Genomic DNA, 44,262 nt, shown 5'->3' on the forward strand with positions numbered 1-44,262 from the left:
TGACGATTTAACGGCTCGACTTCCTTTGTTGTCTCGGCCATCGCCGCGGCGATGTCGAAATTGCCCCAGATGGAACGTGCGGATTTTTGATAATTGCGCTTTTGTTTGATTTCCACGGTGAATGGTCGCGTCTGCCGCCTCATAGTTCCTTCCTGAATAGGAGAATGAAGTCGCCGCTCGAATTTTTTGGCGCTTCCTGCTTAGCGCGGAGCATTATCGTATAGCCGCTCAACGGACAAGTGATGCCGGTCTTCGATGGCTGACCATCTGGGGAGATTTGAGCGGCTTCGCACGTCCTGCGCATGCCTGTAAGGCCGCCAAGTTTTCTGGGTTAGCAGGCGCGCACTGTGGCAGCTTGGCTTGTACGGCGAGGCCATGGTTGAGTGAGGCGAAACAAATCCAGCCCCGCGGTCAATCCAGAGGCTTCCCACAATGGCGAAGAGAACATCTTCACTCGTTCCTTTTGAGCACAAGACCTTCCGTTCGCTATGGTCGGCTGCACTCATTTCGAACCTTGGCACCCTAGTGGAAGGTGCGGCGGCAGCTTGGCTGATGACGAGCATCGCAGCAGTAATTTTTGATCGCCCATTCGTGCTGTGTACCAGCCCTGTGTCTTGCGCAAGTGGTCACGAACGGCTGCCGGAGCCTCGAAGACGCCCTAAAAACACATGCTGCGATTTTTGAACACGCTTGACGTGTTAAATTAATTCATCCACGATGCGTGTGTTGAACACGCGAGGTGAGTTATGAACATGAAAGAGCTTAGGGTTCGACTGGGCATGACTCAAAAAGATTTGGCAGAGCAGATGGCAACAACGCAACAGACTGTGGCCCGTTGGGAAACAGGCAAAACGCAGTTGAACGTCGAGCAGATCAAGGACCTTTGCCTCACGTTGAAATGCACGGTCGAGGAGCTGCTGGGCTGGAAGATTGATGTCGAGGAGTGGCGCACGAGCCCGTTTGCAATTGCCGATGCCGAAACGCGATACGGCACGCTCAGAATCAAGACGACTGTTGGCAGCCGCCAATATCCTATCGATGAAAAGGCGCGTGAATCGATTTTACGTCAGTTGAAGGAACTTCATAATCTGCGCAGAAATAACACAAGCAGGCCATGGCTGTATTGTTGGAGCCTTGACAACAAAATACTCTTGATAAATCCGCAATATGTCCGCACCATTGAGCTTATCGGTGACGATGTAGAGGAGATGCCAGAGTATTATCATCCAGAAATCTATCGGGCTTTGGATGACTGGGATAAGGGTGAGGTTTCAGGAAAGCTGAAGAAAGAATGCGATGCCATCATCGCAGAGATGGGTGATCAGGAAGCCGTGCGCATGGCCTCCTATGTTCGCGTCACATATGACGACGGAGAAGATGAGTGGAACTTCTTGGATGAAGAAACCGCTACGACTTTCTTCGGATTGGAAGCTGCGACCTTTGACGTTCCCCAGTGTAGTTTCGCCGAAGTGGAGGAAGAAGGTTACTACCGAGCGCGATACGCCAACCTTGATCGCGTCGCGGTGATGGAGGTTCCAAGCGACCGTTATCACAGATTGACCGCGCCCGAGGAAGCTTAGAACCATCCACGAAGGGCGCATGTTACATCTCGACCTTGCGTGGTGCGTTTTCAGTACGAGATGACGTTAAGCGTAGGTAGTGGCAGGTAAGAGTGCTCGACCAGAAGCTCAACTGCCTCCTCAATATCGCTGCCGATGTGCCGCAGGACACGTCCACGGGAGCGTGGATAGGCGTGAAGTTCCTGCACTCCACGGTCCGCTCTCCCATCGCCGGTGTGTGCCCGACGCCATCTTGTGGACGAGCTTGGCCGCCTGCACCCGGTTGTATTCCGGCTTGCGGTCCGCCTGGGCGGTCCGCCGCGATGGCTATCTCCATGTCAATCGGCGCCGAACTTTGACTGCCCGCTGCTTTTGATGAATTTGGCGAGGTCCCGCGCATAATCACTCTTGGTCTTCTCCTTGAGGCCCTGTGTCGCGAACTTGTGGTCCAGCAGGGCAAACAGGTCCAAGTCCCCTTCCGCCTGTGGCGCTGGCTTGCCCTCACCGCCCTCGGCTTCCGAATTGGGGACCGCTTCTGCGCGCTGCACCGTGGCGATTGTCCGCCCAAGACGCATCACAAGATCGAACGCCAAACCGTGCGCGTGCACGACGATTTGCCGCTCAGGCCTCATTTGGACAGGACTTGAGCTAGCCCGGTGGTTTGAGCCGGGTTACCTTGAGCCGGTGGGCTGCGAACAAGCAGTTCGAGACATTGGCCTCGATCACTTCGCAACACGCCGCTGCGCCTGGCCTCGGTGTGCTCCCCCCGAAATCGTTGTGTCATATCACCGAGGGCATCACGGCCAACAGCTTCCACATGGGCAACAGCCTCGCCATTGAGCCGAATATGGTCGCGAGCAGATCACCAACGAAGCGGTCGGAACCTCAGAGCCGAAGTTCGACGCCGAGGTGGTTCGCGTGATGCGCTAAGCAGCACCACGGCGCTTGCCGGTATGTTTGCTGCCGGCAGCCGACGAACTCCTATCCTCCTGGACAAGGGCGCCGTGCGTCATTGCTTTGATTTACCGGCCGCTCAAGGCTTCCACAGTTTTCGATTTCGAGGCGACCTTTGGAACATGCCAACGGAAATTTAACATAACGACATAAACATTTCTTTATGCGGCGTTGACAATGGAGCGAACTGCTGTAATTGTCTCCCGCGTCGTGGTTCTCCGTACGGCGCTGCCGCAGCGGAGCTAAGAGGGAAGCCGGTGCGATGCCGGCGCTGCCCCCGCAACTGTTAGCGGCGAGCCAACCCCACTCATGTCACTGAGGCGAATAGCCTTGGGAAGACGGGTAGAGGCTATGACCCCGCGAGCCAGGAGACCTGCCACGGCGAATTACGTCCACGGGCGGGGTGTCTCGGTGGCCGCTGCAGCCTGGCGTTCGTGCCGGCCTGCTAGCGCCTTCCTTGTCACCGACGCCCCAACCATCGGGGTCTGGCATGACTATCTCTCAGCAAATTCCTGTAGCAACGCTCGGCGTGCCCCGCTTCGGTCGTCGGCGAGAACTGAAATTCGCGCTTGAAAGCTACTGGTCCGGAAAATCGTCCGCTGCCGACCTTCTCACGACCGCGAAGGCGCTCCGTGCCGCTAGCTGGGAGGAGCAGCACGATCGCGGCGTGTCGAAAATCCCGTCGAACGACTTCTCGCTCTACGACCATGTGCTCGACACCGCAGCCATGGTCGGCGCCGTTCCATCCCGTTACGGCTGGAATAGCGGCGAGGTTCCACTTGACATCTACTTCGCAATGGCGCGGGGCAACCAGGGTCAGACGGAGGATTGTCGACACGCTGGTCACCAGCAGGCGGCTCATCGGTCTGATGTAACCGCGATGGAAATGACCAAGTGGTTTGACACCAACTATCACTACATTGTGCCGGAACTCAACGATGATCAGACGTTCGCCCTCTCGTCGACGAAACCGGTCGATTACTTCATCGAGGCTAAAGCTCTCGGCGTTCACACACGCCCAGTCATCCTTGGACCGATCACCTTCCTCAAGCTGGCGAAATCGCCTGCCGAAGGATTCGATCCCATCGCGCTCCTGCCGCGGCTGCTGCCCGTCTACGAGCAACTCCTGCAGAGGCTGAAGCTGTCTGGAGCCGACTGGGTGCAGATCGATGAGCCAGCGCTTGTCCTCGATCTGAACCCGAACGAACGAGCTGCGTTCGAATTCGCCTATGGCCAGCTGTCGAAAGCCGCGCCCGAGCTGAAGATCATGCTGGCTACCTATTTCGGGCCCCTGGGAGACAATCTCGAAACCGCGGTTTGTCTGCCCCTGGCCGGGCTGCATATTGATCTCGTGCGCGCTCCCGAGCAGCTGGAAACGGTGGGTCGGCTCGCACCGAAGGATCTGGTGCTCTCGCTTGGCTTGATCGATGGCCGCAACGTCTGGCGTGCGAACCTGCCCGCCATTCTCGACCGCATCAAACCGATCGTCGCCGGCTGGCCCTTGGACCGCGTCGAGATCGCGCCTTCTTGCTCGATGCTGCACGTGCCGATCGACCTGCGCATGGAGACCGAACTCGACGCGGACATCAGGTCGTGGCTCGCCTTCGCGGCCCAGAAGACCGACGAGTTGGTGTTGCTGGCCCGGGCCCTGACTCAAGGCAGGGATGCGGTGGCAGGCGCGTTGAAAGCGTCTGCCGAGGCTGCCGCCACTCGCCTGACATCCACGAAGATCCATGACCCGCTGATTGAGGGGCGGATCGCCAGCATTGACGACAGCATGAAGCGACGAGAGAGCGCTTTTGCCGAGCGCTCCAGAGTCCAGGCCGGCACGCTCGGACTGCCGCCGTTCCCGACGACGACCATCGGGTCCTTCCCGCAGACGCCGCAGGTACGCAGGGCGCGGGCCGCTCATGCGAAGGGCCAGCTGAGCTATGTCGACTACGAGACCTACCTGAAGAAGGAGATCGAGGCTGCAATTCGGTGGCAGGAAGAGATCGGGCTGGACGTGCTGGTGCACGGTGAGTTCGAACGAAACGACATGGTACAGCATTTCGGCGAGCAGCTGTCCGGCTTCGCCTTCACCCAGCATGCCTGGGTGCAGAGCTATGGGTCGCGTTACGTGCGTCCCCCCATCATCTTCGGCGACGTATCGAGGCCCAATCCGATGACGCTGCGCTGGTGGCAGTTCGCCCAGTCGCTTACGGAAAACCCTGTGAAGGGAATGCTCACAGGCCCAGTGACCATTCTCAACTGGTCATTTGTTCGCGACGACGTACCTCGCTCCGAAGCATGCCGCCAGATCGCGCTCGCCATCCGCGACGAAGTGACGGATCTCGAATGGTCCGGCGCAAGGATGATCCAGATCGATGAGGCCGCGTTTCGCGAAGGATTGCCACTGCGCCAGTCTGATTGGAACGACTATCTCGACTGGGCTGTCGAATGCTTCCGGATCGCTTCAACGGGTGTAAAGGACGCGACTCAAATCCATACCCACATGTGCTATTCGGAGTTCAACGAGATCATCGACGCGATCGCTGAAATGGATGCGGATGTCATTTCGATTGAGACGTCGCGCTCGAAAATGGAACTGCTGGACGCCTTCACGAGCTCCAAATATCCGAACGAAATCGGGCCCGGAGTCTACGACATTCACTCACCACGTGTCCCGGAAGTCGGGGAGATTTCGGACCTCGTCATGCTTGCCCGCGACCGACTGTCGGATGCCCAACTGTGGGTAAACCCGGACTGTGGCCTCAAAACACGCAAATGGGAGGAGGTCCGCCCTGCCCTCATGAACATGGTCGCTGCAGCACGTGCGCTCCGGGAGAAAGTGTAGGCCTGAGGGTTTCCTGGTTGCTCACCATGTGGTGAGTTACCGGCTGCCGCATGTCGGCTGTGAATGTGCCAAAACGCGATCACATCCTTTGAAAACGTCACTCGAGCGAGAATGTGCACTTCCTTCGGCACGTGTACTAATCGCGCAGGAGTAAAGAGTACCGTTTTCTCCCTGTGACGTGTCGAGTTCGAAGGGGATGTGATTGGCGTCGAGACCGCTCCGGCCATGGGTTATCAACATGCCAAGTGCGCTGTTCTCGATCAGTTCGTAAAGGACTTCTCGGCTCGGTTTTTCGAAATGCCCGGGTACATACATGATAGGTTCCTTCACTGGCCGCCGGGTTCGCTATTCACCGGTTGACATCCGATGGCAAGCGTTCCAACGCGGCGGCGATCTGGCCCTTCGCTGCTGAGGGCAGAGGCAGGATGGGACGCGGGGGGTCGGCACGGCAAATGTCGAGCAATTCGGCAAGTGCATAGACGACGCGAAGGCTCGAGAACTCCTTGAAGAGGCTCCAGAGCGGCGCAAGCGTGGCATCGATCCGTCGCGCTTCGGCCGCATCGCCCTGTTGCGCCGCCGTGACGATCTTCACGCAGACCTCGGGCAGGATGCCGGCGAGGACGCTGTACCATGTGTCGGCGCCGGCGATCATGGCCTCTGCGGCGTTCCAGTCGCCGCTGTAGCCGATTGAGAACCCTTCCGGCACAGTGCGCCTCTGGTCGGCCAGATGGCTCTTGATCGCATCGCCCTTGTCTGTCGGATTCTTGATAGCGACAATCCCACCCACCTTTGCCAGGCGGCTGACGAGTGCTGGGGTGAAATGGAAATGCGTCGTTCCTGGATTGTCGTAGACGACAATCGGCAGGCCGCTCTCGCACGCCACCGTCGAGAAATGTTCGAACACCTCGTCCTCAGTGAGCGGGGTGTAGGAGGCGGCCGCAAGCAGCCCCGCGGCAACTCCAAGGGCCTTGGCGTCCTGCGCGAACCTCACTGCTTCATCGGTGCGCAACGCGCCCACACCCACCACGACCGGCGTTCGCCCGGCGATTTCGTCCAAGGTCTCGGCGAGCGTCCGTCGCCGTTCCTCGCGCGACAGATACATGTAGGTGCCGGTGCTGCCGAGAAGACCGATGGAGTCGACCTGAGCGGCGCCAAGCCTGGCAATCAGCTTGCGCAGAGCAACGGTATCGACGCGGCCGTCACGATCGGCGGGCGTGATGGGAAACGCGGAAAGACCGCTCAGGAATGCCATGGCAAGGCTCCAGGTTTGTGCGTGAGCGCAGGACTGGCCGGACGACAGGTCATCACAAGGCGTCCAGAGCCCGCCGCAGGTCGGCGATTAGGTCATCGGCGTCTTCAAGACCCACCGAGAGACGCATGAGGTCCTCGCCGACTCCATCGGCCAGATGCGCATCCTTGCGGATCGGCTGACGAGCACGGGTCAGGCTTGCCGGATGATAGATGAGACTGTCGGCATCGCCGAGGCTGACAGCCCGGGTGATCAGGTTGAGCCGGTCCATCATCCGCCGCGCGCCCTCGAACCCAGCGTGGAGGCCAAAGGCTAACATGCCCGACCCTTGGGACATCTGCTTTCGCGCCGTCACCTGATCAGGGTGCGAGTCGAGGAAGGGATACCTCACCCATGCCACCGCCGGGTGCGCCTCGAGCGCCTGAGCCACCGCAAGGGCAGTGGCGCTATGCCGTTCCATGCGCAGCGTGAGCGTCTTCAGACCGCGCAGGATCAGGAAGGCTGACATGGGCGAGAGCGCTGCGCCGGTGATGTAGCGCAGGCCCGTTTCGTGCAGCGTGCGGAGCGTTTGCGCGTCGCCGAGAATCGCCCCGCCAAGGGCATCGCCGTGCCCATTGATGTATTTGGTCAGCGAGTGGAGCACGAGGTCTGCCCCATGTTCGAGCGGCCGCTGGAGCGCGGGGGAGGCGAAGGTGCTGTCGACTGCAACCTTTACACCGCGCGCGTGGGCGCGCTCGGCAATGGCAGCGATGTCGAGGATGCGGCTCAGCGGATTCACCGGCGTCTCGAAGAAAACAAGCCGGGTCCGCTCGGTGATCGCGGCATCGAGATTGTGAGGATCGGACAGGTCGACCGCGACGACCTTGATGCCGAAGCGGGGGACCGCCTGTTCGACCATGGCAAGCGTGTTCGCATAAAGTGTCCTGTGGACGATGAGTTCATCCCCTTGGGACAGGAGCGACAGGATCAGCGTCCCGAAAGCCGCCATCCCCGAGGCAACGACCAAACCTGCCTCGGCTCCTTCCAGATTGGCAAGCCGTTGTTCTAGGATCTCCGTCGTCGGATTGTATTCGCGCGCATAGAGCCTTCCGCCAAGCGCGGCGGCGGCCTCGTTCGCTGCCACGCTTTCGAATCCATAGGTCGAGGTCAAGAAGACTGGCGGCTGAACGGCATTGGAAAAGCCGGCGGGATCGTAGCCATGATGGATCGCCCGAGTGGCGAATCCGGGACCGGTGTCGTGGAGCGACCGCGTGAGAGCATCGGTTTCGGATTGATAGGAACGGGTCATTCGGCCTCTAGATCTTTCTTGGGTTTCCGAAAGATTGACGGCAAACTGGCCAATGTGAAATATCCAGTGAGCAATGAATGAAATGGTCCAGTCTTCAAGTGCCGGTTCTGCAGGTCGCTCGCACGCGATGGGTGCACGCCAGATCTACGAGGCTCTTCGCGAGCAAATCCTCGGCGGCGTCTATGAAACCGGTAGTCAGCTGCCGTCCTCCCGCGGCCTGGCAAATGACCTTGGGGTTTCGCGAACGACGGTGACGGTCGCCTATGACCAACTGACCGCGGAAGGTTTTATCGAAGTCCGTCAAGGCGCACGACCTCGCGTTGCATCCTCGCTGATCGGTCCTGAGACGAGCCGCACTGTCGCGAAACGAGTCGGCCCGGTTCATCTGTCCGCCTATGGCGAACGACTGCGCGTTACGCCGCCCTGGCCGGATTATCTGCCGACTGGACTGAAGGTCGATTTCCGCTATGGCGACCTGGCGCCGTCAGACTTCCCCGCATTGGTCTGGAAACGTGCGATGAACGAGGCGATGGGGCAGCGCCCGTTGCGTCTTGCCTATGACGATCCTCGCGGCTGGCGTGGGCTGCGCCAGGCGCTCCAGGGCTATCTCTGGCGCGCCCGAACTCTGAGCTGCGACCTCGAGCAGATCATCATCGTCAACGGTTCGCAGCAGGGCCTAGATCTGTGCGCTCGCCTGCTTCTCGATCCCGCCGACCGCTTCGTCATCGAGGACCCGTGCTATAGGATGGCGCGTCAGGTCTTTGCCAGTACGGGTGCCTCGCCCGTCCCGGTCACCGTCGACGAGGACGGGATGAAGACGGAGTTGCTGGCGGGGATCGGGGCACGACTGGCCTATGTCACGCCATCGCATCAGTTTCCGCTGGGCGGCGTCATGCCGATCGCGCGCCGCCATCAGCTTCTGGAATGGGCGCGGCACAACAACGCCTATGTGATCGAGGACGACTACGACAGCGAATATCGCTACGACATCAATCCGGTCCCTCCGCTGCACAGTCTTGAGGACCACGGGGCTGTCATCTACCTCGGCACGATCTCCAAAACGCTCTCGCCGATGCTGCGTATCGGCTACCTCGTCGTCCCGACGGAATTGCAGGAGGTCTTCGCTACCGCCAAACAATTCGCGGACCGACATTCGCCGGTCGCTGAACAGGAGGCTCTGGCCTCTTTGATCGAGAGTGGCGGCTACGAAAGCCATGTGCGGCGTGTGCGCAGGCTGAACGGCGAGCGTCGGGAGGCGTTGTTGGGCGCCTTGCGGCGCAGCTTCGGAGATCGCATCGCTGTCCAGGGAGCAGAGGCCGGTCTGCACGTCGTCGTTTGGTTCGACGAACTGCCGCGATCGCGGGAAACGACCTTGGTCGAAGCCGCCCGAGGCGCGGGCCTGGGGCTGCACCTGATCTCGCCCCTCTACGAGCGGCAATCGGACGAAAGCCACATCGATCGCGTGGGGCTTGTCATGGGCTATGCCGCCTTGAGCATTCGGCAAATCGAGAAGGGCGTTGAGATCCTGCGAGCGGTTGTCAAGCAGGTGCAAGACGCGTTGCCGGGACACGGTGGCTAAAACGGCGGGGACGTGGCGTGCTGGCGAGGAAACCGACCCTTGGGCTGAACCGCATTTCATTGCAAAGCCAACTGGACTGGGAAAACGCTATGCAACTGGTGCTGTTGATCAGGCCAGTTTGGCGGCAGATTTTCGTGCGAGACGAATTTCCGAGAGCGATGCATAACCGGCAAGGAAAGCTGCTTCACATCCATATCGCGCCCGCTGCCTTTTATGAAATGGAGGATCTGGCGGAGGCGTAGCTTGTTGCCGGCCGAGGCGGGCTCGAGCACCCGCAAGAGATAATCGACGATCTCTACCAGGCCTTGTCCACGGCCGAATGATGGAATTATCCAGCGCATGGTGCGGCATGCACCATGCCGATGCCAGAAGATCTGGACGCTCGACAAGCACCTTTCTTCAAACATTTCCCGAACGACCCGCAGCGCAAAGCCTCCCCATGAGAAAAGAGCATCCCATGTCTTTCACGCCATTGATTGCCCCCGAGATCAAGGCCCGCTACCCGGATTTTCATCTGATCAGCATTGTGGTGCGGAACGCTGAAATCGACGTGCCGGATGCACAGGCGTTGAACGACACGATTGCGGCGGCGGAACAGGCGGCGCTTCGCGATGACGCCCAAAGGGACGCGCATCTTGCGGCGTGGGCCGTTGCCTACGAGGCTTTCGGCACAAAGGCCAATCGAACGCCGTGCTCGGCCGCCGCGCTTCTCAAGCGGGTGCGGAAAGATGGCTCTCTCCCGCGGATATCCCCACTGGTTGATGCCTACAATGCCGTCAGCGTGTTGTATGGCGTTCCGATTGGCGGGGAGGATCTCGATCTCTACCAGGGGGTCCCGAGACTTTTAATTGCGAAGGGAGCGGAGCCATTCGACACGATCCAGCAAGGTGAAATGGTAACCGAGCATCCTGAACCGGGCGAAGTCATCTGGTGCGATGATGCCGGTGTCACGTGCCGCCGCTGGAACTGGCGGCAGGGGCGGCGCACCATGGTCACGGTCGATACCCGCGCCATGTGGCTCGTGCTGGAAGCCCTCGGCCCAATGTCAGCTAAACAGATGACGGCCACCGGAGAGCATTTGATGGGACTTATCCAAGCGTTGTGCCCGGGTGCGCGAATCGAAACCGCGCGAATCGACGAGTCCACTACATCTCGTGTTCCTTAGGGCATGGCCCACCTTTCGGAGAAACACCCCACTCAGCCCTGTCCGGATCTGGCGCTCCTTGCTCGCTCCGCTGGCCTACACAGTTGATTGCGAACGACCCAGAACGGCTCTCGAAAACGAGCGTCGAACGAAATCAGATCACTGCTTGTTCTCCCTTAGCGTTGTTTGGCGTACTTTTATCGCGATGCCTCCAGTGGGGATGGTCCAAATTGCGCAAGCTCGGTCGAGTGATCGCGGAGAAGCTTAATGTCGACTACATCGAAATTCATGGAGCGGTACGGACAACGGGTGCGAACCCGGGACGTCGTCCCGGTGTCGTCAGGCTCTCCCGTCCGACTGAGCCTCAGTTTTCTTCACGGCGCGAATACTCCTGAGGCCGCCCGGATTCTCGTTAAGAGACAGCTGCCGCTCAGGACGGCCCACGCGATACTCACGGAGATGGTCGATCACGGCAAGGCGTTCGTGACGGTTCCTTGCGTCGACGACCTATTGGCACTGCAGAATGAACTGTCGTCCGCAGGCGTGATCGCGAAGGTTCATGCGCCGCGGCCGATAAGTGTTCGCGAAGTCCGGGATCGCACGAAGCTCTCTCAGGAGGCATTCTCCGTGAGGTATGGCCTCGATCTGGCAACGCTTCGAAACTGGGAGCAAGGTCGCTCGAAACCGGATGCAGCGGCGAATACTCTCCTTTGGACCATCGCCCGGAATCCGGAAGCAGTCGAAGAATCGCTGGACATGGAGGACGGAGTGGCTGCCCCTTCGCCCTAAGGGGGCCGATCACTTCGGCGCGCGGCAATTCGGCCGCCAGCGGATGGCCGGCCGCCGCGCGGTATCGACAGCGCGCGAACCTCATGCGTCAGACGCCTTCCTTGGCATGTCGCACGCCAGATCCCAAACATGATTCCATCGCAACGAGCTGGTGACGGAAGCAGTGTCTGCACTTTGGAAACGAGCCATTTGCGTTCTCATGGACGTCGCGACTCGTCTCGTCCAGTAAAAGTCGCAATCATTGTCAATTGCGATGTTCCGCAGTTAGCTGGCCGTTTATTTTCCTAAGATCTGCGTTATAGGCCGGGGTGTTGTCGCCGTTTCGGCGGGTAAGATGGGATAGGCGACCTCGGGTGCCTTTCCGGTCAGCGAGTTGAGGAAGGCAACAAGCAGGTCGACTTCTTCGTCCGCCAGTACCACGCCAAGCTGGGTGGTTCCCATGATGGCAACGGCCTGTTTCAGATCCCAAACCTTGCCCGAATGAAAGTATGGCGCGGTGAGTGCAACGTTGCGCAGCGGCGCCACGCGGAAAACATAGGAATCGTCGGCTGCATTGGTGACCGCAAATCGGCCCTTGTCTTTTTCCGGCAGGACCTCGGCGCTGGGCTGTTCCACGAGGCCGAATGGGTAATAGGCTTGCCCACCAACGTTGATACCGCCATGGCAGGACGAGCAGCCTTTGTCCATGAAAAGCGCCAGGCCCTGTTTCTGTTCGGAAGTCATGGCGGCGTCATCGCCATTCAGGAAACTGTCGAAGGGGGCCGGCGTGACCAGTGTCGCCTCGAAGGCTTCGATTGCCTTGGCGAGGTTGTCGAAGGTGACCCGATCGGCTTCAGCCGGAAAAGCTGCATCGAACCACTCGACATATTGCGGCATGGACTTGAGCGTGGTGATGACTTGGCCCGGTGTATTGGCCATTTCGATCCCGGCTTGGACCGGTCCCTTCGCCTGAGCCTTCAGGTCTTCGGCACGACCATCCCAGAACTGGGCGATGTTGAAGACAGCGTTCAGTACAGTCGGCGCGTTGCGCTGTCCCTTCTGCCAACCATGGCCGATCGAGGTTTCGTGATTGTCGTCGCCGCCGGTGGCCAGGTTGTGGCACGAGTTGCACGACAAGACGCCTGACGCAGAGACGCGTGGATCGAAGAACAGTGCCTTGCCGAGAGCGATCTTTTCCGGGGTGATCGGGTTGTTGGCGACTGCCGGGGTGGTGGGTGGCAAAGCCTTGAAAGTGGCCATTGCCGTTTCTCTGAGGTCTGCGGGGATCGAATCCGCAGCAAAGGCGGTGGCCGTCAGCAAGGGGACAGCCATCGTACTGAATAGGATTTTCATAAATGATCTCGCTGCGTCGTGCACGCAGCCACTCTGGGATATGCGGCTCATGAACGCCCTGCGCTAGATCAGTTGCGGGAGAGGACCGGGGGTCTGACACCTGTTTTTGCGGCAGAGCTTGGACCGTCCCGGAATTGAACGCTCTTCTCGATTGGATTTTGGGAGGCGGAGGATCGCTGCTCGGCAAGCGGCGGCGCCGGAGCCGTGCTCCGGTTCTCTCTGCGCCTTCAACTATGAAGAAATCGGGGCCACCGTGTCGGATTCGGTTTGGGGCCGGTTATCTGTTCCGCAGCAGGTCCTGCTCGACTTCCGCCTGCCTTCGCCAGATCGACCTTGGCCCAAATCGATCCGCGATAGTGTCTTGTAGCACCTTTGCGGGACGATCTTATTTCGACTGTAGAGGGCCGTTTGGGGTGAGCAGAATTACACGAATTTCAGAGGCGCCCGAGTAGCTGTTTTAATTGGCTTGTAGGCCTCCATAGAGCGAATATTGGCAGACGACGGAGCACAATTTGGCTTCGTTTACATCTTGCTTCGATGGGACAACTGCTTTGCAATCATTACACGGTAATTTACCATCATGAATTTGAGAACCAAGTCCCACGCAGTGATTTTCACACCGGAGGCGTTGCAATCCTATCGCGAGAAGCTGATTTACAAATACAACAAGATGATTAACATCGCCATAGCGCCGCAAATATTGTTTGTTCGCTACACTACGCTCCAGATGCCGGCGAAATCTCGACACAATAACCTCGTCGGCGTACCCGCTCCAGCCTCACACACGACTGCGGCGCCTATACTTGCGCTTTTCCACTGCCCGACAGCAGGCAGCGAGCCATTGCATCGCCGAGGTTGCATCTTCCAATATGGCGACCTGTTTCGCAAAGCGGAAAACAGCCTTGCGCGCTGCGCTCGCAGGTTTTCGTCCGTTGTATGCATCAAAGCACGCCCTGAGGGCGGCTTCGTAGATCCGGTCTCTGCGAGCTTCTGGCCATTCGTTGAGAAAATCGATAGCATCCGCAGGACTGGCAATCTCTTGCACGATGTGCGCTGCACGCCTTACGAAAAGTGGGCTGCTGAAAGTCCCTGAGCTCATTCGTTCCTCCCGACCTGCTGAAACCGCTAGTTTTGCGTGAACAGGCGCCTCCTCTACACCCGCCCACCATTGCGGAATGTGTTGTCACAGCGATAGCGGTTCAATAGCAAAGCAGCGGCGTGATGTCCTCGGTTTGCCAGCGGGTCAATCCCTAACATCCTGCTGCAAGAGCGGCTCACCGGATGAATCTAGATCGTTTCGACCATTGCGAATCAACGCTTGATAGTTCCTCCACGCGCCACCAGGAAGCGGCCACTGCTCTGCCATCGATTTCACAGCCAAAAAGAGAATGGCGAAACAGGAATAGCCCGCTTCGTTTCGAGATTACTGGTCATTTTGGCGCAAAGCTTACGGCCGAGACGCGCCTGAAAATGCGCAAGCACCGCGGCAGGTCGCCAACAACGGAACGCATCAACGGTCATGACGGCGCGATACTGCGCCATAGATCTCGCTGGACGAGCATCGCAATAATCCTGTCGAGACCTTGGTTGCTTTCAGCGGAGACCGCCACTATGAAGCGACGCTTCGCCGACTGTGTTTCACGCCGCCTGGAGAGTTTCATGACAGAAGAAGCCGAAAAAAACATCAACACCCTCATCGAGCTCACGGCCGATGTCGTCTCAGCCTATGTCTCCAACAATCCGATCCCGGTGGGGGATCTCCCTGCCCTCATCGGCCAAGTGCACGCGGCTCTGAAAGGGACGGCGGAAGGTGTCTCTGCAAAAGAGCCGGTTGCCCTTACGCCTGCAGTCCCGATCAGGAAGTCGGTGACACCGGACTACATCATCTCCCTTGAGGACGGGAAGAAATTCAAATCGCTAAAGCGCCATCTGTCGACCCACTATGGGCTGACGCCGGATGGATATCGGGCCAAATGGGGCCTGTCGGCGGATTATCCCATGGTCGCGCCGAACTACGCCGCGGCGCGCTCGTCATTGGCCAAGACAATGGGGCTCGGCCGCAAACCGAAAGCGCCGGAAGCGCCGGAGCCGGCGCCGACGAAGCGAACCCGCAAGAAGGTCGCGGCTTGATTTCGGCAATGGAGATTTGTTCTGGAGCGTTGCAGCCATCGGCTTAATCTGCGCGTCATATCGTCACAAAAAGGCGGGGCCAACCCTTCATAAGGAATTCGCGACGCCTGCAGCAATCTGCTGCCCTCAGTTTTTGCTCGCTCCTATCGAGCGGCCGTGAGGACCTCCGGACCTACGCGCCCACTCTTGCCAGGACGCAGGAGAAAATTTCAACCAGCTTTGCTGAGGCTGCCAGCGGAGGATTTGCCGGTGCGGCGATCCTGCTCGATCTCATAGTTGATCTTCTGGCCGTCAGCGAGGGTCGAGAGGCCCGCGCGTTCGACAGCGGAAATGTGGACGAAAACATCCGGACCGCCATTGTCGGGCTGGATAAATCCAAACCCCTTGGTGCTGTTGAACCACTTTACCGTTCCAGTAGGCATATACGTGTTCCTCCTTAACAATTGCAACGTCGGGCAGGCCATTAGGCCTGCCTGACTCATAGCCGAGACTTGGGCGCAGCAAAAAGCGAAAAATTGTTAAGCCCCGATCAGCTGGCGCACTCCATTTTGGCCGTAGTCGCCAGCAAGCACTGTCCTACACTACCGCTCGAGCATGGCCGGAAGCGCCCGATCCTTCCAACGCTCCTCAGCGCCACGTCTAGGGCTGGTGCTTGGAGGCACGGGACGTAAGGCCGACCGCTGCTCGTGCCGCCAGGTCAAAGGCCGGGTAGTTGACGGAGCTACCTTCGTGCATAACGGCTTGGCAAGCGCTTGAAGGAGTTTCGAATTGGATTGTTTCAAGAGGGTCGAGGGGTTGATCGATGCCACCAGCGTGGAAGCGATCGATAACGCGCGCGTTTTGCTGGACCAGTTCAAGGGCAAGTCAGAAACAATCGCCCAAGCGATCGACGACTTCCTACTTGATTTCATGACCTTGCTGTTTGTGGTAGAAGCTACCCGCGAGCGGTTCCACAATCCGGCGAGGCGGTTGGCGCGTATCAGATTGAGCAGGATCAGGCTGTTACTCACCCGATGCTCTTGACCTAAGGGACCACGCCGCCAGGGATGCGTTTGCAGCCGCAAAGAAGGCAAAATCTGTTCGCCGGCAAACCGAGCACAGCCAGTCGGTATTTGCGCAGATGAATTCGACCGCGACCGCCGAATTCTCCTGTTTGGTACCCAGCGACGACGGCAAGCGCGGACAGCTTCCGTGCTGCTGTCCTCCAGCGACAGACGTGCCTGCATGCCCCTCTACGGCGAGCTCGACGGTTGTTTCTTACGTTTGACCAAGGTCCCGCGCAAACACTCCCCTTTCCCGCAGCAACTCATCAGGCTCAACGGCCTCGCGGCAGGCGCATTACGCCAGAAGCGCGCGACCGCATCGTTTTTTCCCGCCCGAGTCCTACGATCTTCGTTTTCCAGCGCCTCGCGGATATCGCCCAACTTGCCGATTTTTGGATCAGATCCGTCCTAGCGCGCGAGCAGGCTCCGGGTTCGAGTTGGCTGGGCTGCTCACGCCTCTGCCCTTCAGCATCGACCCGGTCTGGCTGTCGAGGACAGGGTCCCGCTGGGGCGACCAACATCTCCATTCTCACCGTCAGTGCAGCGGCCATTCGAAGTGCATCCTATACCCCTCCCCGGCAGCGCGCCCAACCGTCTTCCGAACGAAGAAGATGTTCTCAGCCGCGCGCGTCGCGTTCGGCCCTGTCCGATGTCCGACAATGTCGAATGCGCAACATGGCAGAGCCCGATTTGTCCACTGCCTCGAACGGTTTTCTGATCTGGCACGGTGCATGCTTGGTCATCCGCAAGGCGTCGCGGACCAAGGAGAATCCGTCCCATGATCACCTCACCAAGAAATACCGCCACAGGTCTCCTGGGTCGATCCAAAGATGAGGCTCGGGGAAGGCCTGGCCCCATGAAGAGCTTATTTATCTCGCTCGGCGCTGCCCGCCGATCCTCCCACGCGGGGAGACGGGGACGCAGCGCCTTCATCAAAATTAGGAACAAATCACTTTGCCTCGAACCTTGCCTTTCGACCAGCCACCACAACCGGAGCCATCGATCGTCCCCTTGGCTGCGCAAGGCGTTCATTGCCACCGCGCTGGCCGTGGTGACGACCGCTCCGGCTCTGGCCGCCACCGCCGGCGGCAAGGTGACGGATTTTCTGCTCGACAACGGCATGGAAGTGGTCGTCATCCCCGATCACCGCGCGCCGATCGTCACTCATATGGTCTGGTACAAGATCGGCAGCGCCGACGAGCCACCCGGCAAATCAGGCCTTGCCCATTTCCTCGAGCGCCTGATGTTCACGGCGACGACCAACCACGCCGCCGGCGAGTTCGACCGAGCCGTCTCAGCCGTCGGCGGCTACAATAACGCCTTCACCGCCTATGACTACACCACCTTCCTCGAGACGGTGGCGCCCTCGGCGTTGGGTGACATGATGGGCTTCGAGGCCGATCGCATGTTCAACCTCATCCTCAACGACGATGATATCAAGACCGAGCGCGACGTCATCCTGGAGGAGCGCCGTTGGCGCAGAAAGACGAACCCGGAGACTCTGCTGGACGAGGAGGTCAACGCGACGTTGCGGCAGAACCAGCCGTACCGCATTCCGGTCATCGGCTGGATGCAGGAGATGGAGAAGCTGAACGGCACCGACGCATTCACCATCTACAACAAATACTACCGACCGAACAACGCCGTGCTGGTGGTGGCCGGCGATGTCGAACCGGAAACGGTGAAGGCGCTGGCCGAGAAGACCTATGGCAAGGTTGTGCGCGGGCCGGACCTGCCCCGGCGCAACCGCCCGGTCGAGCCGGAGCAGAACACCAGGCGCACAGTGACGCTGACCGATGCGTGCGTTTCGGTGCCGAGCTTTTCCACTCAATGGGTGGTGCCGTCCTATCATACGGCAGAGCCCGGCGAGGCCGAGGCGCTCGACCTGCTGGCCGAGATTCTCGGCGGCGGTAACCGCAGCCGGCTGTATCAGGAGCTTGTCGTCAAGCAAGGCATAGCCTCGGCGGCCGGCGCCTCCTTCCAGGGCACCATGCTAGACGACACCAATTTCACCATCTCCGGCTCGCCGCGCGGCGATGCAAAGCTCGTCGAGCTCGAAGCGGCGGCCGTTGCCGAAGTCGCCCGGATTGCCAAAGATGGCGTCACCAGCGACGAGCTGGACAAGGCCAAAGACCGCTATATCCGCTCGGTGATTTTTGCGCACGACGAGCTGGACCACATCGCCAACATTTATGGCAAGACGCTCACCACCGGTGGCAATGTGAAGGACGTGCTCGAGAGGCCGGACCGCGTCCGCAAGGTCACCACCGACGAGGTCAAGGCGGTCGCCGCGCGTTATCTGGTGCTCGACCATTCGACCACAGGCTATCTTTTGCCGCAGCAACAGGCGGGGAATTGATCATGAGCTCCATCCCCATGCAAATGCGCCGGCCGGTCTTCCCTCGGCGCGCCTTCGCCCCCCTGTTCCTCTCCATCCTCTTTCTCATCTTGCGGGCGCTCGCCCGGTAAACGGGATCTGTTTAAAGCCGCGAGGAGCGGTTTTCGCGGGCCTTGCCAGGCATTTGCCGGTTCAGGCGTCATTATTGGGGTGCGCTCCTCCTCAGGCCAGCCTCTCTTCGAGTGGATAGAGTCGCCGATTCGTGGTCCGCAGATTGTAGGCGCAGGCCACCAGCATCCACTCCGCGCGGCTGGCGAAGCCGATGTCGGTTGTTCAATCGTTCGACTGGTAGAACCGCGAGGCATCTTCTAGCGTATTCAGGTATTCTCCCTTTCCAGTGGGGTACCGTGGTCTACCAGCTGTCTGGCCGAGGCCCTATAAAGAACCCGGACGTCGCGGAGTACACACCGCACCTGCTATATATACCTGCTGCGTTGAGGAGGAATCCGGTATTGCCCCTGTGCCTGCCGATGATCCGTCACCTGAGATCCCCCGACCTGTTTGGACCCATTGATCGCCTGCCGGCACTTGGCACGCGGATTAGCGAGCGGACATTCGAGGTCCTCAACCCGTCGACTGGCGAAGTGCTGGCAGAACTACCCGACATGGGTGTCGAGGAGACATGCGCTGCGATCGATAAGGCCTATGTCGCGCAGCCTGGATGGGCAGGGCTGACCGCACGTGAGCGCAGCGACGTTCTATGGCGATGGCATCAGTTGATCATCGACCACGCCGACGATCTCGCCGCGATTCTCACCGCGGAGATGGGCAAGCCGCTTGCCGAAGCCAAGTCGGAGATATCGCATGCTGCGGCGTATCTGCAATGGTACGCCGAGGAGGCCAATCGCGTCTATGGCGAGACGATCTCCGCACCATCGATGGACCGCCGAATGCTGGTAATCAAACAGCCCATCGGAGTTGTTGGCACGATAACGCCATGGAATTTCCCGGCCTCGATGGTGGCGCGCAAAATCTCGCCAGCCTTGGCGGCGGGCTGCACGATCGTCCTCAAGCCCGCTGAACAGACGCCGCTCGTGGCGGGAGCAATGTTCGCCCTCGCCCATCAGGCTGGCTTTCCCGAAGGCGTCGTCAACCTGATCTATGCGTCCGAAGGTGACGCGGTCGGCCGCGAACTTTGTACCAATCCCAAGGTCCGCAAGATCAGCTTCACCGGGTCGACTGAGATCGGGCGCCTTCTCATGCGCCAGTGCTCGGACCAGATCAAAAAAGTCAGCCTTGAGCTCGGCGGCAATGCACCTTTCATCGTCTTCGATGATGCCGATATCGATGCCGCGGTTGACGGTGCGATCCAGGCGAAGTTCCGCAATGCCGGCCAGACCTGCGTTTCGGCGAACCGCCTTTACGTCCAGTCGGGCGTTCACGACGAGTTCGTCGAGAAATTCGTGCAACGGGCTCGCCAACTTCAAGTTGGTGACGGTTTCGCTCCCGGAGTGGACATCGGACCGCTCATCGACAAGCACGCTTTGGCCAAGATCGAATCCCATATTGCCGATGCCGTCGCCAAAGGCGGCGCAATTCGATGCGGGGGCAAACGCATCGGCACGAATGGCACGTTTTTCCAACCGACAGTCCTGACCGGTGTCTCCAGCGAGATGACCGTCGCGCAAGAAGAGACATTCGGGCCGTTGGCACCGATTATTCGCTTCAAAGATGCGGATCAGGTCGTGCGTGAGGCCAACGACACGATCTACGGCCTCGCGGCCTACTTTTATGCCTCCAACCTGAAGCGTGTCTGGCGTGTGGCCGAGGCCTTGGAATATGGAATGGTCGGGGTAAATACCGGCCGGATGTCTTCAGAAGCGGCGCCGTTCGGTGGGATAAAACAGTCCGGCATCGGGCGGGAGGGATCCCGCCATGGCCTCGAGGACTACCTAGAAATGAAGTATCTCTGCATGGGCGGCATCTGAATTTTCGGCTTGCAGGGTTCACAGACCGGGTAACCTGGCGAGCGATTTCCAAATATGTGAATTGTAGGATCACTCCTCGATTGGGAACTGAGGGGCGGCTCCGTACGCGAGCAAGCACGCAATCCTGAAGGAGCACCCCGGCTGGACTTATCTCTCGACGAGACAAGCGTGTGCATTGTCGGCGAAGACGGCGTGCATGTGACGGAGGATACGCTTGCGAGGGATTTGGCGGCCCTCGCCGACTATCTTCAGGCGACGGGCTGTCTTTGCGCGGGTCTGGTTGGAAGCTTGTGCACCATCGCGATCGCGAACGCTGGTTGTGCGCAATATCCGGTTTGTGGGGCAGAATTTTGAACCTGCTACCTTCCGATTATCAGTAGCTCAGTTGTTCTTCGGCCGACTGCCGCGCCAGTACAGGCTCCGACAGAATCGAAGATACCATCAGGCAGGCATTCGCATTCGACATTTCCGGTGATCGGCGCATGATCCAGGGCGCGCCAGGTTGACCAAGCGCCTCGAACCGCATGACAGTCTTGACCGTCTGGAGGACGGAAATCCCGCGATGCCGAAGAGGTTGGTCAGCGCAGTCGAGCCCACACGGCAATTGCGGCACGAAACAGCAAGGGCTGGGAAGCGATCGGCTGAGCGGTCTCGAAGGCGCGGGCCAGGGTGTCGACGATGCGTTGGTTCAGGTCCGTCAATCTGGTCTCTACCGTTTGATAGCGGTTTCGGTCGCCAGTGACAGCGAGTAAAGATATTTGGCATCATCGGCTTTGATTGCCGCGCAGATCTGGTCGAGATCGGGATAGCTCACTGGTGCATCTTTGGGCTCATAGTGCTTCCTCCTCATCGAGATGAGGATTGCCGGATTTGGCGTAGAACACCAACACGGGTCCGAGATCAAAGCGCGTCCCGGGCGCAAGGCGCTGGACGGACCGGGGCCATGTTTCGGTTGAGACGCCATCGATGCCTCGCGCCAGCGTTCTGGCGAATCGGGGCATCAGCGGAGCGAGTGTCGGTGCCAGGATCGCAGCGGCCGCCGTCTGAAGGGCTAGCGAAGTCCGATTGCGGGCGGGATAGAAACGTCGCGCCGCCGCATAGTCTTGCGCCCGACGGTAGATCACGCAATCGCGCACGAAATCGCAGACCTGAGCGGCCGCGCGCCGGACCGAGAAGCCTTCGTCCGAATAGGCGCGTTCCATCGCCGCGCGATAGATCTCTATCCGAGCAAAGAAGGCGCGGTCGGCCGGGCTCCAGTCGCCTGCATCGGGTACACGGCCGCCAAAATCCTGCTTGATTTCCTGGTTCAACGCATCAAGCCAGTTCAGCCAACTCCCTTGGAACACCTCGTTCTCGGTGCGGCGCAGCGCGTCCAGCGTGAAATCCGTCCGCTCACTTTCGGGGCGTGTCAGGCCCAAATGGAGGCGCACGACGTCGACTGTCTTTGGGCTCAGAACCTCCTTGCCCCAGACCGCATGGCGGCAGCTGGTTGAGAACTTCTTGCCGTCGAGCAGGTAGAACTCGTTGACGTGATAGCGGATGCGTGGCGTCCAGTGGGAGAAGACCTCGGCGTAAAGAGCGGGGTAGAGTAGCGCGTGGTAGAACGAATTGTCGAAGCCGAAGAAATGGACAATCTGCCAGTCGTTGCCGGGCATCTCCGCCTTCCAATCGCGACCCAGCAAGCGGCCGAGCGCCTGGATGTTGTAAAGAAAACCGAAGGCCATTTCCGGCCAGACCCAGATCACTTGCCCCGGGAACCCTTCGGCCGGCAGGCCCCAGTCCGAGGGGTGGGTAATAGGCACTGAAAAGTTGCCGCGTCGGCGTAGGCGCGCGAAGAGATCCAAGATCCGTAGCGGGACGCCCGACGCCCTTAGATGCCGGTCGATATTGTCGTAGCATCGGTCCAAGGCAAGTTCCGGGCGGCGGACGGAGCCGACCAGCGGCGCCTCGGCAGACTGCCGTGACCGGGCTGCACCCAAGTCGTGGCAAAGGTTTGGGGCGCCGCATTCCTCGCAGATGTTGCCACCGGCGGAGCCGCCGCAATCGGGGCAGAGGCCGCTAACATCCGGTTCGTAAAGATAGTGGCCTGTCACAGCATCGAAAAGCGCAGGGCTCTGGCGCAGATCTACCGCCGTGCTGCTCAGAAGACTGCGGAAACACGCGGCTTGAAACTCGCCGTAACCGTCATCGTCCATTGTGGGTTGGAAGCTGTGGACGTCACAATCGAGAAGTGCAAGCGTGGCGCAAATCTCGTCGGCGTAGTAGCGCGCCACGTTTGCAGGCGTCGATTGATCGGCATCGGCGCGTATCGTGACGTAGCTCTGGTAATCGTCGCTTCCTGTCAGGTGGTAGGCCTCGACCCCTTTCATGCGCAGGAAACGCGTGTAGACATCAGCGCCAAAATAAGGGCCAGAAAGATGCCCCAGATGCAGATCGCCATTAGGCGTCGGTGGCGTGGAGAAGACGAAGATCGGCCCGCGTGGAGCCGTGGTCTTTGCAGCGGCATCAAGGGCGGCCTCGCCGTCTCGCCAGTAGACATCGACGAAATCTAGGTCTTCGTTTCCGTCGTTGCGCAGCACATGCGCTTCAAAAGGGTGGAACAGAACGACATCGCCCGCCTCGACCGAGATTTCCCCAAGGTCGGTCCTGACCTTGCCCGATCCTGACAGGATCACGAAAGCCTCGATTTCGTCGTGCCGATGGGGCTCGGATGTAACGCCCGGTGCCACCCTACCGAACGAAAACCCCGTGCCGGCGCTTCCCGTTCCAAGCGTGGCCATGTCGATACCGAACGCGCGCGACAGCCCGGTTCGAGAAAACTTGTGTTTGCGCATGACGAACCTAAGCTGTTGAAGCAGTGGTATCTTCGGCTGCCAACGCAACAGCCTCTTGTGCAAGTTGCGCAGAGAAGCGGCAGCCCAACCCGTTGCCGGCCTCGGCCAGAATAATCCGGCTCTGGGCCCCAGGCGGGCGACGACGGGTGCGCCAGTCGGGCTGTAGGCGTCATAGAAGACCGCCCTGCGACCACCTCCACAATCCACGTGCCGAAGCGTCGTAACGGGCTGCGGTCGATGCTCCGCGAGCCCGCAAATCAGAACGCCATACTCTCCGCGCATTTTTGAGCGGTCGATCAGTTTCGTGTGCATGCCTCCGCCTGGCTGCGTGAGCTCAATCGCGATAGAAAATGCCATTTGGGGGCTTGAGTTTGTCGAGATCGGCCACTTTGCCCTCGGGCGGGTTAAGGGCGCGCTTAAGCACGTTATATTCAGCGCGGGTCGGTCCACCGGTTGAAGCACGCTGGAATACCAAGTAGAGTGTCCGCCGCGAACGATTGCTTTTGTTCGGTCGTGAGTAGTGCGGTGCGTAATCGTCGAAGATGAAGATGTCGCCAGCCTTCCATACTACGGGTTCCCAGGAGAACATTTCGGCGACTTGAGGATCGATCACCCCACCGGCATCCATGGGAAACACCCCCTTCTTGTGGTTGCCGGGGCTGAAGAAAAGCCCGCCGTTTTCCGGGTCGGAGTCGTCGATGCCTATGGCAACCACCGCATGGACCATCCGGTCGGGGAGTTTGTGTGGAATGTGATAAATGTCCTGATGCGGGAGATAGCCGCCGCTGTCGGGGTAGTGGAAAATCAGCAACTCCTTGAGCCTGCGCGAATCTTCGCCAAGCAAATCCTCGACCGCTGACTTTATGCGCTGATCTTCTAAGAGCAAACGACGCAATGGGTCATGGAAGTCGAGAAAATTCTCGATCTTGGAGATGATCTTTCGATTGTCCGTCGTCTTCTCGAACCACATGAGCCATTTATCATCGCTGACATCCCAGCGTGACATATCTTCGACAAAAGTAGAGATATCTTCCTGAGCCGCTGGAGCGAAGAACCTTTCGAGCCTGACGTATCCGTCTTTCTGCCACTTTTCTCTTTGTGCATCAGTCAACATGCGAAAAGCCTCCTGTTGGAAAGACTGGTTGGTCGGACATCCCAATTAGGGCAGTCGGGCGCTGGTCAAGTTGCGGGTCCACGGAGACGGACTCACGTCATGTGGGACGGCGATGCTAAGTGCGTTCCGCTCCGGCGGATATTGTCCGCAGAAGCTCGGCGCGAGACTGCCTATGTCAGGCTCAGCCGGGTCCAGGGGTTCCGTAAACTGAGCCGGATCAGTCGCTTCACCCGGTCCAGCCACGACACGCATCGCTAAAGGCCGGCACCATCCGCTGACCGCCGACCCAGCCATGGCCGCCAAGACCACGGCGCTCTTTCGAGTGAGCGACCTGGTACGGTCTTGACAACCGTAGGGGAAATGCACGCCCCCAGAATAATGCGATGCGCCGCTTGGTCCAAGGGCTTGTTCGGTCACGATGATTTCGGAGAAGCCTCCGGCCTTCGCCGCAGCGGAGGCGGACATCATTCCTAGGATGCCACCGCCGATGATCAAAAGTCTACGAGTCATATCCCGCTGCCCATTTCTTCGGCTGCGGGGTCGGGCCAGCTCTCGATCGAGGTATGGCTGATGAAGCCAGGATGCTCGGGGTTCGCGCATGGCGCGCGCCCAAGAAGGCTATCGAGGATGCGGCGCGCGCGCCAGGCCAGCAGGCTTAGGTTCGGATCGGCCAGGCCGCGCTGCCCGAGGCTCGCGTTTTGTACGAAGATGCGTCTGTCACGCGGTCCGTCCCAGCTCACCGAAAAATCCTCGCGAATAGCTAATTCATTGTCGATCTGCTCCAGCCGGTGCGCGATGGGTTCCAAGAAGTCTGGCACCGCGTTCTCGTAACCGGTGGCCAGGATGACGATGTCAGCCGTGACTTCTTCGACCTCGACCATGCCGTGCTGCAGGGTCAGCCTGTGACCCGCGCCGGCGTTGATGCAGTGCGAGACGGTGCAGCCCGGCCGCAGTGTGATGTCGGATCGGTTTGGCTCGAAAAATGCGTGGCGGTACAGCGCCTGATAGATCGCGCGCAACGTGCTTTCCGAAATGCCGTCCGAGGCAAGCACGAAACGCCGCAGGAGCAGCTTACGCTGCGACTCGCTCATCGCCGCGAAACGATCCGAAAAGCAGGGCATGAACAACTCGTTTGTGAACGGGCTGTTGTCCAGAGGCAGATAGTTTTCGCGCTGCGAGACCCAAGTGATCGAGGCAGGCCGCCGTTCTTTCGGGAGGCCGACAAGATGCAACATCACCTCGGCTCCCGACTGGCCTCCGCCGACCACGCAGACATGCTTTCTCCGCACGTCAGGGTGGATGTGCAGTAAAACAGATGAGTGGAACAGGTTGCGTCCAATCCAGCCCTGAAACTGGGGCGGGATTTGCGCCTGCTTGCCAATGCCGACCACCATGTTTCTGGCGCCGAGAACCGCCTTATCCGTCCGCACCCGAAACTCGCCGTCAAAGCGGATTTCGTGCACGGTCTCGCCGCCACGGACAAGCGGGTTCCTGTGGAAGGCCCAGTTCAGGTACTGCTCAAACTCAGCTCTGAACACAGCCTCGAACTGTGCGTTCAGGAAGTGGTACAGACGCCCGCTCTCGTACAGGTAGTTTACGAAAGTGTAGGCTGATCGCGGATTCACCAGCGTGACCAGATCCTTGAAGTGGCTCACCTGGAGCTCTGAGGAATCGAAAGCGATGCCTGGATGCCAGCGGAAGTCGACCTGCCGATCCAGGAACAGTGCCCCTTGCCCAACTTGCTCGTGTATCTGACACGCAAGGCTCAAATTAGACGGCCCAGCACCGACCCCAACGCAAGATAACTCCACTTGCTTTCCTCCTATAGAGTCTTCCCACTAGGCGCTTGTTCGCGGCGAATATCGGCCATAGCCATTGGGCCCCCTCGCGGACGTTTCGATCCCGGGTGCCGACCGGATTTGCGAGAATTGTCCTGCGGGTTGTCGAATGTAGACCCGAGCATTCCAGCGCGGTGACAATCGACGGGTCATGCCGGGGACGTGGGTTGGGGGCATCAACGTATATCCTTTCCGCCTGCCTCGATGACCGCGTCGCCGTTACGCGAGACGCTTTCCAGGCCCATCAGGTGTTTGAAGCCGGCGCAATCGTCCGCCTCAACCATGACGCGCCGGCCTTTCGGCGGCTTGATGGCAGGCGAGAGCGCGGTTTTCACTGCGGCGATGGCATTTTCGGTACGCATGATCATGGAGACGTCTCGCTGATGCGTTCGCAGAGTCCCATGCAGGGGCCGTGCCAGAGAAGGAAAATCTTATTAAACAATGGGTTGTCGGATTTGCGATCCTGTCGGAAATCCGACATTGAGGGGGACGCCTCACGGCGGCGCCCGATTTGCACGTCGATGTCGCCTTTTTCCGAATAGCTAATCGGGCACCTTCTGCACCAGAATACTTCTCTTATGGAGACCAGCACGAAGTCTTCATGAACGGACAGTGCAGAATCTTTGTCTCTGCCGGACAGATCGCGATTTGCCCTTGTCCATCGAGGTCGGCAGTTGCAAGAGCTGCCAGATCCTTCACCTTTCGTGCCGTTGCACTGGCTCGATCCCGACATCCTCGGAGGCCGTGATCATGAAGAGTGACGCAATCTTATGTCCGCCGCGAGGCCTCTCTCATGGGGAAGCAATTCTCTGTGTTGGTGTTGGATGCTCTTGATGAGATGGTTGCGGATGGGCGCATGCCCAGACCTAAGCGCATCAATGATTGGGCGACATGGGACCTTCACCAACTGGATTGTCGAATCTCTGCAAAGATAGCCGGAAGACAATTGCGTTATGGCCACCCTGCCGGTTCCAAAAGCACGTGCGCCATTCGGTCCCTGCGACTCAATCCAGGCGGAGGGATGAGGCCGCAAAGCAGCCTTTTGCGCGCCCACCGGTGGGCCAGGATGGAGCCATCGTAAACGCAGCTATTTGATGATCGCCCCCGCGGAATCCTCAGGCTGTGCCGCGCGCCCGACACCGGCGGCGTAGTGGTCGTCGATCGCCCCGTCGCCCATGTCGATCCGAAGCTCGGCCGATTTCGCGAGCTTCACTGCTTATTCCGCAGTGCCCACCGATCTGGCACGGGAGGTTCTATCAGGCGGTCACGGCTGCATTCGTTGTCGGATCTTCGACGATGTCGGACATGAGACACAGCGCCACCAGCCTGATCGCATTGTTTTGAAACGATTTTCTCATTTGGCACGCCTCTTGCGAGGCTGTCCGCAAAACGCGCTGCGGCACGGACACAGGAGAAATCATCACATGATCATGCGCGCCGAACATGCGGTCGCAGCCGCGAAAACGGAGCTTTGCCGGGCCGACGGAAGACTTTGCGCCTGTTTTCCAGGCGACATCACTCTTCGGGTTAACCGGACATGACGGCATTCGATTTCCGCCCAATGCTGAATGCTCCCGACGATGATCCCTATCTTTGGCTCGAAAATGTAGAAGGCGAACGGGCACTTGACTGGGCCGCCAGCCAGTCTGCCAGGACCCTGGAGCACTTCGGTGGAACGCAATTCGAGCGGGACCATGACGCCCTGACAGCGATTTTCGATCGCCCTGACCGGACCCCCTTGATCGGGCGCCGCGGCCAGTACCTCTACAATTTCTGGCAAGATGCCCCAAATCCGCGCGGACTGTGGCGCCGGACCACCCTTGCCGCCTACATGAAAGTTGATCCTCAGTGGGAGCTACTGCTCGATCTGGACGCCCTCGCCGCTAGTGACGGAGAGGACTGGATCTGGGGCGGCGCGTCCGTTGAGCCGGAGAGACGGGAAAGAGCCGTTCTGCGCCTGTCGCGCGGCGGCAGCGACGCGGTCGTGCATCGCGAATTCGATCTGGGATCTCTTAGCTTTGTCGCCGATGGTTTCAGCCTCGCGGAGGCCAAGGGCGAGGTTAATTGGCTCGACCCTGACACGCTTCTGCTTTCCAGTGCGCTTGGGGATGGCATGGCCACCCGCTCCGGCTACGCGCGCACCGTGCGGCTGTGGAAGCGTGGCGCGGATCCGCTCGCCGCGCCGGTAATATTCGAAACCGGTCTCGACTCCATAGGCGTGTCCGGCCATCTGGACCGCACCGCCGAGAGCGAGCGTCTATGGTTCACCGAGCGGCCGGCCTACTTCGAGAAGATCGTCAGAATCGGCGACAGGAGCGGGCCCAAGATGCGGATCGACCTTCCTCGGGACGCCTGGTGGAGCGGCTTCGGCGACTGGCTGGCGGTAAAGCCGCGCAAGCCCTGGACAGTCGGAGGGATGACCCATGCCGCGGACGCGCTGATCGGCATCTCGCTTTCCTCCTTCATCGCCGGCGAGCGCAGTTTTGCCATCCTCTTTGAACCAGGCGACAGGCGCTCCCTGCAATCATTCTTCTGGAATAATGGGAAGCTCGTTATCTCCTACCTCGTCAACCTCGATCCACGTTTCGAGATGTTCACCCCCCAGGGCCACGAATGGACGCTCCGAGCGCTGGACACCGTGCCCACCGAAGGGACTGTTGACCTTTGGTCGCTCGATGCTGAACGTCACGAGACCAACGGAGAGGTCCTCATTTCGGCTCAGGACCCGATCACAGCGCCGAAGCTTCTCCTATTGGACCTCAATGCCGCAGCGCCTCTCGGCGCTCCAGTAATCCTGAAGCGCGACCAGGAGAATTTCGACGCATCCGGGCTGGTGGTGACGCGCCACGAGGCAGTCTCGACCGATGGTGAGATGATCCCCTATACGCAGGTCGGTCCCGCGAATGGGAACGGGGATGCCCCGGTTCACCTCACCGCCTACGGCTGGTACCGCAAATCGGTCCTGCCCCACTACAACTCCTCGCTCGGCAAACTGTGGCTCGAACGCGGCGGCACGTGCGTGGTGGCGAACATCCGGGGCGGCGGCGAGTTCGGCACCCGTTGGCACGAGGCCGGGCGCAGACAGGGCAAGCGTCTCACCCATGACGATTTCGCCGCCGTTGCCGCCGACCTCGTGCGAAGAGGCATTACGCTGCCGAGGCGGATTGCCGCCCAGGGCGGCTCGAATGGCGGCCTTCTGATCGCCAATATGCTTACCCGCTATCCTGAGCGCTTCGGCGCGCTCTTCTGCACAGTCCCGCTTATCGATATGCGCCGCTACACCAAGCTTTTGGCGGGCGCGAGCTGGATTGACGAATATGGCGATCCCGACAAGCCGGAGGAATGGATTTTCCTAAAGGAAATCTCGGCCTATCACGGCGCGACGCTCCGCCGATCCTGCTTGCCACCAGGAAGCGGGACGACCGCGTCCACCCGGGCCACGCGCGTAAGATGCCCGCAAAGCTGCAGGCTCTTGGCTATCCCGCCTACTTCTACGAGCCCGGCGCGGGCGGGCACTGCTCCGCAAGAACAATCGGGAGCGGGCCGCATTCATTGCCCTGGGCACCAATTTCCTTCGCAGTGCGATCGGCTGGCAAGCCGATGGCGTTCGATAGGTGGACGGAGACAAAGGGCAGCGTTCAACAAGTGAGTACAGGTCGATGATTGCGAGCACGGCGCAAATAATGTGTGCGCTGTCCTACGCAAACTGCGCATGAGCGCTCCGTCGAGTCCAGCAGGATTTCATAGTGCATCGCATCATTTCTGAAGAGCAAGGAGAGAATAGCATGGCGAAAAAGCGAATTGGCGTGGCGCGGGGGGTAACAGCGGCCGTCATCCTCATGGTGGTGGGACAGCAGGCCGTAGCGGCGGACGTTGCGCACCCCGCGTGCGTCCCGCAGGCAGGAGCCTCGGTCACGGAAGCGCCAAACCCTTGGCAGATCCGCCTGCGTGCGTTGGGGGTCGTCACTGAGGATTCGGGCTACGTCAATGCAGTGCCCGGCTCCGGTCTTTCTTATTCAAACACGGTGACGCCGGAACTCGATATCTCCTATTTCTTCACGGATAACATCGCCGCCGAGCTCATACTCGGCACCACCTATGCAAACATCGAGGGCCAAGGAACGATCGGCGGTCTAGGCAATGTCGGCAAGGTTTGGCTCCTGCCGCCTACGCTCACATTGCAGTATCATTTTACCAATTTCGGCGCTTTCAAGCCCTATGTGGGCGCCGGCGTGAACTACACGATATTCTATAACCAGGATGTCGGCAGCGCCGATGCTCTCAAGGTCAAGAACACGTTCGGCACCGCGCTGCAGGTCGGGTTCGACTACATGGTGGATCAACACTGGGGCGTCAACTTCGACGTGAAGAAGCTTTTCCTGAAGCCAGACTTCGACGTCAGGGTGGACGGCGCGAAGCTGACGGGCAAGGCCGCTCTCGATCCCTGGTTGATAGGCGCAGGTGTCACCTACCGCTTCTAACGAAAGGTGAAGGCGGCTGCTGACAGCCGGTCTGAAATAAGGGCGCACCTCGTGCGCCCTTATACCCTCCAAGGCCGCGACGCTCAGGACAGGTGACATTGGAGAGACGTGTCTTCAATTCCAGTGCAGCAACACTCAGCGGCAGCACCAACAAGCTCGACCCGATTGGTTTCGGCTCGCCGGCTGATAGTGAAGATTGGCTCAGCACTGATCGGCGATCCAGAAACCGGAGAAATACGCGGTTCTTGGCTTATAATGGATGTCGTCCGATTTTTCGCACGCGGGCAGCAGGTGATCATCGTCACGTCTGGTGCTGTCGCGGTCGGCTCAAGTCACTTCAACCATCTGGACAGATCTCTGCGAATTGAGGAGGAACAAACGGCCGCCGCTATCGGTCAGGTTCAACTAATGCAACATAATTTTAAACGCCTTGGTTTTGGCGTTGGGCAAATACTATTGACCCGCGAAGATATAGACAACCAGCATCGCCTCAATGCGGCTTCAACCCTTCAACAGCGCTCAAAGTTCGAGCCGTACCCATTATTAACGAGAACGACACCACCGCAACCCCGGAGGTCTGTTTTGGCGACAATGATCGGCTAGCAGCTCGGGTCGATGGTGAACGCCGACGTTGTCATTCTGCTTTCCAACGTAGATGGCCTCTTCTCGGAAGACCCACACGACAACCCCGCAGTCCGTCTGGTGACGGAGGTTCGATGCATCACTCCCGAGATAGTGGCCATGGCGGGTCATTCCTTCGCTCGCCACAGTTCGGGTGGCATGGTGACAAAGTTGCTGGCAGCAAGGATTGCCATGGACGCGGGCTGTGAAGTGGTCATTGCGAGGGGAAACAAATCTTACCCGCTCACCGCCATCGAGAACGGTGGGCCATCAACGTGGTTTGTTCCGCTCGCTAAAGCCACCCAATGCCCCATGTCGGCAAACTCCGCCGGGGACTGTTCAAGGAGATCGAGCGAGCCTTGAGGCAGTTGCCGGCAGTGCCGTTCAATAGCGCCAGATCGAAGGCGGCCAGCGAATCCCGATCACCACGTCGAAGTCGACAGGGCCTTCTATTCGGTTCCGCATCGGCGGACCGCCGGGCACCGTCCAGCTCCGCCCCACCCATCCGGTCGCCGCAGCGTTCTGGATGGTGAAAGCTTTCGGCGATCCAGCAGCTATTGCCAACCCCCCTGCAAACGGAACAGATGAGCGGCGCAATCCAGACCGGCGAGTTCGACAACGGGATTGGCCGAGAGGTCCGCCCGAGCGCGCGCCCCGCCCTGCCCCCTTTATGCAATCCACATCGAGCATCTAAATCCGCTGGCGGAGGGGCTTCGCGGTGGCACACGCCAATTGCCGACGAAGTGCACTGGTCGGACAGCCTCACGGCTTACGATAAAGCGCATTTCACGACTTATATGCGGCTCCTGGACGCCTCCGCCGATGGTGCGAGCGAAGAGGACATGGCCCACCTGATCCTCGGCATCGATCAAGCGCGCGAACCGGAGCGCGCCAGGAAGGCTCTTCGTAGTCATCTCGACCGTGCGAACTGGATGATCACAACTGGCTACAAGAAATTGTTCGCCGGCTGAACAATCGCGCTGTGCGCTCCGTTTCGCCTTTCAAGCAAGGAAATCCCTGTACTCGTCTTTATGAGCGCGTGCAGTCCTGGCGCGACGCGATGATGGTGTGGTCATCTGATCCAACCGACCGGCCGGTCAGCGGCGCTGCCTTCTGCCCAGCTCATGACCTAGGCCCGCCAGGATCACGCAACGGCCGGACCTCACGCGGCCCTGCAGGCCACCGGCGCCCAAAGCACCGGCTCATGAAAACCGTCGTTTAGCCGAACGGCATCCATCGTCTCGTTGGAGCCGTTGAGATATCCGGCCACGCCGCGGGTGTTCCCGATTGTGTGGGTTCGCCGATCCGCGCGCGGCCGACCCGCGCGGCGAAGGATGCGCTCCATGCAATTCGGCTGACACAGCGCGACAGGCCTAACTTGATCATAGCTGCGAAGAGCTCGTAATCACCAACAGGAACGCCACGCGCTCCCTTCGGGGACGGATGAGGCAACATCGAACGCAAGCGGGTGCTTTCCCAGACGCTCGTTTTTTTGGGCGCCGTCTATCCTGCCAATAGCACAGGAACGGTATCGGGAAGCATAGTCGGCCCGCTCGACGGAAGCGGACGCAACCATCGACACGACCGTCGGAATCTCGCAAAATCGTATAGTGCGGTTTCAACGCGTCGTACGAACCGATCTCCCGCCATTCGTCCGTACATCCGTGGAGCCGCTCCTTGAAAAGGCTGTATCGCAGAAGGTTTCATTGCATGTAGTTCGTTGGCAACATCACCGTACCAATCGGGTGCAATAAGTTGCACCATGATCTGGGAAGGGAGGCCCTGCATTGGAGGCGAATGGCCAGCCGAAACAGCCTGTGCTCATGCTCAGGACGACCAAGACGAATTCAGTTTCTCAGAGAATTGAAGATCGTGAGGAGGCCAGCAGGGCTACGGCCTGATCCTTCGTGTGCACGCCGAGCTTCTTCTTTGCATTGTCGAGGTGGAAAGCGACGGTGCGCGCTTTGATTCCCAAGATGCAGCCGATAGCCCAGGCGGACTTGCCGCGCGCCGACCATTGCAGGCATTCATATTCACGACGTGTCAACGAAACGCCGTCCACTGTTCGATTGCCGGACAGCTTTCGACGAGCATAAATGTGAAAACATGTCGCCATGAGTTGGAGCGCCTGTTCGTATCGCTCAGCGACGCGCAGGAATGAGGAATTGGGCTTATCAGCGGCAAAGGTCATCGCTGCAACACAGCCTCTACGATCGATAATCGGGATCGTAACACCGCAGCGGATGCTGAACTGGGCCGCCTCATCAAATAGCTTCTGTTGAGCCGGCGAGATCTCAACGCCACGCAAATCCGACCCCCATGGAAACGGGCAGCCGCCACACCGCGCACGCATGATGACGGGATCGACTTTCTGACGTCGAACGCCGCTTCACTCTCTGCGGTCCAGCTGGTCATGGCGCGCTTCCTGATTACGACTCAGCACGCTAACAAATCTGCGACCAGCTCGAATCCCCCGCATCCGCGACTTTCTGACTCAGTAAGACTAGAAAACTCCAGTCAAGAAACCGAAGCCCGCTAGCGCTGCTATCCCCCCAGCATACTGCATCACGATTCGACTGTAGCGTTCGGTTGCTTTTTCGATTTGAAAACTGACCGCGATGCCGGTTGCGTGCAGTAGCGCAGTTGCAATCATGAATCCCGAGGCATACGCAATACCGCTCGCATTCTCCGACATCTCCGCTCCGTGTGCGTGACCGTGGAAGATCGCGAAACAGCCGACGACGCCCGTCGCAATTGCGATCGGCGCGTTCACCTTCAGCGCAACGAAGCCGCCAAGAACGATCACCGACAAGGCTATACCGAGCTCCCCGTGGGGGAGATAGACGCCTGAGGCGCCGAGTGCTCCGCCGAGAGCCATCATCAAGACAAACATTGTCGGTACGAGCCACAGAGCTCTGCCGCCCAGTTTTGATAGGCAAATACACCGACCATTACCATCGCCAGGATTTGGTCTACCCCCCATATCGGATGGCTAATGCCATGGAGGAACCCACTGGCATCTCCCACCCTAGGATGCGCGGAGGCAATGGATGGCATGCTCGCGAGGAAGGCGAGAACAGCTCGAAACTTCGCTCCATTTGAAATCATTAATAGTCCCTTCCTGAGATCTCAGCAGCTGGGGAGGCTGTAGCAGGAGAACCAATGCCGTTCCTGACCAAATACCCGTCATGCTGAAGGGGATTACTTCGATACAACCTGTGCACGCTTCAAGTTCCTTGTTTAATCATGGTGCGTTCCAATAGAATGTGCATGGTCAAATCCCATGTTATGCATTCGGTTGTGAAGACGCCGATATGCAGACTCAAGCACAAGCCGCATCTCTTTGTGCCGTTTCGTTTCCGCGCGTGTTCCTATCGTGTCGATGTAAGCCATTGCGCCCTCGATCTGCTCAAGGATCGTGAGTGCATCAGCAGCTGCAAAGAATTCCGAGCCTTCGACATGGATCATTACCGGCGAAGAATGGGCCGCAATGATCTCAGGCTTGTCCTCGTATTTGGCGCGAACGAGCAACGCCACCCAGGAACTCTTCGAGATACGTACCGACCAGGTTCCGGCATCTTGATCGGGTCTCAGAGTGCGCGTCTTCCTTATTTCGCCATTGACAACAAGCTGTATCGTGGTCATCGGGACTATTACGCTCGCCACTCGCCAACTGACGTCGACCGTGCCTCCTGACGAAGACATGCTTATTCGGCTTCCCATGGGCTTTCCCTCAACAGTGAAATCCATGAGCGGACCATAAGTCACGAATGTATGGCCCGTGCGAACAGCGTCCATCCATGTCTCGTAAGAAAACTCCTGGTGATCTGGAATTTTCACGTAGGTCCGAATTGCTCCCACTGCTCGACCAGCATATCGAGCCGCTTGCTTGTCGGTTCCAGCTACCGCTGGGAGCAGATAGCCGTTGTTCAGATAGCGATACCAATCGGAAAGTGAATACGGATCAATGCCCCGGTAAGGGTCCTTTTCCAGGTAGAGTTCAATCGCGTCCGCCTCCTGAAGAACTATCGTCGCAGCGTTCTCCAGCCGGGGGTCCGGAAAGTGGGGCAGGACGACTAGCCCGCCTTGTTGGCGGCATTGCCGTGCCCATTCTGTAAGGAGCACGTCGACAGAGTCGCCGATGGCCGATTCATCAGGACCGCCGGAACACAGCGGCAAAATCATGCTTCCTGAATAGCCGAGAAGCGATATGTGACCGAGGACATGCTGGCGGTTCTCGGTGCCGACGCGCACCAGAAATTCGCCGTCACCTCCAGCGGCCTTTGAACCAAAAGTGCTGCGACCATCGAAATCGCCAACGTTGGTCATCAGCTCACCCCACTGGCTGGCAAGAAGATTGATGACGTTTACACCCTCCGCGGCACCTTCTAGCATGGCTGTTGACGGAGAAAGGAAGTGGACGTGCGTATCGGCAGTGACCCAGCCGTTTTCACGCCAATGGAGAGCCTTTTCTATCTCCAATGTAATCTCTTCGGTTTCCCGTGTAATTTCGAACCTTCTCCGGATCGGCTTAATCTCGAATCCTTTTGTGATTTCCAGGAAGACCTGCCCTAATGGCAGATCGATCGTCGACAGTCCGGAAATATAGGTGGAGAGATGATTGCCGTGAAAAAAGTCGGGGCTGTAATTCTCGAACCATTCTGGATTCGGGTTGCGCATTCGGTCTAACGGAGCGAGGTACTCCCCGATCGAACCATGCACGTGAAGCTTGACCGGGAGAAGCTTTTTGGTTCCTGCCTCGACAACGCGAAGGATAACTCGCTGGTCCGCTGGAGCTATTGGCTCCAAGCTGAATTCACCCTGAATAGGGCATTCTTCCAGGTCCTGGACAGGGATGCGACTGCCGTCCTTCATGTGGAAGGCAGCGTCCTCGTGTGCGGCGTACTCGACGATCACTTCATTGAACGTCGTACCGGGCTCTAGATTTTGGCGTGTTTGTTCCCAGTCGTGCGCAGGGTAGACGAGCCGTGGGGCCATCGAAATAACTTGCCCCAAATCGAGTTGTATATGCTCCAAGAGACTATGCTGCCGAGCGGATTCGTGGCTCAATTTGGATGACATTCTGAGAAGTGCTTTCTTTCGCTTTTCCCAGCGGAGCGGCATTGAACGAGCATTGCCCGCCGCAACTCCAGAGATAAGCAAAGTACCGCAAACTGGTTCGAACCTGATTGCCTTAACCGGCTTGTCGGCATGGGGATTTCGGAAAGCCCACACGAAGTTATGGTAGGGTGTAGGGTCCTCAAAGACGAGTTGCGTCTGGCGTTCTCCCCACTGAACGGTCGGATTCTGAAAAGTGGCGTCGTTGATCAGCCTCGTCTGTTCACGGGTATTTAGTGAGAGAGGGCGTGGTTTCTTGGCCGTTACTGATTGGAGACATTTGTCTCCCCATCGGAACTGGAACGAGCCAACCTGATACCTCCGCCGGATTGCTGTCCTTTGCTCGGAACCATCTTCGTAAATTAGAACGTAGTCAGCTGCATGCTCGCCAAGTTGGCCAATTCCTCGCATCGGGGAGATAAATCCGTTCGCATTGGCGGCAAGCGATCGAATATCTGAGGTGTGAAAGAACACAAACCACTGAGCAGTCGTCTGCGAAATCGTAACTGTAACTGGCTGATCCCGAAGCAGAACCGGGCGCCCAATCTCGAAAGGGATGCCCCAGGCCACACACGAGCCGGAATGCGCAAAGGGCAGGGCCTTCGCCAGATCCGCTGATATGTCCGGATGTTCTGCAAGTTCTGCAAATGAAACATTGCCCTCGAATCTAACAGGTCGGAACTTCGAGGAAGCTGGGCCATCACGGTAAGCGGTCATAGTAAAGTCCTCCATTTCCCAAGCTTCGGCGGCACCAAAATATCTAATCACTTGGTTTGATTTGATAGCGCCCTGGTGTGTAGGAACAGCCGGGCGCTGACTCGTTGTGCGTAAAGAACATCGGGCCGAACTCGCAGGCAGATATGGCTGTCTCGGCATGCACGGGACTTCGCCATCGATTCGAGTTGTTGCCGTTTGTCTCGTAAGCGCGACCAGGATATCACCACAACCGCCTATGGGGGTAACCGCTCCCCCGATGCCTCAATAGGGGAGCGGTATGCCAAAAGATCTATTTCCCGCCGCAAACTACGAAGTCATTTGATCGGCAATCCTCCCGGCGCGAATCTTTTCCGTAAGATTGCGCAGCGTTCCAAACTCCGGCGTCGGTGCTTGGGCAACGGTCGAAGAAGAGATGCGGTTGATCGAGGGAACCCCCAATCGGCGGACTTCACCCGGTCAGATACTAGGCCTGGGGCGCCGACAGTGCGTTCGAGGCAATGTCCCTTCTTGTGCAATCGATCCTAGCAACGACATTCGTATCTCGTAGATCTCGTAGATTTTGCCCGGTTCAAGTGTTGCTTTCTGGGTTCAACCGGCCGTCATGCCGGTTTTGACGTAGAATAAACATCCACATTGCACGATTCTTCTGGGCAGGTCGTCCCGCATCAGCGCCCTAAGTTGCTCCATCATCCTAAACATTTGGCAGTCGGGGAATGTTGCGATGTCCCCTTGCAAATTTGATCGGCGTCTCGCGACCATACTGCCGAGACGCATTGATGCGGCAGTCGGCTAGCGGAGATGGCTCGGCAAAACTGTGAACTAAGCTGGCCTTTCTACCTCCCGGTAATTGCTGAGATTGGCATATCCAAGTTGGCCGCCGCAGCTGGCTGTCCCTGGATGCGAATTGCCGGAGCGCGCACGTGACATGCCACAACGCGCCCGTCTGGCATTGGGACCAAAGGCGGTACCTCGATGTGGCAGCGCTCGACAGCGAGCGGACAGCGCGGATGAAACGCGCACCCGCTCGGCGGATTGATGGGGCTTGGCACCTCGCCTTCCACTGGCGCCTCCAGCCGAACCCGGGTCGGATCCGGCACGGGTGCCGCTGCGATCAGTGCCTCGGTGTAGGGGTGGACCGGTTTCGCGAAGAGCGCCTCGCTCGGCGCGAGCTCCACGATCCGCCCCAGATACATGACCGCGACGCGATGCGCGATATGCTCCACGACGCCAAGGTCATGCGAGATGAAGACGAAGGCGAGGCCCATCTGCTGCTGGAGGTCCAGAAGCAGATTCAAGATCTGTGCCTGTACGGATACGTCAAGGGCTGATACCGCTTCGTCAGCAATGATGAGAGAGGGGTTGAGCGACAGGGCGCGCGCGATGCCGAGCCGCTGGCGCTGACCGCCCGACAACTCTGACGGCAGCCTGTGCATCATCTCGGGCGACATTCCGACCTTCTGGAGAAGGTCTGCGGCAAGCGCGTTGCGCTGCTTGCGGCTGAGACGCTCAAAATTCTCCACGGGTTCGGTGATGATCTGTCCAGCGTTGAGGCGCGGGTTTAGCGACGAGTAAGGATCCTGAAAGACCATCTGCATCCGACGGCGCCAGGCGTGGAGCGCGTCCTTCTTGAGGCCCGCAATGTCGGTTCCGTCGATCAGCACGCGGCCAGCCGTCGGCTCGACAAGCCGCATCAGGAGCCGCGCCACGGTGGACTTGCCACAGCCGGATTCGCCGACGATGCAAAGCGTCTCGCCCGCCTCAACGGTGAAGGATACATCCTCCACCGCCCGGATCACCGGAATGGTCTTTTTCAGGAATCCTGCACCGAGCGCATAATGCTTGGTCAGATTCTCGACTTTGAGCAGAGGACCGTTCATCCGCCCATCACCTCTTCGGCGCGCCAGCAAGCTGCGGCGTGGCTCGACCTGACATCACGCAGGGCGGGTGTCTTCTCGCGGCAAATGTCGACGGCGAATGGGCAGCGAGGCGCAAAGCTGCAGCCGACAATGGGCTCGCGCAGGCTTGGGACAATGCCGGGAATTTCTGGAAGGCGGCGCTGGCGGCCGCGCCGCGGATCAGGCACCGATCGCATGAGGCCCTGGGTGTAGGGATGCGCTGGACGCGCAAACAGATCTATCACGCTCGCTTGTTCTACGATTCGGCCGGCATACATGACAATTACGCGCTGGCAGGTCTCGGCTACAACGCCGAGGTCATGCGTGATGAACATGACGGCCGTTCCCGTGCGCTCTTTCAGGTCGACGATGAGCCGCAGGATCTGCGCTTGGATTGTGACATCGAGCGCAGTCGTCGGCTCGTCGGCAATCAATAATTCCGGTGAGCAGGCGAGAGCCATGGCGATCATGGCGCGCTGGCGCATCCCGCCGGACATTTCGTGCGGATAGTTGTTGATGCGGCGCTCAGGGTCCGCGATGCGGACGAGACGGAGCATCTCTTCAGCCTTTGCCATGGCCACGGAGCGGGACGCTTTCGTGTGGATCTGCACCGCCTCTGCGATCTGGTGGCCGACCGTATAGACCGGGTTCAGGCTCGTCATCGGCTCCTGGAAGATCATGGCGATTTGGTCGCCGCGGATATGTCGCATCTCCCGTTCGGACATCTCAAGGATGTCGCGTCCGTGAAAGCGGACCTCGCCACGCACAGTCCTTGCCAGCTTCGGCAGCAGACGAAGGATGGAGAGAGCGGTGACGCTCTTTCCGCATCCGGATTCGCCGACGACGCCCAGCGTTTCGCCTTTCTTCACCTGGAAGCTGATGCCGCCCAAGGCGCGGGTGACGCTTTCTTCGCCGTAAAAGTGCGTCTCGATATCTCGAACGTCGAGAAGCACATCGTTGCCTAGGGTTTGATGCATCTGCATGTTAGCGCCTCCGCTTGGCGCGGGGATCGAACAGGTCGCGCAGGCCGTCCCCGAGAAGGTTGACAGCAAGTACCGTGACGGCAAGGCAGATACCGGGGGCGAAGATCGTCAACGGGGCAATGGCGAGATACAAGCGCGAACTGGCGATCATGTTGCCCCAGCTCGGAATCTCGGGCGGCACGCCCACGCCGAGAAAGCTCAGCCCCGCCTCCGTCATGATCGCGCTGGCGCAGACCGCAGCGCCCTGGACCATCAGCCCCGGAATGGTGCTCGGCAGGATATGCCGCCACAGCACCTTGGGCAGGCGCGCACCGCCGCAGAGCGCAGCCTCCACGTAGGGACGCTCACGAACACCCAGAACCACCGAACGAACCAGCCGCGCGACGCCTGGTGTCTCGGGAATCGCAATGGCGACGATAAGGATACCGATCCCGGGACCGGTCAGAGAGATGAGCGCGATGGCCAGCAGAATGGTCGGGATCGACATCAGGCCGTCCATGACTCGCATGACGATATTGTCGAACGTGCGGTTGTAGCCGGCCAGGATGCCGATCAGAAGCCCGGCAACGGCCGCGCAGGCCGCCGACAGCAATCCGACCAAGAGGGAGATCCGGGCGCCGAAGACCGTTCGGGCAAACACGTCACGGCCCAGATTGTCGCTCCCGAACCACATTTCGGCCGAAGGCGGCTGGAGGCGCTTGAACGGATCCATGTTTCCCGGATCGCCGGCGTAAAGCGGGGCGGCGAGCGCCAGAGTGATCAGGAGTGCCAACAGGCCGCCGCCGACCAGGACCAGCGGGCGTCGCCTTGCCAGACGGGGAACATCAGATAGTTGCAGCCGACCCATCGGCACGGGTTCAATTGGTGCGGAGAGGAGGGTCATATCAGTACCGGATGCGGGGATCGATCAGCGTGTACGCCAGATCGACCGTGAGGTTGATAAGGACGTACAGACCCGAAGTCAGGATGAGCACGCTCTGTATGATGGGATAGTCGCGATTGTTGATCGCATCCACGACCAGACGACCGATGCCGGGTATGTTGAACACCGTTTCTGTGAGGACGACCCCGCCGATCAGCCAGGCAAAGCTTAGGCCGATGACGGTCAGGATCGGCACGCCGGCATTCTTCAATGCGTGGTGGAAAAGCATGGCATAGGACGAAGCGCCCTTGGCAGCGGCCGTTCGCATATAGTCTTCCGACAGAACCTCAAGCATGCTCGCCCGCGTAACCCGCGCGATGAATGCAATGTAGCCGAGCCCCAAAGCCACGGTTGGCAGGACTAGGTGTACAAACCAAGGCCCGAGGCCACCATCGATCGGCACATATCCCTGGACCGGCAGCCAATGCATTGTGATGGCGAAGAAATATATGAAAAAATAACCGATGACAAAGACAGGGACGGAGTAACCAAGTGCCGAAAAGGCGGCGAGGAGGCGGTCAACGAGCCCGCCAGTTCGCCATGCTGCAAGGATACCGAAAGAGACCCCGACCGTCACCGAAAGAATCATCGTCAGGATCGACAGGGAAAGGGTCGGCTCCAGCCGCTGCGAGATCAGCTCAAGAACCGGTCGTCCGGCAAAGATCGAGGTGCCGAAATCGCCGCCGAGCATGTCGCGCACCCAACGTATGAACTGAACCGGCATAGGATCGTTCAGGCCCAGTTTGTCGCGGATGGCGGCGATCATCTCCGCCGTGGCTGACTTACCGGCGATCATGGCCGCCGGATCGCCGGGCGCCAGCCTGAGAAGCAGGAACACGAAGATCCCGACCATCGCCATGACGGCGATGGTCGAAATCATTCTGCGTAGTATGTAGCCAAGCATTAGGCCGAGGCCTTCTGCATGTTCCACATCGGAAGGACTTGCGGCATGTGGATGAGGTCCGTGAGGGCCTTACGGCGCGCGATTGGTGTGACAAATCTGCCCAACCTCAAATCACCGACGAAATCCCACCAGATCCCTTGCATTTTTCGGGCGAGCGCCTTGCGCTCTTCCAGCGTTGCGACATTTGCCAATTTTACCCGCAGCGCTTCGTATTCGTCGTTCTTCGGCCAACCATACCATGCCTTATCGCCACTTGCGACTGGGATGGAATCCGTGAGCGGATTGCCGAGCGAATAGTCAGAATCGTACGTGATAAAGATGTTCCAGCCGCCGCTCTCAACGGGTCCCTTGTTCCGCCGACGCGCGGTTAGCGCAGCCCAAGCCATCGGCGCGAGCTCGGCATTGATCCCAATCTTCCGCAGCGAAGTCGCCAGAAACTGCGCAATATTGTCGCCCTCGGGCCAATCGGTCTGTTCGAGAATGACGATCTTTTCACCGGCATATCCCGCGTCCTGGAATAGCTGCTTAGCTCTTTCCGGATCGCCACCCTTCTTGTACCATCCAGCGTTCTCGTCGTTGGATAGGGGCGCGCCGAATATCGAAGTGACGGGGCTGATGTATTTTGCGTCGCCGAACGCTGCACGCAGCACAGCCTCCTGATCGATCAGATGGAGCATCGCTTGGCGCGCCTTGACATTGTCGAACGGCGGCTGCAGGAAGTTCATGCGCAAGACTAGGTCCTGCCCTCCCTCGTCAAGAACCTCGAGTTGAAGATTGGAATCGTTCTCGATCAATGGGTAAAGATCGGCCGGCGGATTGTCGTAATAATCAATCTCACCTGCTTGCAACGCTGCTACAGCCGTCTGCTGGTCGGCAACAGTAACCCGGATGACACGATCGACTTTCACGGTCTTCCCGCCGGCCAACCCGTCGGACGGCTCCTTGCGGGGCACGTATTTTTCGTTCCGATCGTAAGTGTAGCTGGCACCCGGCCGGGCAAGGGCCTCATTGAACTTGAACGGCCCCGATCCGATTTTCGTCGTGACCTGTTCGCTCGCCGGGCGACTGGCGTCCTTCGCTCGCATGATGAATGGGATTGGCAGCGCAACATCCGCCAGGAGATCGATCAGAAGTCCCAACGGCTCCTTGAGCGCGATCGTGAAAGTCTTGTCGTCCTTCTTGGAGATGTCGCTGGCGCGCGCCATGATCAGCTGCCCACCGGCATTCACCTCAGCCCAACGCCGAATTGAGGCGACACAGTCCGCCGCGGTGACCGGTGTGCCGTCGTGCCAGCCAAGGCCATCTCGCAGCTCGAATGTATAGGTCTTCTTGTCGTCGGAAACGTCCCATTTCCCGACCATTTGGGGCTGCGGCATGAACTTGGAGTCGAGCGCGAACAGCGTGTCGTAAATAGCCATGCCATGGTCGGCGACTTGGTTCGCCGTCGAGGAGATCGGATCAAAGCCAGGCAGGTCGGTGAAGGCCCCCAAGTTCACCGTCCGTGCGCCGTTTGACACAGTCTGTGCCCGCACGACCGACGGGATCGATAAAGCCGCTCCGGCGGCAACGCCTGCCTTAATTAGGTTGCGTCTAGAGATTATCATGTTGCATTCCCCTTTTCTCTTTTGTTGATTGGTGTTGCGATATACTCGTGAATGAATACAGCCTCAGTGTATCCGCCTCCCTCGGACAGCCGTCGATGGGTTCTACCCAGCGAAACCCGCCTAATCTGCAGATCGCCGACTCGTTTCGCACGATCTGCTTTCCAAATTATCCCCAGCAGCGGTAGCAGCGGTTCGCGGCCGGTCAGCGGCACCGCCGCGTCAGTCTTCTCCTCCAAAGACATTTTATCTTCCTTGAATGGCGCCGCGATGATGCCTGGCCTATCTTGTTGGTTACTTCCAGACCGACCGACAAGCGCTGCTACCCGTCAGTGAAGCCTGTCTCAGTTTCACGGGGACGCCCATTCTTGTCAACAAAAAACTCGCATTATGACATCATTTGTTCCGAATATTGATAATTGCACAGCCACCGCTGTCAGATGGATCCGGCAACTTCCCAGGGTCCAAGCTACTCGCAGGAGGGGCGGTGTTGGCTTGAACAGAGGCGAGACGGTCGGTTCTTGCTTGTCGAAACGGTGGCTAATTGAGGAACGTCATCGCGAGGCGGAAGTTCTAGTCAACGCTATGTAAAAAACTTGAGTTTGAGACAGCAGCATGCATGGGTTTTTCCTGGCCGAGGCCAGATTTGAGGTCGATTGTCGCGAAGCGGGTTGCGTGATCGACGGCAATTCTGCATCGTAAGCGGGCAGCTGAGGCCGTTCAGCGCTGGTAATTCCATGGCATGAGGGCGTCGATATCGCTGTTTGGCCAGCCATTGGCAATGCGCTCGAGGGTCAGGGTGAGCCAGGCGTGCGGATCGACCTGATTCATCTTGGCGGTGGTCAGCAGGGTGGCGATGGTGGCCCATGTCCGTCCGCCGCCGTCGCTGCCCGCGAAGAGGCTGTTCTTTCGGGTAATTGCGAAGACCGATTCATTATGCACCTCCTTTTCAAATGGCGGAAAACAGCGATTCGTGGTTGTCGTCGTGGATGCGATGCGGAGTAT

36 protein-coding genes, 5 pseudogenes and 1 riboswitch (1 of these 42 running past the window's edge) are annotated in these 44,262 nt (G+C 59.1%); of the genes and pseudogenes, 15 read left to right on the forward strand and 26 right to left on the reverse strand.

From position 1 onward, the window contains the following. Nucleotides 1-143 carry the 5' end (the start) of a transposase gene (locus tag NKG60_RS17815; protein WP_352542143.1) on the reverse strand. 520 nt of this gene lie to the left of the window's left edge, so only the first 143 of its 663 coding nucleotides appear in the window; its start codon is at nucleotides 141-143; its stop codon lies beyond the left edge, outside the window. A gap of 289 nt (nucleotides 144-432) precedes the next feature. On the opposite strand from NKG60_RS17815, the gene NKG60_RS17820 reads away from it, so the two are divergent. Both NKG60_RS17820 and NKG60_RS17825 read left to right on the forward strand, forming a co-directional pair. Next, entirely contained in the window at nucleotides 433-684 is a 252-nt protein-coding gene (locus NKG60_RS17820) for an MFS transporter (protein ID WP_352458261.1), read from the forward strand. 62 nt (nucleotides 685-746) lie between these two features. Next, nucleotides 747-1,580, forward strand: coding sequence for a helix-turn-helix transcriptional regulator (locus NKG60_RS17825; protein ID WP_352515945.1), 834 nt, complete (start codon nucleotides 747-749; stop codon nucleotides 1,578-1,580). 317 nt (nucleotides 1,581-1,897) lie between these two features. On the opposite strand, the gene NKG60_RS17830 is transcribed toward NKG60_RS17825, so the two are convergent. Next, entirely contained in the window at nucleotides 1,898-2,152 is a 255-nt protein-coding gene (locus NKG60_RS17830) for a hypothetical protein (RefSeq protein ID WP_352975269.1), read from the reverse strand. Nucleotides 2,153-2,707: 555 nt separating this feature from the next. Then, nucleotides 2,708-2,908, forward strand: a riboswitch (cobalamin riboswitch). 95 nt (nucleotides 2,909-3,003) lie between these two features. Between NKG60_RS17830 and metE the strand changes: the two genes are divergently transcribed. Continuing rightward, complete coding sequence (gene metE / locus NKG60_RS17835) at nucleotides 3,004-5,349, forward strand: 5-methyltetrahydropteroyltriglutamate--homocysteine S-methyltransferase (RefSeq protein WP_352920261.1); 2,346 nt, start codon at nucleotides 3,004-3,006, stop codon at nucleotides 5,347-5,349. A 36-nt stretch (nucleotides 5,350-5,385) separates the two neighbouring features. Here the strand turns inward: metE and NKG60_RS17840 are convergent, their stop codons facing one another. The 3 genes from NKG60_RS17840 to NKG60_RS17850 are packed head-to-tail and all read right to left on the reverse strand — an operon-like array spanning nucleotide 5,386 to nucleotide 7,886. After that, a complete protein-coding gene (locus NKG60_RS17840; protein ID WP_352947787.1) occupies nucleotides 5,386-5,664 on the reverse strand; it encodes an FMN-binding negative transcriptional regulator in 279 nt (92 codons plus the stop codon). A 34-nt stretch (nucleotides 5,665-5,698) separates the two neighbouring features. Continuing rightward, a complete protein-coding gene (locus NKG60_RS17845) occupies nucleotides 5,699-6,601 on the reverse strand; it encodes a dihydrodipicolinate synthase family protein (RefSeq protein ID WP_352920256.1) in 903 nt (300 codons plus the stop codon). Between the two features lie 52 nt (nucleotides 6,602-6,653). After that, on the reverse strand, nucleotides 6,654-7,886 hold the full coding sequence (locus NKG60_RS17850) for a trans-sulfuration enzyme family protein (RefSeq protein WP_352975270.1): 1,233 nt from the start codon (nucleotides 7,884-7,886) through the stop codon (nucleotides 6,654-6,656). 82 nt (nucleotides 7,887-7,968) lie between these two features. On the opposite strand from NKG60_RS17850, the gene pdxR reads away from it, so the two are divergent. Then, nucleotides 7,969-9,465: a MocR-like pyridoxine biosynthesis transcription factor PdxR gene (pdxR, locus tag NKG60_RS17855; protein ID WP_502912314.1), complete on the forward strand. Its 1,497-nt coding sequence runs from the start codon at nucleotides 7,969-7,971 to the stop codon at nucleotides 9,463-9,465. 56 nt (nucleotides 9,466-9,521) lie between these two features. Here the strand turns inward: pdxR and NKG60_RS17860 are convergent, their stop codons facing one another. Continuing rightward, complete coding sequence (locus NKG60_RS17860) at nucleotides 9,522-9,854, reverse strand: hypothetical protein (protein ID WP_352948611.1); 333 nt, start codon at nucleotides 9,852-9,854, stop codon at nucleotides 9,522-9,524. A gap of 68 nt (nucleotides 9,855-9,922) precedes the next feature. Here NKG60_RS17860 and NKG60_RS17865 point away from each other — a divergent pair, with 68 nt between their 5' ends. Then, nucleotides 9,923-10,630 (forward strand): B3/B4 domain-containing protein, encoded by a 708-nt coding sequence (locus NKG60_RS17865; RefSeq protein WP_352458254.1) that lies wholly within the window; start codon nucleotides 9,923-9,925, stop codon nucleotides 10,628-10,630. Between the two features lie 246 nt (nucleotides 10,631-10,876). Beyond that, entirely contained in the window at nucleotides 10,877-11,398 is a 522-nt protein-coding gene (locus tag NKG60_RS17870) for a helix-turn-helix domain-containing protein (RefSeq protein WP_352975273.1), read from the forward strand. Between the two features lie 276 nt (nucleotides 11,399-11,674). On the opposite strand, the gene NKG60_RS17875 is transcribed toward NKG60_RS17870, so the two are convergent. After that, a complete protein-coding gene (locus tag NKG60_RS17875; protein ID WP_023679673.1) occupies nucleotides 11,675-12,730 on the reverse strand; it encodes a cytochrome-c peroxidase in 1,056 nt (351 codons plus the stop codon). 778 nt (nucleotides 12,731-13,508) lie between these two features. Continuing rightward, entirely contained in the window at nucleotides 13,509-13,829 is a 321-nt protein-coding gene (locus NKG60_RS17880; RefSeq protein WP_352975274.1) for a DUF982 domain-containing protein, read from the reverse strand. Between the two features lie 560 nt (nucleotides 13,830-14,389). Here NKG60_RS17880 and NKG60_RS17885 point away from each other — a divergent pair. Further along, nucleotides 14,390-14,860, forward strand: a complete 471-nt coding sequence (locus NKG60_RS17885; RefSeq protein WP_352452644.1) for a Ros/MucR family transcriptional regulator — start codon at nucleotides 14,390-14,392, stop codon at nucleotides 14,858-14,860. 209 nt (nucleotides 14,861-15,069) lie between these two features. Here NKG60_RS17885 and NKG60_RS17890 read toward each other — a convergent pair whose 3' ends face one another. Continuing rightward, complete coding sequence (locus tag NKG60_RS17890; RefSeq protein ID WP_023679670.1) at nucleotides 15,070-15,282, reverse strand: cold-shock protein; 213 nt, start codon at nucleotides 15,280-15,282, stop codon at nucleotides 15,070-15,072. Between the two features lie 373 nt (nucleotides 15,283-15,655). On the opposite strand from NKG60_RS17890, the gene NKG60_RS17895 reads away from it, so the two are divergent. The 3 genes from NKG60_RS17895 (at nucleotide 15,656) to NKG60_RS17905 (ending at nucleotide 20,229) form a co-directional block, all read left to right on the forward strand. Beyond that, on the forward strand, nucleotides 15,656-15,883 hold the full coding sequence (locus NKG60_RS17895; RefSeq protein WP_352473851.1) for a hypothetical protein: 228 nt from the start codon (nucleotides 15,656-15,658) through the stop codon (nucleotides 15,881-15,883). Between the two features lie 876 nt (nucleotides 15,884-16,759). Then, on the forward strand, nucleotides 16,760-18,262 hold the full coding sequence (locus tag NKG60_RS17900) for a M16 family metallopeptidase (RefSeq protein WP_352975275.1): 1,503 nt from the start codon (nucleotides 16,760-16,762) through the stop codon (nucleotides 18,260-18,262). 509 nt (nucleotides 18,263-18,771) lie between these two features. Further along, nucleotides 18,772-20,229, forward strand: coding sequence for an NAD-dependent succinate-semialdehyde dehydrogenase (locus tag NKG60_RS17905; RefSeq protein WP_352493371.1), 1,458 nt, complete (start codon nucleotides 18,772-18,774; stop codon nucleotides 20,227-20,229). 578 nt (nucleotides 20,230-20,807) lie between these two features. Here NKG60_RS17905 and NKG60_RS17910 read toward each other — a convergent pair. The 7 genes from NKG60_RS17910 to NKG60_RS17940 form a co-directional block, all read right to left on the reverse strand. Then, a complete protein-coding gene (locus tag NKG60_RS17910) occupies nucleotides 20,808-20,930 on the reverse strand; it encodes a hypothetical protein (RefSeq protein ID WP_352975276.1) in 123 nt (40 codons plus the stop codon). A gap of 129 nt (nucleotides 20,931-21,059) precedes the next feature. After that, nucleotides 21,060-23,375, reverse strand: a complete 2,316-nt coding sequence (locus NKG60_RS17915; RefSeq protein WP_352975277.1) for a class I tRNA ligase family protein — start codon at nucleotides 23,373-23,375, stop codon at nucleotides 21,060-21,062. 22 nt (nucleotides 23,376-23,397) lie between these two features. Further along, the gene (locus NKG60_RS17920) at nucleotides 23,398-24,177 is read right to left on the reverse strand and encodes a phytanoyl-CoA dioxygenase family protein (protein WP_352621179.1); all 780 of its coding nucleotides are present in this window, start codon (nucleotides 24,175-24,177) and stop codon (nucleotides 23,398-23,400) included. 506 nt (nucleotides 24,178-24,683) lie between these two features. Continuing rightward, on the reverse strand, nucleotides 24,684-25,988 hold the full coding sequence (locus NKG60_RS17925) for a lysine N(6)-hydroxylase/L-ornithine N(5)-oxygenase family protein (RefSeq protein WP_352975279.1): 1,305 nt from the start codon (nucleotides 25,986-25,988) through the stop codon (nucleotides 24,684-24,686). Between the two features lie 203 nt (nucleotides 25,989-26,191). After that, entirely contained in the window at nucleotides 26,192-26,383 is a 192-nt protein-coding gene (locus tag NKG60_RS17930) for an iron-sulfur cluster assembly accessory protein (RefSeq protein ID WP_352975280.1), read from the reverse strand. A gap of 719 nt (nucleotides 26,384-27,102) precedes the next feature. Continuing rightward, nucleotides 27,103-27,228 (reverse strand): hypothetical protein, encoded by a 126-nt coding sequence (locus NKG60_RS17935; protein WP_352975281.1) that lies wholly within the window; start codon nucleotides 27,226-27,228, stop codon nucleotides 27,103-27,105. 43 nt (nucleotides 27,229-27,271) lie between these two features. Next, nucleotides 27,272-27,562: a hypothetical protein gene (locus NKG60_RS17940; RefSeq protein WP_352975282.1), complete on the reverse strand. Its 291-nt coding sequence runs from the start codon at nucleotides 27,560-27,562 to the stop codon at nucleotides 27,272-27,274. Between NKG60_RS17940 and NKG60_RS17945 the strand changes: the two are divergent. From NKG60_RS17945 to NKG60_RS17965, 5 genes and pseudogenes are all read left to right on the forward strand, one after another. Then, nucleotides 27,553-29,629, forward strand: a pseudogene (locus tag NKG60_RS17945) (prolyl oligopeptidase family serine peptidase). The gene NKG60_RS17940 and the pseudogene NKG60_RS17945 sit on opposite strands and share 10 nt — an antisense overlap. A 171-nt stretch (nucleotides 29,630-29,800) precedes the next feature. Continuing rightward, entirely contained in the window at nucleotides 29,801-30,496 is a 696-nt protein-coding gene (locus tag NKG60_RS17950; RefSeq protein WP_502912315.1) for an OmpW/AlkL family protein, read from the forward strand. Nucleotides 30,497-30,685: 189 nt separating this feature from the next. Then, a pseudogene (locus NKG60_RS17955) lies at nucleotides 30,686-31,480 on the forward strand (amino acid kinase family protein). Next, nucleotides 31,423-31,640 (forward strand): annotated as a pseudogene (locus NKG60_RS17960) (Mu transposase domain-containing protein); the annotation flags it as partial. The pseudogenes NKG60_RS17955 and NKG60_RS17960, both read left to right, overlap by 58 nt. A gap of 208 nt (nucleotides 31,641-31,848) precedes the next feature. Continuing rightward, nucleotides 31,849-32,088: a DNA -binding domain-containing protein gene (locus NKG60_RS17965; RefSeq protein WP_352975299.1), complete on the forward strand. Its 240-nt coding sequence runs from the start codon at nucleotides 31,849-31,851 to the stop codon at nucleotides 32,086-32,088. Nucleotides 32,089-32,972: 884 nt separating this feature from the next. On the opposite strand, the pseudogene NKG60_RS32290 reads toward NKG60_RS17965, so the two are convergent. From NKG60_RS32290 to NKG60_RS18020, 10 genes and pseudogenes are all read right to left on the reverse strand, one after another. Next, a pseudogene (locus NKG60_RS32290) lies at nucleotides 32,973-33,491 on the reverse strand (helix-turn-helix transcriptional regulator); the annotation flags it as partial. A gap of 129 nt (nucleotides 33,492-33,620) precedes the next feature. Further along, a pseudogene (locus NKG60_RS17980) lies at nucleotides 33,621-34,222 on the reverse strand (HupE/UreJ family protein). A 135-nt stretch (nucleotides 34,223-34,357) separates the two neighbouring features. Continuing rightward, entirely contained in the window at nucleotides 34,358-36,952 is a 2,595-nt protein-coding gene (locus NKG60_RS17985) for a CehA/McbA family metallohydrolase (RefSeq protein WP_352975283.1), read from the reverse strand. A gap of 833 nt (nucleotides 36,953-37,785) precedes the next feature. Next, the gene (locus NKG60_RS17990; RefSeq protein ID WP_352975301.1) at nucleotides 37,786-38,829 is read right to left on the reverse strand and encodes an ABC transporter ATP-binding protein; all 1,044 of its coding nucleotides are present in this window, start codon (nucleotides 38,827-38,829) and stop codon (nucleotides 37,786-37,788) included. Next, a complete protein-coding gene (locus NKG60_RS17995; RefSeq protein WP_352975284.1) occupies nucleotides 38,826-39,830 on the reverse strand; it encodes an ABC transporter ATP-binding protein in 1,005 nt (334 codons plus the stop codon). The genes NKG60_RS17990 and NKG60_RS17995 overlap by 4 nt, the downstream gene beginning before the upstream one ends. Before the next feature lies 1 nt (nucleotide 39,831). Further along, nucleotides 39,832-40,713 carry an ABC transporter permease gene (locus NKG60_RS18000; RefSeq protein WP_352975285.1) on the reverse strand — a complete coding sequence of 294 codons (882 nt, stop codon included), beginning with the start codon at nucleotides 40,711-40,713 and terminating at the stop codon, nucleotides 39,832-39,834. A 1-nt stretch (nucleotide 40,714) separates the two neighbouring features. Next, nucleotides 40,715-41,656 carry an ABC transporter permease gene (locus NKG60_RS18005; RefSeq protein WP_352975286.1) on the reverse strand — a complete coding sequence of 314 codons (942 nt, stop codon included), beginning with the start codon at nucleotides 41,654-41,656 and terminating at the stop codon, nucleotides 40,715-40,717. Next, entirely contained in the window at nucleotides 41,656-43,260 is a 1,605-nt protein-coding gene (locus tag NKG60_RS18010) for an ABC transporter substrate-binding protein (RefSeq protein WP_352975287.1), read from the reverse strand. The genes NKG60_RS18005 and NKG60_RS18010 overlap by 1 nt, the downstream gene beginning before the upstream one ends. Then, nucleotides 43,257-43,502, reverse strand: a complete 246-nt coding sequence (locus NKG60_RS18015) for a hypothetical protein (protein WP_352975288.1) — start codon at nucleotides 43,500-43,502, stop codon at nucleotides 43,257-43,259. Before NKG60_RS18015 ends, NKG60_RS18010 begins: the two co-directional genes overlap by 4 nt. A 475-nt stretch (nucleotides 43,503-43,977) precedes the next feature. After that, nucleotides 43,978-44,262: transposase domain-containing protein (locus NKG60_RS18020; protein WP_352975289.1), on the reverse strand; the 285-nt coding region annotated here is incomplete at its 5' end.

The sequence above is a fragment of the Mesorhizobium sp. M1428 genome (assembly GCF_040317515.1).
Lineage (GTDB): Bacteria > Pseudomonadota > Alphaproteobacteria > Rhizobiales > Rhizobiaceae > Mesorhizobium.

What these genes read in the sequence shown, in the direction of transcription:
- NKG60_RS18015 (WP_352975288.1), bottom strand. Translation starts at nt 43,502, where the DNA reads ATGTCTTTGGAGGAGAAGACTGACGCGGCGGTGCCGCTGACCGGCCGC.
- NKG60_RS17880 (WP_352975274.1), bottom strand. Translation starts at nt 13,829, where the DNA reads ATGAGCTCAGGGACTTTCAGCAGCCCACTTTTCGTAAGGCGTGCAGCG.
- NKG60_RS17865 (WP_352458254.1), top strand. Translation starts at nt 9,923, where the DNA reads ATGTCTTTCACGCCATTGATTGCCCCCGAGATCAAGGCCCGCTACCCG.
- NKG60_RS17990 (WP_352975301.1), bottom strand. Translation starts at nt 38,829, where the DNA reads ATGAACGGTCCTCTGCTCAAAGTCGAGAATCTGACCAAGCATTATGCG.
- NKG60_RS17875 (WP_023679673.1), bottom strand. Translation starts at nt 12,730, where the DNA reads ATGAAAATCCTATTCAGTACGATGGCTGTCCCCTTGCTGACGGCCACC.
- NKG60_RS17850 (WP_352975270.1), bottom strand. Translation starts at nt 7,886, where the DNA reads ATGACCCGTTCCTATCAATCCGAAACCGATGCTCTCACGCGGTCGCTC.
- NKG60_RS17820 (WP_352458261.1), top strand. Translation starts at nt 433, where the DNA reads ATGGCGAAGAGAACATCTTCACTCGTTCCTTTTGAGCACAAGACCTTC.
- NKG60_RS17840 (WP_352947787.1), bottom strand. Translation starts at nt 5,664, where the DNA reads ATGTATGTACCCGGGCATTTCGAAAAACCGAGCCGAGAAGTCCTTTAC.
- NKG60_RS17900 (WP_352975275.1), top strand. Translation starts at nt 16,760, where the DNA reads ATGAAGAGCTTATTTATCTCGCTCGGCGCTGCCCGCCGATCCTCCCAC.
- NKG60_RS17825 (WP_352515945.1), top strand. Translation starts at nt 747, where the DNA reads ATGAACATGAAAGAGCTTAGGGTTCGACTGGGCATGACTCAAAAAGAT.
- NKG60_RS18005 (WP_352975286.1), bottom strand. Translation starts at nt 41,656, where the DNA reads ATGCTTGGCTACATACTACGCAGAATGATTTCGACCATCGCCGTCATG.
- NKG60_RS17870 (WP_352975273.1), top strand. Translation starts at nt 10,877, where the DNA reads ATGTCGACTACATCGAAATTCATGGAGCGGTACGGACAACGGGTGCGA.
- NKG60_RS17940 (WP_352975282.1), bottom strand. Translation starts at nt 27,562, where the DNA reads ATGCCGTCATGTCCGGTTAACCCGAAGAGTGATGTCGCCTGGAAAACA.
- NKG60_RS17915 (WP_352975277.1), bottom strand. Translation starts at nt 23,375, where the DNA reads ATGCACACGAAACTGATCGACCGCTCAAAAATGCGCGGAGAGTATGGC.
- NKG60_RS18010 (WP_352975287.1), bottom strand. Translation starts at nt 43,260, where the DNA reads ATGATAATCTCTAGACGCAACCTAATTAAGGCAGGCGTTGCCGCCGGA.
- NKG60_RS18000 (WP_352975285.1), bottom strand. Translation starts at nt 40,713, where the DNA reads ATGACCCTCCTCTCCGCACCAATTGAACCCGTGCCGATGGGTCGGCTG.
- NKG60_RS17995 (WP_352975284.1), bottom strand. Translation starts at nt 39,830, where the DNA reads ATGCAGATGCATCAAACCCTAGGCAACGATGTGCTTCTCGACGTTCGA.
- NKG60_RS17930 (WP_352975280.1), bottom strand. Translation starts at nt 26,383, where the DNA reads ATGATCATGCGTACCGAAAATGCCATCGCCGCAGTGAAAACCGCGCTC.
- NKG60_RS17985 (WP_352975283.1), bottom strand. Translation starts at nt 36,952, where the DNA reads ATGACCGCTTACCGTGATGGCCCAGCTTCCTCGAAGTTCCGACCTGTT.
- NKG60_RS17885 (WP_352452644.1), top strand. Translation starts at nt 14,390, where the DNA reads ATGACAGAAGAAGCCGAAAAAAACATCAACACCCTCATCGAGCTCACG.
- NKG60_RS17950 (WP_502912315.1), top strand. Translation starts at nt 29,801, where the DNA reads ATGGCGAAAAAGCGAATTGGCGTGGCGCGGGGGGTAACAGCGGCCGTC.
- NKG60_RS17845 (WP_352920256.1), bottom strand. Translation starts at nt 6,601, where the DNA reads ATGGCATTCCTGAGCGGTCTTTCCGCGTTTCCCATCACGCCCGCCGAT.
- NKG60_RS17905 (WP_352493371.1), top strand. Translation starts at nt 18,772, where the DNA reads ATGATCCGTCACCTGAGATCCCCCGACCTGTTTGGACCCATTGATCGC.
- pdxR (WP_502912314.1), top strand. Translation starts at nt 7,969, where the DNA reads ATGGTCCAGTCTTCAAGTGCCGGTTCTGCAGGTCGCTCGCACGCGATG.
- NKG60_RS17890 (WP_023679670.1), bottom strand. Translation starts at nt 15,282, where the DNA reads ATGCCTACTGGAACGGTAAAGTGGTTCAACAGCACCAAGGGGTTTGGA.
- metE (WP_352920261.1), top strand. Translation starts at nt 3,004, where the DNA reads ATGACTATCTCTCAGCAAATTCCTGTAGCAACGCTCGGCGTGCCCCGC.
- NKG60_RS17920 (WP_352621179.1), bottom strand. Translation starts at nt 24,177, where the DNA reads ATGTTGACTGATGCACAAAGAGAAAAGTGGCAGAAAGACGGATACGTC.